Here is a 57,260-nt window from a genome sequence, read left to right as displayed (position 1 = left end):
ATGACCTCGTTCGGCATCGGCAGCCCGACTGCGATCAAGGAGAAAAAAGAGAACTTCAAGAATGAGCCGGTCGGAACGGGCCCGTTCGTCTTCAAGGAGTGGAAGCATAACGATTCCATTACCCTCGACAAGAACCCGAACTACTGGAAGGAAGGACTTCCGAAGCTGAACAAGGTCATTGTCCGTTCCATCCCGGATAACTCCGCACGCTTCACTGCGCTGCAGAACGGCGAAATCGACCTGATGGAGGACCTGAGCCCGGATGATCTGTCCACGCTCGAGAGCAACACGGATTTGCAGAAGATCGAGCGTCCGCCGTTTAACGTGGCTTACCTCGGCTTCAACTTCAAGAAGAAGCCTTTCGACAACGTTAAAGTCAGACAGGCGCTGAATTACGCCGTCAACAAGCAGGGGATCATCGACGCGTTCTTCGCGGGCCAGGCCCAGCCGGCCGTCAACCCGATGCCGCCTTCGCTGTGGGGCTATAACGATCAGGTCAAGGATTATGAGTACAATCTGGACAAGGCGAAGCAGCTGCTGGCCGAAGCCGGCTATCCGAACGGACTTCCGGACACGGTAACCCTGTACGCGATGCCGGTATCCCGCCCTTATATGCCTGACGGCAAGAAGGTGGCCGAAGCAATCCAGGCCGATTGGGAGAAGATCGGCGTGAAGACCGTCATCGAATCCCCGGAATGGGCGACCTACCTGGACGACACGAAGGCCGGCGAGAAGGATGACATTTATATGCTCGGCTGGACGGGTGACAACGGCGACCCCGACAATTTCATTTACACACTGCTTGACAAGGACACCATTCCAGGCAACAACCGGGACTTCTACGTGAACGAAGATCTGCACAAGATTCTCGTTGAAGCGCAGAAGGAGACCGACCAGAACAAACGCGCCGATCTGTACAAGCAGGCTCAGGTCATCATCAAGGAAGACGCCCCATGGATTCCGCTCGTGCATACGACTCCGCTGCTTGCGGCGAAGGCTAATCTGAAGGGCTTCGTTCCGGGACCGACCGGTACAGAATATTACAGCGACGTTTACTTCGAATAGCTGCATAGCACTAACGCCTTGCCGCCGCGCTGTTCGCGGCGGTAAGCCTGTGTAAGGAAGGTGATTTGTCCTTGAATTCCTACTTATTTAAACGGATCATGGTGCTGATTCCCGTGCTGATCGGGATGACAATCATCGTATTCTCGATCATCCATGCAATCCCGGGCGATCCGGCGGAGACGATTCTGGGGCAGAAGGCGACGGAGCAGTCCAAGCAGGCGCTCCGGGAGCAGCTCGGTCTCGATAAGCCCTGGATCACCCAATACGTCGATTATATGGGCGATCTGCTGAAGGGCGACCTGGGCACCTCCATTCGTACCAAGACTCCGATCGCCAAAGAAATTATGCCCTACCTGGCCGCTACGCTTGAGCTGACGGTGTCCGCCATGTTATTCGCCACAATCGTAGGGGTGAATGCCGGCATACTGAGTGCATGGAAGCAGAACTCATGGTTTGACTATGCTGCGATGATTATTGCGCTGATCGGCGTGTCCATGCCGATATTCTGGCTGGGGCTCATGGAGCAGCTGGTGTTCGCGCTGAAGCTGCACTGGCTGCCCTCCATCGGCCGGATGAACCAGCGTGATCCGGTTGAGAGCATAACGAATCTGTACGTTATCGACAGCATTTTGGCGGGACGCTGGGATCAGCTGTGGACCGTAATCAAGCATCTCATCCTTCCGGGCATCGCGCTTGGCACGATTCCGATGGCGATTATCGCCCGGATGACGCGCTCCAGCATGCTGGAGGTCATGAATTCCGACTATATCCGTACAGCCAGAGCCAAGGGGATGTCGCAGTTTCTTGTCGTCTACAAGCATGCGCTCAAGAATGCGCTGATTCCCGTACTGACCGTCATCGGACTGCAGACGGGGGCGCTGCTCGGCGGGGCTGTGCTGACCGAGACGATCTTCGCCTGGCCGGGAGTGGGCCGGTATATATTTGAAGCGATCAGCTCGCGTGATTACCCGGTTATCCAATCCGGCATCCTGATCATCGCATTCATCTTCGTCATCATTAACCTGCTTGTGGATCTGCTGTATGCCGCCATCGATCCGCGCATTCAATATAAGTAAGGAGGAATCCTTTTGTCACAGGTATCATTCAACCTGAATCCGGAAGCGGCTCCCGCTGAAAAGGCCTCCGGTCCCTGGCGCGACGCATGGAAGGCATTCCGCAGGAACAAGACGGCGATGCTGGGGCTCGGCATCATCCTGTTCTTCATTGTTATTGCGCTGTTGGCGCCGCTGATCGCGCCTTACGATTATAAGGAACAAGTGCTGATGGACCGTCTGAAGGCGCCATCCGCAGGCCACTGGTTCGGCACGGATGATCTCGGACGGGATATGTTCACCCGGATTATTTACGGCGCCCGCATTTCTCTCTGGGTAGGCTTCTTCTCGGTAATCGGCTCCATTATTATCGGTACGATTCTGGGTGTGCTGGCCGGCTACTACGGCAAATGGATCGATATGCTGATCTCCCGCCTGTTCGACATTTTGCTGGCGTTCCCGAGCATTCTGCTGGCTATCGCCATTGTTGCGATACTCGGACCGTCGCTGCAGAATGCTCTCTACGCCATCGCTATCGTCAATGTGCCGACTTATGGACGGCTCGTCCGCGCGAAGGTGCTCAGCTTGAAATCGGAGGAGTATATTACCGCAGCCCGGGCGATCGGGATGAAGAATACCCGGATTTTGTTGACCCATATTCTGCCGAACAGTCTGACGCCGATTATCGTGCAGGGCACGCTCGGCATCGCCACCGCGATCATCGAGGCGGCAGCGCTTGGTTTTCTCGGACTCGGCGCGCAGCCTCCGGAGCCGGAATGGGGCAAGATGCTGTCTGATTCCCGGCAATTCATTCAGAAGGCCCCTTGGACAGTGGTATTCCCTGGCCTGTCCATCATGCTGACTGTGCTCGGCTTCAACCTGATGGGAGACGGTCTGCGGGATGTGCTTGATCCGCGGATGAAGAACTGATAGACACCGCTTGCAGGCCAAAGGCCCGGCTTCCTTTCACAGGGAGCCGGGCCTTTGACTGGACATATTTATTGCGGGATTGGCCTATGTTTCCAGCGTTCTACTACCGTGCAACGGCTTCGGTCAGTTTCGTTATTGATCTTATGGCTTGAACATGCTGGCCCTCATGGTACAAGTTGAGCGTTAGATATTCGCGGACTGTTGTTAATGCTAAGGAGTGTATGGTCAGCGGGTTCTTGACCACTTCGTCCAACCGTCCAGAGAGTCTGTCTCTGATCCGGTCAGGCTGCTCCTTTAATCGCTGGCGAAGCTCGGTTAACGCGGGCATGGATGGCTTCTGACCCGTGGGACGGGTCCCGACTCCGAATAATTCCCGGTATCCGTCCGGAATCTGCAGTGGCTCCCCGGAATAGTGGAAAGCAAATTGTTCCTGAACCAAATAAATATGCCCCAGATTCCACCGAATATTATTATGGAACCTCTCCGGTATGACATCCGCTTGGCTTTCGGTAATATCCTGAGTGATATGCAGTGTTGCCTGACGAATAAAACTCAGTTGGTCAAAAAGATAATCTTTCATCATGCTCCTCCTTTGTATGATTCTCTGAATATTTTTCACCAATCTCATATTATCTGAGCTTTATTGAAAATACTGGTACATTTGTTATGGTTTCGTTGAGTTAAGCGGCCCGGTTGCTCTCCTGTCCGGAGGATTGGCTCCCGCCAATCGCGAGGATAACAATCATCCCGATGATGAAAGCTGCGCCGAGCCACTGAAAGGCTCCGAAAGGCGTCTTCAGCCAGAAGACGGTAGTCACAACAGCGGACAAAGGCTCGAGACAGCCCAGGAGACTGGTCTCTTTCGGAGACAGCGAGTTCAGACTCTCGATGTAGAACCAGAAGGCGATCATCGTCCCGAAGAGGATGATAAAGCTTAAGATCAGCCACGATTCCTTCGGCATGTGAAGCAGGTTCATTTTCCAGGGAGGATGAAACGGGGTTAAGGCGAGTCCGCCGATCAGCATGGCCCAGCCCACCACGACCAGAGAATCGTAGCGCTCCAGCAGCGTGACGGCATACAGGGTGTAGAAAGCCACCGCCATGCCGGACAGGACGCCCCATATAACCGCAGACGATGAGACGGCAAGCCCGGAGAGGGAGCCGCCAGTCAGAAGCAGAAAGGTTCCTCCCAGGGCCAGCAGCACGGTCAGCAGGTCCCGGCCGGTTAGCCGCGCTAGCCTTCTCACCAAGGCATATACGATGATCATGACGGGGGCCAAATACTGCAGCAGCGTCGCGACGGCGGCATTGCCGTGTCGAATCGACGCCATATAAGTGTATTGAACGCCGAGCATGCCGATGAGACCGAATACGATCAGACGCAGAGCGCTTCCGCCGTCCCGCCAAATCTCCAGGATTTGCCGGCGGCGCGGGCGCAGCGACTGGATAGCCAGAAGCAGAAGCCCCGCAACCAGCAGACGGACCTCCACAAGACCGTTCACATCGATGGTCCCCAGCGTGAACAGTTTATTGGCGGCTGTACCGGATACCCCCCAGCAGATGGCGCCTGCCGAGACGAACAGCAGTCCTTTTCGCGAATGTTCCTTCAATTTCTTCACCTCGAAAATATCGTAATACTGATATAATAGATGCAGTTATTAGCTGATAATACGCAAATTGAATTAAATAATATCGGAATATTGAGGTGGGAGGCATGCAGATCAAACAGTTCGGAATCGGGGAGGATCTTCGGGAGCTGACCGAGCATCACACGTCCTTGCTCCCGATGGCCTGCTATCAGACGGAGATCCGGAGTCATGTTCAGGGATATGTGCCGCTTCACTGGCATGAGGAAGTTCAATTTGTGCTTGTCATGAAAGGAGAGGCCGTCTTTCAGATTAATGAGCATTCGGCAGCCGTCACCGAAGGGGAAGCGCTGTTTATCAACAGCGGGAGCCTGCATAAGGCGGAGGATCAGAAGGATTCCGGCTGTGTCTACATTTGTCTGGACGCATCCCCGCGTTATCTGGTGCCTCAGGAGCTATATGGCAGCTGCGTGCTGCCTTTTATCACGGCTACCAACCTGACTTATTATCGCATTGTCGGCCGCGAGGCCTGGGAGACTGCGATCCGGGAAGCTATCATGGACATTCACCGGCTGATCTCGCGGAAGCCGTCGTTCTACGAGCTGCAGGCCTCCTGTCGATTGACGGAGATATGGCGAAATCTGATCATGAACGGTCTGGAGCCGGAATACGATCAGGCGGAGCAGCAGAAGAACGATCGGATGAAGGAAATGCTGGACTGGATTCATGTCCACTATGCGGATAAGGTGACGTTGGAAGCAATCGCGGCAGCGGGCGCCCTCAGCCGGTCCGAGTGCTGCCGGTATTTCAAGCGGATGCTAAAGACGACCCCGATGAACTATGTGACGGATTACCGGCTGCAAAAAAGCAAGCTGCTGCTGCTGCAGAGTGATTTGAGTGTGACGGAAGTGGCCTATCTGAACGGATTCAGCAGCACGAGCTATTTTATTGAACGGTTTCGCCAATCGGTAAAGGCGACGCCGCTCGCCTACCGTAAGCGGGCGAAGGCGGAGTGAGAATACGAACGAAGAATACGAACCAAGAACACGAACCATGGGAACACGAACAGCTTGCCGGGGAAGAGGCGCTCGAATTCTTGTTGTAGAATGATCCCTGCTCCCTTAAAGTAGAACATAATGCAGCCGTTTCCAAAGGGACGCTTTCGTCGGAGACGGCTGTCCATGTGCAAAGGAGAACATACGCATGAAGGGGAAATTGCTGATCATTGAGGATGATCCCGAAATCGGCAGCATGGTCTCGGACTATATGGCCAAGGAGGGCTACCATTCCCGGATCGTTGATGACGGGAACAAAGCGCTGGCGCAGTTTCAGTCGGATACCTATGATCTTGTGCTGCTCGATCTGATGCTGCCCGGAAGAAACGGATTGGATATTCTGCAGCAGATCCGGTCGGTCAGCCGGGTCCCCATTCTGATTGTATCGGCCAAGGACAATGAAGTGGAGAAGGCGCTGGGCCTGCGTTTCGGGGCGGATGACTATATCGCCAAGCCGTTCTCGCTCCTCGAGCTGTCCGCGCGGATTGAAGCCTCCATCCGCAGAGCGACGCAGTATTCCGTGCCGGAGGCTGCGGTCGATGCGGCGCCGGAGCTGCTGACCGCAGGGGAGCTTACCGTGGACCCGGACAGCTTCATGGTGCGGAAGCGGGGCGAGGAGATCAAGCTGACAGCGAAGGAGTTTCAAATTCTGAAGCTTCTGGTGCAGCATCCTACCCGGGTCTATACCAAAGCGATGCTCTACCAGTTGGTATGGAATGATGAATATTACGGGGACGAGAATTTGATCAACGTACATATGCGGCGACTGAGAGAGAAAATCGAGGACGATCCCTCGAGCCCCCGCTATGTGGTGACGCTCTGGGGGATCGGTTACCGATTGGGGGAAGTGTAATGGCCGGTTTATGGTGGCTGTGGCTGCTTGCCGCGGCGGCGCTTCTGCTCCTGTGGGTCCGGGAGAGCCTGAGCGGCCGCAGAACCCGGAAGGAGCTTGCCTACATTAACAGCAAGCTGAAGACATGGACCGATCCCGGTCAGCCGCTGGGACAAGAGCGGCTGCTGACGGTCACGGCTGACCCGGAGCTGCGCGAGCTGCTCCGGTCGGTCAATGCCTTGATAGACCGCGCCAAACGGTCGGCGGCGGACTATGCCGGAACGGAGCAGGCGATGCGGAGGATGCTCTCCAATGTGTCCCATGATCTGAAGACGCCGCTTACCGTCATCATGGGCTATGCGGAGGTCCTGGACCGCAGCCCGGAGCTGTCACAGGAAGAGCGGCAAAGAATGCTGGGGCAGGTCTACCGGAAGACCCTTGAGGTGCATGAACGGATTAACGCCTTCTTCGATTTATCGAGGCTGGAAGCCGATGATTATGACCTGCCCCTAAGCAGGGTCGATGCCTGCGAGGTATGCCGCCGCCAAATATTGGCGTATTTCGATCTTCTCAACGAGCAGGGGGCCCGGGTCGAAATCAACCTGCCTGAAGAACCGGCGTGGATGTACGCCAATGAAGAGGCTTTGTCGAGAATCCTCGACAATCTGCTCTCTAACGCAGTGCGTTACGGCTTGGACGGGGGCTATCTGGGTTTGTCTCTGATCCGTGATGACAGCCGCATTACAATCGAGGTTGCAGACCGGGGGAGAGGAATCGCCCATGCTGATCAAGCTCTGGTATTTGAACGGATGTATACCGTGGACGATTCCCGCAGCCGCAGCATACAGGGAAGCGGCCTGGGACTCGCCATTGCCAAGAGGCTGACGGAACGGCTTGGCGGCAGCATCTCCGTGGAGAGCGAGCCTGGCAGATATACGTGCTTCAGGCTTCAATTCCCCTCATCTCCGGCAAAGTGAACAGCGGAAAGGAACGAAGAAGAAGTTAATGCGCGAATTAAGAAATAAGTAAGATTTGCGACAGAGAAACGAAAGAGTTCCTTTATAAGATGAGAACAGGTTCAAATCAAGCGGGGAGTGAAAGCCAATGGCGAACGTCATCCGGACACATATGCTGTGCAAAAGCTTCGGCACGTCGGATGTGATAACGAGCGTGAATATGAATGTGAAGAGCGGCGAAATCTACGGATTTCTCGGACCCAACGGAGCGGGCAAGTCAACATTGATGAAAATGCTGCTCGGTCTGGTCAGACCGACTGGCGGCGACATTGAGCTGTTCGGACAGCCTGTGCTGGCCGGTTCGACCGAGTATTTGAAGCGGATCGGCCACCTGATCGAGACGCCCGTGTTCTATGAGAAGCTGACCGCCGAAGAGAATCTCGGGCTTCACTGCGAGTATATGGGATATTACAACAAGCAGGCGGTCTCTGAAGCGCTGTCGATGGTCAGGCTGGTCGGGGTGGAGAATAAACCGGTGAAGCAGTTCTCCCTCGGGATGAAGCAGCGGCTGGGGATTGCAAGAGCCATTTCGACGAGACCCGAGCTGCTCATTCTGGACGAGCCGATCAACGGCCTGGACCCGGAAGGAATTCAGCTCATGCGGGGACTGTTTCGCAGGCTGCGCGACGAATGGGGCATGACGATTCTGATTTCGAGCCATCTGCTGTCCGAAATCGAGCAGGTGGCCGATACCGTCGGCGTTCTGGACCAGGGGCGGCTGCTTCGGGAAGTGTCGCTGGACAGCGTGAGGGCTTCGACAACGGAGTTCGTGGAGATCGTTACCGCAAATGTCACCCGGGCCGCATTCGTACTCGTCGACAATCTCGGGATCAGCAGCTTTAAGCTGCTTGGCGACCGGACGCTGCGCGTCTATGACAACTCGGTTTCCCAGGAGGCGTTATCCAAAGAACTCGTGCTGAACGATGTCCCGATCGAATCGATCAATCGCCGGCATCATACGCTGGAGGAATATTTCTTCGATATGATCAAAGGAGGCGGAGAGCATGCTGCATCTCATCGGACTGGAGTTTAAAAAAGGACGCGCCGCCGGCTACACCTGGGGCTCGCTGATCGCTTGGGCGGCTATTATCGGCATGATATCGATTATTTATTTTGTAGATGGCAACAATCTGGCGGACCCGGCGTTCACGGATCAGGCCGAAATGCTGCAGGTGATTGAGATCATGATTCGGGGCACCTTCATTATTTATGCCTCTGCGCTTCTATCGAAGCTGATTATCAGCGAATATAAGGACAAGACGATGGCCCTGCTGTTCACATACCCGATTAGCCGCAAGAAGCTGATTTTTGCCAAGCTGATCATCGTGTTTCTCTGGTGCTTCCTGAATATCGTGATCGCCAATCTGCTGATCGATGCGCTGTTCCTCGCCATTGATTCCTATACGGGCTATTTGCCGGACCGTCTCACCCGCCATGACCTCTTCCTTCATGAAGGCAATGTGCTGATGCAGGCGCTCGGCGCCGCAGGCATGAGCCTGCTCCCGCTTGTTATCGGGCTGCGCCGCAAATCGGTGGCTGCTACGGTTGCATCCTCGATCTTCATCGTCATGATCGTCTGCTCCAACAATATGGGCTTCACACTCAGTTCCATCATCGCAATCCCCCTGTCCCTGGCCGGGCTGGGCATCCTGATTACGTATCTTAGCTTCCGGAATGTGGATCAGACAGATGTCGGATAGACTTTGCAGCAGCCCGATCAGATTAGCTATTAAGAAAAAGAGCAGAGCAGCGGTTCTCCCGTTAATGGAGGATTGCTACTCTGCTCTTTTGGTCGTCTGCGGCTCGCCTGCTCTTGGTTGATGGAGCCGCTCCAAACTGACAGCAATCTCCCATAGGACTCAATATTGCAGATAATCTGACACGAATTATTCAAATATAACTTAAAGATATGAAACATAACAAAAAATATGGTCGATTATTGAAAAGTATGTTAGAATGTCTCCTAAATCATATCAATACATATACTAAAGGAGTGGGAGTATGTTAAGAAAGCTGGCAATAACGGTAATGGCGGCGGCACTCTTGGTGGCAGCGCCTCTTGCAGGAAGCGGAAAGGTAGAAGCTGCAGGCAAGACACAGCTGCTTGTATCAGCGGCTGCAAGCTTGCAGGACAGCCTGGACAAGATCGAGGTTGCCTATGAGAAGCTGCATCCTGATGTTGATCTCGTGTTTAACTATGCCGCATCGGGCACGCTGCAGAAGCAGATCGAGCAAGGTGCACCGGCCGACATCTTCTTCTCTGCGGGAGACAAGCAGATGACCGCGCTTGTGGACGCAGGTTTGATCGGGACCCATCAAGAGCTGCTGAAGAATCAGCTGGTCGTTGTGGTGCCCGCCAATTCGAAGGCAAAGCTTACAACCATCTCGCAATTGACTGGCGCTTCCTATAAAAAGATCGCGATTGGCCAGCCGGAATCCGTTCCTGCCGGACAATACGCTCAGCAAGCTCTGACTTACCGCAATATTTGGGACACGCTCCAGAGCAAGCTTGTGTTTGGTAAAGACGTGCGCGCAGTTCTCTCCTATGTGGAAACGGGCAATGTGGATGCCGGCTTTGTCTACAAGACCGATGCGCTGACTACCAGCAAGGTGAAGATCGCTCTTACCGTCGGCTCCCAGGCTCACAAGGCCATCAACTACCCGCTCGGCATCGTCAAGGATACGGAGCACAGCGCCGAGGCTACTGCGTTCTACAACTATCTCAAGACCAGCGCCGCAACCAGCGTCTTCAAATCATACGGATTCTCTCTCTACTAAAATAAACACAGAACAGCGGGTTGATTGTGCATGAACATCAATTGGACAGACTTTATGGCGCCTGTGTGGCTGTCGATAAAAATCGCGGTAATTACAAGCCTGGTCGTGTTCCTTCTGGCCGCAGCGGCGGCGAAGGCGATGGCGAACCGGAAGTTTCCGGGCCACAGCCTGATCGAGACGGTTCTGCTGCTGCCGCTCGTTCTTCCGCCTACTGTAGTCGGCTTCGTGCTTCTGGTTATTCTGGGAAGAAGAAGCTGGATCGGACAGTGGTATGAGAATCTGACCGGGGGGACGATTCTCTTTACCTGGGGGTCGGCCGTCATTGCCGCTGTCGTCGTTGCCTTTCCGCTCGTCTATCGGACGCTGAAGGCCGGCTTCGAGGGGGTTGACCGGGATTTGGAGGACGCAGCTCGCGCCCAGGGAGCGAATGAGTTTCAGGTGCTTCGCTACGTAACCTTTCCGTTAGCACTTCGTACGCTGGCTGCGGGCTATGTGCTCGGATTCGCACGGGGCCTTGGAGAGTTCGGCGCAACCATTATGGTTGCGGGGAACATTCCGAACCGGACGCAGACGATTCCAACGGCCATTTATGTGGCTGTGGACGGCGGAGACATGACGCTGGCCTGGGCTTGGGTCATATCCATTATCGCAATATCGGCGGTTATGCTCATGTTCGTCAATCGGTATTCCTAAATTCATCTCGCTAACAAATAGCCCTCCCGAATCCGTGATTTCTGCGGATTTGGGAGGGCTAAGTTGTGAGAAGCCTTAGGTTTCATAGATGATGGTGCCGGTTTCGGTCAAGTCGTAGCCGTATAGAGAACCGAGCTCGTCATGCAGCGCTTTGGAACGGCAGATTTCCAGCAAGGCGGAGATCCACTCCTGATTCTCGGGCCGCTTCAGCATGACAAGATCATACTTTTCATGAATCAAAGGTATGAAATCGACACCGTCGACCATGCGCGCCGACTTCTCATTGCCGATGCCGACGTCTGCCTCGCCTCGGGCGACCTTGCCGGCAACCGTTAGATGGCTGATTTCCTCATTCGCATATCCCTCGATCCGGGACGCCTTGATTCCGTTCAGCCGGAGCTGTTCGTCCAGAAGCACACGGGCACCCGAGCCGCGTTCCCGATTGACCAGTCTCAGATCCGGTTGATCAAGATCCTTCCAGGATGACAGTCTCTTGGGGTTGCCCCTTCTGACATAAAGACCGGCTTCGCGTCCAAGCAGGCGAACGACCATGTAGCTGGAGCCGACGAGCAGCTTGCGGATATACGGAATATTATATTCGCCCGTGTCTCCGTCCAGCAGATGGGTACTGACGATATCCGATTCGCCGCGGTACATGGAGATCAGGCTGTCCAGACTGCCGGCATAGGAACGCAGGGGGCGGAGGGATGACGAATGCTTCTCCAGATGCTGGGCAAGGATGTCCAGGCTGATATCCTGCCCTGTAATGACGATATCCCGAGCTGTAGACCGTAAAGGAGCCGGAGCAGGGACTGGCGTGTAGGCCGGAACGAGGGTCGGCGGAGTATAAGCCTGCCGTCCGCTGTTCTCTCTGGACTGCTGCTTGTACAATTCAATATCCGATGAGTCTACGCGCATTTGCTTGCCGACCCGATAGGAAGAGAGCTCCCCTTTTTTAATCAGGTCATAGACCTTTAATTTCGATATTTTAAGAAGTTGGGCAACTTCTTCCGTTGTATAAGATGTATTATCGGACATTTCCATGAAGCCTCCTAGATCGTCGGCTGATTTCTCAGCCGCCCGCACTTGATCATTAGTAACAGACTACCTTATTTTGTGCCGGGAAGCAATTCAGGATCGTCGGATGAATCGAGGAAAGGAAGGCGAATTTGAACCGGCTGGGTCCTCGGGTCTATTGGTAATCGTATAAAAAAAGAACCGGACGCGGTTGAACCAAACACCGCATGTCCGGATCTTCTTTGCAATTTCTTGAAATGCGCTGCCGGTGATCAGGCCATCAGCAGTACGGAAGAGGCTTTGAACAGAGCGGTAACCTTGGAGCCTTCCTTGATTTCGAGTTCTTCAAGAGCATCCAGAGAAATAATGGAGGTGATGGTCTGTCCGCCGGCATCGATGACAACCTCTGCATTGATCGGACCCGCCTTAACAAGGGTCACTGTGCCCTCCAACTGATTTCTTGCGCTGAGCTTCATAGAAAACTCTCCTTTCCATGGTAGGGTGAGGAATCATCTATATGTGTGGATCATGATGTTTCAGGATATAAAATATACTCAATTTTACTATAATAGATTTGGAGGTACAAGGGAAATTAAGGGATAGAGCAGGGAACGGCAGGCTGAAATCTCTTTTGGCGAGCAGGTTCATTATCCCGGCCGATTCATATATAATGAAGTACTAAATAGCAAGAATGAGGGATGACAAGAGAAAGGGTGGGAGGATATGAACCTCATCGATCTAAGAGAACACCGACAATATCCGGAAATTACCCGCCAGGAAACGTCGCGTGCCGCATATGAACGGGATTACTCCCGTCTGATTCATTCGCCGACCTTCCGCAGGCTGCAAGGGAAGTCACAAGTGTTCGGCGCGGGAACCGGAGACTATTACCGGACACGGCTGACCCATTCGCTGGAAGTGGCGCAGATCGCCCGGGAGGCGGCCAGGAGTCTGCTGCGCTCCTATCCTGAGGTGGGGATGGAGAGAGCGGACAACCCGGGGCTTGTCCTTGATCCGGAGGTGGTCGAATGCGCGGCGATCGCCCATGACTTCGGCCATCCTCCTTTTGGACATAAAGGGGAAGAGGTGCTCGATGGAATTCTTGACAGCCTGATTGAAGAGAAGACCTCCGAGAGAGCCCGGGTTACGGGGGCCGACCCCGCCCGCAAACTGGAAATCTACAATGAAATGCGCGGCAAATACGAGCATTTTGAAGGCAACGCCCATAACTTCCGGCTCATTATGTTCCTGGAGAAACGGGAGAATATCGACGGCCTGAATCTGTCGGACGCTGTTCTGCTAGGTATCAATAAGTATCCGTTCCCCGGTACGGTGCTCAAGAAGGGCATGTATCAGCATGAATGGGATTACATCTCCCACATCCGCTCAGAGTGGCGTATCCCTCCAGGCAAAAAAACGCTCGAAGCCCAGCTGATGGACCTGTGCGATGACATCGCATACTCCGCGCATGATTTGGAGGACGGCATCAAGGCCGGGAAGATCGAGGTGCATGAATTTTTTATGCATGACCCTTATATTCTGCGGCTTATCGTCGAGAAGATCATGACGCTGGAGGATTTCTTCTGGGATGGCTGGGATGAGGCGGCCATTCGTCCGAAGGTGGAGGATGTGCTGAATTCGTTCCTGAGCATCTGGAAGGAGAAGATGCCGACCTGTGAGAATGACTACTCCCGGACGCGCCGCGAGGTCAAAGCGTATTGGGTAAGCACCTTTGTCGGCAGCCTGGGCGTCATCCCGGACGGAGACTGGAAGAAGGTTACCTTTGTCAAGGAAGGCAGGGAAGACGAGGACCTGCTCCGGACAGTCAGCGTGCTGAAGAGCTTCGCCTGGGTGACGATGATCCGCGATCTTCGCGTCCAGCGCCTACAGAAGCGCAGCGAGTGGATTGTCCGCAAGCTGTGGGGAGCCTTTCTGGACCCGGAAACGTCCAAAGCGATTATCCCGACCGACTGGCTGCAGCGGTTCGAGAAGGACCAGCGGAAGGCGCAGCCGATCTGGACCTGGGAGCATATGGTCATCGACTATATTGCCGGGATGACGGATGCTTTTGCCGAGAAAATCTATAATGAACTCTTTGGTCTCAAGGTCGGTTCGATTTATGACCTGGATTGAAGAACGGTTCGAAATATAAATCTTCATTTTTGGGCTTTTCCTGCCGTTATAGGTAGGGAGAGCTACTTTTTTGCGTTTTTTCATGAAAATGATGGTTAAATTTCAGAAATTTCCAAAATGGGGGCAGCATTTATGCAAAAGAGCTTCAAAAGGCTTCGTCTTCGGAAGTTGAACCTACTGGGCAAGCTGCGAGTCAAAATGGCCATCTGTTTCGCGGGGATTGGCCTGTTCGTGCTGTTAACGGGGGTGATTTCCCTCTATCAGATGAACGGCATGCAGAAGAACACGGAGGACATCACCCGGATGACATTGCCCGCGCTCGAACAACTTTACGATATGAGCTTTTACACCGAGCATATTATGTCGGTCAGTCTTCAGCATTTTCAGAATGAAGATCAATCCGCCAAGCAGCAGCTATCGGAGGAGCGCGACAGTTATATCCGCAAGTTCGCCCAGGCCCGTGCAGGCTATGAGAAGGGCGTCAGCGGGCCGGAGCTTGATCATCTTAAGGCTCTGTCCAGCCAGTGGGATGAATTTATGCGGATTAATGATCAGGCGCTGAAGCTGAGTACGCAGCAGGACGAGGAGCTGGCTCAGGAGGTATCCGCCAAAGGGATAACGGCCTTTAACGCCATGCAGAAGACGCTGGATGAGCTGGTTCAGCAGAAGAAAGCGGAAGCGGTCATGAAAGAGGGATTATCCGGTGACATCTTTAGCAGCGCCCGAAGCGTCGTCATGGTATCGGTCGTGATCGTCTTGCTGCTAACATTGCTAATGAATATCCTCGTCCACCGGGCGATTACCTCTCCGATTGGCCGGGTGACCGGCCGGCTGAAGCGGATCGCCGAAGGCGAGCTGAAAGAGGAGCCGCTGAAGGTCCGAAGCCGGGATGAGATCGGTGTGCTGGCTGACACGGTTAGCGGCATGAATGCGGCGCTGCTGGATATAGTAACCCGGATTCGCAGCGTATCCGGAACTATTGGCGAGCAGAGCGTTCAGCTGGGCGTCTCCACACTGGAAGCCCGGGAGGGCGGCAGGCAAATTGCTGCGACGATGGAGGAGCTGGCGGACGCCACCGGCGGGCAGGCAGATGCGGCGTCCGACGCCGCGAGCGCTGTGGACAGTCTCAACGCTTTGATTGAAGAGGCGGCCGCCAAGGGCGAGCAACTGGCCGAAGTTTCGCGCCAGGTTATGGCGAAGGGGGATACGGGCAGCGAACGGATGGCGCGTTCCGTCACTCAGATGAGCGAGCTGGCCGAAGCGGTGTCGGAATCAATGAAGATGGTGGAGTCGCTGATCGGGCGGAATGAGGGGATTTACGCCTTGGTAGGATCGATCTCCAGCATATCGGAGCAGACGCATCTTCTGGCCATTAATGCGGCCATCGAAGCGGCGAGGGCGGGAGAGCATGGAAGAGGCTTTGCGGTTGTGGCCGATGAAGTCCGCCGGCTGTCGGAACAGGTGCAGCATATTGTGGGCGAAATTACGGCGATTACACAGGCTATACATACCGATTCGATTTCAGTGGCAGACAGTCTGCGTCAAGGCGTGGAACAGACGGCAGAAGGCAGACGCCGGATCGACAAGACGCGGGAGGCGCTGACCGATATGACATCATCCGTCGGCGTTATGGCCGAGACGATCGCTTCCGTCTCCGAAGAACTTCAGATGATGCGGAAGACCAGTGACGACATGCGCCGGTTTAGTCTGCGGACAGCTGAGCTGTCCCAACAGTCGGCCGCCGCGGTGGAGGAAACCTCGGCTTCAGCCGCCGAGCAGGTTCACACGAACGGCGAGGTGGCCGTAGGGATCGAACGTCTGAAGACTCTGTCGGACGAGCTGGAGCAGTCGGTGTCCCGCTTTCAAGTATAGGATCGGGTATAATGGGAGGAAGCGGCATCGACTGCTTCCTTTTATTCTTTCATTATATATGCTTGCAGAGGCGGGATTACCCGATGGACGATAAACCGGCAGCTTATCTCTATATGTACCGGAGTCATGAGAGCGAAAGCGAGTTATGCGAGTTGGAAATGAATGTACTGCTTCAGGGCGAGAGGCTTGGAACTGGGCTCGTTATTACCCCGGAGAAGATCGACCCCGGCCGCAGCCCCTTTCTGACCGGAAGGATTGATGTCCTGGTGGTATCGGATTCACTGGACGACATTGCCGAATATGCCGCAGGGATACCTTTTGCGGAAGGAGAGACATTCAAGGTGTTCTGCCCCCGTGAAGTGGAGGGCACTTACGACGAACACCGCAGGCTTGAGCGGATTGTGGGCGCGCGGATGACGGGACGAGCCGATATGAAGAACCCCGGCCGGATATACGGAATCGCCATTCATGAAGGAAGATTATGGTTCGGATCGTATACGGAGAGTGACCGCGGCTGGCAGGCACGTAAAAATAAGCCGCATAATTACTCGACCGGCCTTGGGGTGGCGCTTGCGAGATCGGCGGTCAACATTGCGGCTCCAAGACCGCTGGGGATTAAAGTTCTCGACCCCTGCTGCGGCATGGGAAGCGTGCTGATCGAAGGATTGTCCATGGGTATCGACATGGCTGGCTGTGATCTGAATCCTCTTGCCATCCGGGGGGCCAAGGGGAATCTCCGCCATTTCGGCTATAGTGAGGAAATTGTGAAGCTCGGAGATATGCGGGAACTGGACGGCTTCTATGACGCGGCTGTGCTGGATATGCCGTATAATCTGTGCTCCGTCCTGCCCAAGGAGGATACGGCTGAAATGCTGGCCGCCCTGCGCAGACTAACCGCCCGTGCGGTCATCATCTCCACGGAGTCGCTGGAGGAGGAGATCGCACGGGCGGGATTTGCGGTTATAGGCGGCTGCATCGTGTCCAAGGGAAGCTTCCGGCGCTCCCTGTGGCTGTGTACCTAGTATTGCCGGGCATAATTGACCAAGTTTCTCGAAGGGCGGCCGGAGGATAAATAGGATTTCATGTTCTCGGCAAAAATAGCGACAACCCGGTCGGCGTAGTGGTCGGTGGCACCGGCGACATGAGGCGATATGACGACTTGCTCCATTCCCCACAGGGGATGATCGATTGGCAGCGGCTCAGTCTCGAATACGTCAAGACCGGCTCCGCGCAGCTTGCCTTCGTTCAGGGCTTGGATCAGAGCTTCCGTATCGGTGGTTCCGCCGCGCCCGATATTGATATAGCAGGAGTCCTCTTTAAAGGAAGAAAAAACGGAGGCGCCAAACAGATGATGGGTGTCGTCGGTCAGCGGCAGCGTATTGATCACATAATCCCCGGCGCTCACGGCTTCCTTGAGCCTTGCGGATTCGAACATCTCGTCAAAGCCGGGCAGCGGTTCTCCGCTGGTGCGAACGCCGACAGTCCGCATGTCGAACGCCTTGGCGATGCGGGCGGTTTCGCTTCCGATTTCGCCTGTGCCGACGATGACGGCCGTCCTGCCCGTCAGCTCGGTCGATTCCATGCCGTCCCTGCTTACCCATAACCGGTGTTCCTGGTTGCGGATTGCCTTGTGGAAATTTCGCGCAAAGATGAGAATGAACCCGAAGATTACCTGCGCGATGGGCTTGGAATGAACGCCGCTGGCGTTCGTCAGACAGATGTTCCGTTCCGCTAGCGCCTGAAGCGGCATCGTGTCCACCCCGGCCGACCAGGTCTGAACCCAGCGCAGCGGCCCTCCCTCACGGAGGAGCGTGTCCGAGATGCCGTTCGCCCAGCCGATGACGATCTCCGCCTCGGCAAGGGCGGCTATATCGGGGTTCTTCGCCTCGCTCTGGATGAACGTGTAGCCCGGCGAAGCCTGAATGACCGCCTCTCTCTGTTCAGCAGTCAACGCTTGAAGACATACGATCGATTTTGTCATTATGGTTCCCTCCTGTTACATCGTATTCTACAAGGATAACAAATCGGTAGAGAAAGGTGAAATGACGAATGATGAATGATAATCAGCGGGCCGGACAACCTCCGTCCTCAGAGAGACTGTTCACGGCGGTCAGACTGTCTCCGGATATCCGGAGCAGAGCCGGGGAGCTGTGCAGAGCCATGTCAGCCGAGCTGCCTTTCGCCAAATGGACGCATGCGGAGGATTATCATATTACGCTCCAATTTCTGGGCGATACGCCCATCCTCGATATACCGGCGCTTACCGCCTCCCTGAGACAAGCTTCTGAGAGGATCGAGCCGTTCACCTTGACACTTCGGGAGCCTGGCATCTTTGGCCCGCCGGAGGCGCCGCGGGTGCTGTGGGCAGGCGTCGGGGGAGACAAGATCGCCCTGCGGGAGCTGTATGCGCGGATTACCGGAAAGACGGCGCCGCTGGGTTTCCGTGCGGAGAACCGCCCGTATTCGCCCCATGTTACACTGGCCCGCCGTTACCGGGGGACGGAGCCCTTTCATTCGGGCAAGCTGGGAGTGTGGTCAGATCATGAATTGTTCCGCATGTCCTGGAAGGTGGAGGAGTGGGTGCTGTTTGCGACCCGGATGCACAATCAGCCGATGTACGAAGTGGTGGAAACCTTCCGATTTTAGGTCGGATTAGGGCGGTTTTTGGTGTTTTTTTAAAAAAAAGGGGTAGAAAAGTGTTCAAACCTCCCATTTTCGGTTACATTAAGTAGGAATGTGCCGCATATTTAGGAGGACTGACATGCCTGTATTTTTTAGACAAAACCGCTGGATGATGCCGCTTTTCGGCGTTATTTTGGCGTGCTGCTCTGCAATTATATTGATGATGCCCATGCTGGGCCAGGATAGGGAGAGAGATAAAGCGCCGCTGGGAGAATTGAGACGGACACTCACGTTGACTTCCGCAGCGTCTCTGGGCGAAGCTAACGCCGGTTCCCGGGAAAATGTCTCCCGCATAGCTGTATCAGGGACCGCGTCTGCCAATACACCAAATCTTGCCAGCCGTCTGTATAAGTCCCTGCCCGCCGGATTTCCCGTGTCGCCCGCTGCCTGGAAGGCCGCTCCGGTTCTGCATATGCTGGACCCCGGACGCATGATCCGGATATCCGCCAGCGAACCGGCCCCCAAGATAGCTGTTGTACATGTCAAGGTGACCGGGAGCGCTCAGACGGTGAAGCAGGGGACAGCGCCAATCAAGGTGCAGGGCGTTCAACCCAAGGTGAAGAAAGCCGTACTACCGAAATCTCCCCCCATAATCCTATACTTCTCGCGGACCAAGCTGTTAAACCGGGATGAGCGCTCCCAAGCGACCCGGAGCTATACGGTATCCAAAGAAGAGGTGCTTCTGCTGCAGAAAATTGTCATGGCAGAGGCGGAAGGCGAACCGTACGAGGGCAAGGTGGCAGTCGCCAACGTTGTTCTGAACCGGCTGCGGTCAGCCAATTTCCCCAAATCGATCCGAGATGTGGTATACCAGAAACATCAATTCAGTCCGGTCGCTAACGGCAGGCTGAAACGGGTGCGTCCGAATGCCGACACCGTCAAGGCGGTTTCTGCCGCGCTGTCCGGAACGAAGGCCGTAAGCGACGACACCTATTATTTCCTGTCGCTTAAGCTGGCGCAGGATTTGACGGTACATCATTCGCAGACATTCACCAAAAAAATCGGCAATCACAGCTTTTACCGCTAACCGTTAATTTCTCTTCGTATTCTTCTTCGGTCAAAGGAGGGGATAAGTGGACCTATTCTGGCGAGCCCGCAGGCAATTTGCTGACTCTTGGAGAAAGACGCTGCACTATGCGGGAGACACGGCTCTCTTCAGTAACATGAGCTTATCGGAGAACGCCATGCCATCGATGCAGCGGCGCTGCCGATCGGGGACATGCTGACAGCTTGGTAGAGCCCATAATCCCGTCTTGGGCAAAAAAAGGACGAGCCGTCTGATAACGGTTCGTCCTTTCACTTGTTTATGCGATGCAAGCAGCATCATGTCTTCGCTCAGGGCGTCACACACACGGCATCGTCAGGAATAGTCTGAGCCCGCGCTCCCCGAAGGCCGGCGAGGCCGTCGGCCTTGCCCAGCATTTCCAGCACGGCGGCCGCACAGCCGCGGGGCTGGTAACGGTCTGGAGACAGCCGGTGTCGCCGCTGCTCCTCAAGCTCCGCGTATTCCCGGTTCAGACGCTGGAACCAGCTATCGATGACAGCCTCGGAGTCCAGCACCTCGGCCAGTCCCAGTTCCACGAAGTACTGGCAATTCTTCTCTTCCTGGCCGGGGATCGCTTGATAGAAGAGCATCGGAATGCCCTTGGCCAGCGCCTCCGTGCAGGTCATTCCGCCGGGCTTCGTAATGAGCAGATCGGCGGCGTCCATCAGCTTGTCGACATCATTCGTGAAGCCCAGAATCTTCACGTTCGGATGATGCAGCCGGGGATCATGGCGCAGCTTCTCCGCCAGCTTCTCATTGCTGCCCATGCAGAAGATCAACTGGATCTTGTCGATCTTGGCGGTCAGGGCGTCGATGATTTCCTCACTGAACATAAGACCCCAGCCGCCTCCCATAACCAGTACGGCAGGGAGGCTCTTGAGCCCCAGCTCCTGGCGCAGCGTCTCCCGGCTCGACCGTTCCCAAAATTTCGGATGGACGGGTATGCCTGTCACGGTGATTTTGCTATCCGGGATGTCGCGTCCCGTCAGGATCGCTTTGACTCTTGAGGTGGAGACGAGGTAACGGTTCACCTCATCGTTGACCCAACTGCCGTGCGCGTCGTAATCCGTAATGAGGGTATACAGCGGCACTTCCAGCCCCTGGGCTTTCAGCCGGGCGACAACGGCGGCCGGAAGGGGATGCGTGCATATAATAAGATCGGGCTTCAGCTGCTCGATAACCTGCCGTGCATGATTATAAAAGACCCGGTGCAGCGCAAGTCTGGTGAACCGGTTGAGAGATCTGTCATACTGCGTCTTGTACAGCATGCCAACCAGTTTCGGCTGACTGCTGACGGTCTTGCGGTAGGCGGAAAGAATCCAGGGAGCCACCGTCGGGTTCAGGAATTTGCCCAACTCGATGACCCGGCACTGGACCTCCGGATTAAGGCGCTTGATTCCTTCGGCCAGAGCGTAGGCTGCTCCTGTATGACCGGTGCCGAAGCCTTCCGAGAACAGCAGTACTCTTTTCTTTCGCATAATTTCACCCGCTACTTTCCGTATCAATAGAAGTGCAAATTCTGTTACATCCACTATACGCCAATTTTGTCCAAAGATTCTGTGCTCTTTTCACATTATACAAATAAGACGTAAATAGAAAGTTAAAACACTGCAAAAACTAAAAAATAAAAACATTTCAGGGAGTATTGCAAATGTGTGGGCAAAGTGATACATTAGTAATTGACCGAATGACCGGAAATGAAATTTAGTCAATCAGTCAATTCTAGTCCATAGTTGTTGAATAATGAAGAAAGGAAGTGCGAATGATGGCAGTGGTGGATCGAAGGCAGCAGGTGCTTCAGGCAGCGGCGAAATCCTTCTCATTCTTTGGATACAAAGCGACCACGATGGACCAGGTAGCCAAAATCGCCAATGTCGGCAAAGGCACGATCTACACGTTCTTCACCAACAAGGATGAATTGTTCGATGAAACAGTGCGGAACGTGACGACGGAATTCAAACGGATCGCAGCCGGCGCGATTGAGCGGGGCAAGCCGTTCTTCGAGAATCTGCTGCGGGTGCTGGACGTGCTGGATGGGTTCCGGAAGGAACAGGAGCTCTACATCAAGCTCTCCCAGGAGCAGCGGGAATTCGGAACGCCTCAGGCGCAGGAAGGGCTCGACCGGTTCGAGAATGTCATTCTGGATTTCATCGAGAAGGAAGTGAGCGAGGCGATGGAGCGCGGGGAAATCAAACGCTGTGACGCCAAAGTCGTGTCTCATGTACTCTTCAGATTGTACTTCACGCTGGTCTCCGATTTGAACAAAGTCCGCGAGCCTCTGAGCAAGGAAGAGATCAAATCGTATTTCAGGCTTTTTCTGGCGGAAGGAATCGAAATTGTCCCCACACAGGGCGATTGATTAACCCGAGCCCGTGAAGCAGCAAGTGCCGAGAGGCGCTTTTTTCACCCCTCGATTGACCAAACGGGGAAAACAGTCAGTTGTTATTGCAGCAAAAGTATGAAAGAAGAAAGAAATTACAAAAGGAGAGAACCGGAGTGAATTCATTATTTGTGTTTTTTAGGGATGTGGGTGCGGCTCTCAAAAAGCCGAAGGTTTTTATTCCTATTCTGGTCGTTCTGTTCATTCCGGTACTGTACAGCGGATTATTCCTGAAGGCATTTTGGGACCCCTACGGTAAAATGAATGAACTGCCCGTTGCAGTCGTCAACGAAGACAAGGGTGCGGAGTATGAGGGAAGCAAGCTCACCGCTGGCGCCGATCTTGTTGAGGAGCTAAAGAAGACCGACGGTTTTCAATGGAACTTTGTAAGCCGCGAAGCAGCGGAAGCGGGACTTAAGGACAATACTTATTATATGGCTGTCCTTGTTCCGGGGGACTTCTCCGAGAAGGCGACGACCCTGCTTGAGGATAATCCGACACCGGCTCAGATCATTTATGAGCCCAACGAAGGTTACAACTTCCTCGCCGGACAAATCGGCAACACGGCTGTGAAGGATATCCGAACCAAAATTTCCGCCAAGGTTACAGAGGCGTATACCGAATCGGTATTCGACAAACTGACCGATATTTCCAGCGGAATGGGAGAAGCAAGTGATGGCGCAACGAAGCTGGCCGACGGCGCAACGAAGCTGAATGACGGCGCGGCCAAGCTGAAGGATAATCTGCTCGTGCTCACCGAGGGAGCAGGCAAGCTTCAAGCAGGCGTAGAGCCGCTGAGCAAAGGCGTATCCGACCTGAACAGCGGCGCAGCTCAATTGAAGAGTGGAAGCAGCACTCTGGCTTCCGGGCTTCAGCAGCTGTCCGACGCGCATAAGCAGCTTCAGAACGGCGTAGCGCAAGCAGCCGATGGCGGCAAGAAACTGAATGCCGGACTTCAGCAGACGCTGACCGGATCTCAGAAGCTGCAAGCCGGAACGGAGTCTGCCGTTCAAGGCAGCGCACAGCTGCAGAGCGGAGCGCAATCCGTTGTCAAAGGCAGTGAACAGCTTGAATCGGGGCTCAAAGCCTCCAGTGCAGGCAGTGTAAAAGTATCCGAAGGCGCGAAGAGCGTGGCGCAGGGGCTTCAGGCGCTCGCGCAATCCAATGAGCAGCTTGCGGCAAATCCGGCCGTGAAGCAGCTGATCGCAGCCAGTGCGGCGGTAGCGGAGGGCAGCGAGCAGCTGTCGCAAAGCCAACAGCAGCTGGCGCAAGGCGCGACGGCGCTGCACACCGGTTCTCAGCAGCTGGCAGCCGGAGTGGACCAGCTTCATAGCGGGGCTCAGCAGCTGAACACCGGCGCAGAGCAGCTCGTTCAAGGCCAGAAGCAACTGGCTACGGGCGCATCTTCTCTTGTAGCCGGAGGCAGCAAGCTGACTGCGGGCATGAATCAATTTGGCACGAAGCTTGGTGAAGCGGCTGCCGGCGGCAGCAAGCTGGCCCAAGGCGGAGCGGCACTTGAAGCCGGAACTTCGAAGCTGCTGAACGGAGTTTCTCAGCTGAACAGCGGAATCGGGTCTGTAGCTGACGGATCGAAGAAGCTGGCTGACGGCGCAGGACAACTGCAGGACGGAACCAAAGACCTTCAATCCGGTTCATCTGAACTGGCAAGCAAGCTTGGAGATGCAGCCGAACAGACGAGCAGCGTGAAGAAGACCGACTCCATGGTCAGCATGTTCGCAGAGCCGGTTCAAATGGAGACGAAAGTATTGAATGAGGTTCCGAATTACGGAACAGGCTTCTCTCCTTATTTCATGTCTCTCGGTCTGTTCGTGGGCGCGCTGATCTGTACCCTCGTTATCTCGCTGCGTGACTCCTCTGTTGAAGGAGCTTCGTGGTTCAACCGTTTCATCAGCCGGTCTCTGGCGTTCTCGGGCATGAGCCTGGTGCAATCTCTGCTGGCAAGTCTTCTGCTGCTCTATGGCCTCGACTTGAAAGTGCAGAGCGTACCGCTGTTCTTCCTGTTTACCTTTATAACCGGTTTGGGATTCATGTGGATTATTCAGGCGATTGTAACCTGGCTTGATCAGCCTGGACGCTTCGTAGTCATTGTCCTTCTGATCTTCCAGCTGACGACCAGTGCAGGAACGTTCCCGCTGGAGCTGATTCCTAGCTGGATGAAGCCGATCAATCCGCTGCTTCCAATGACTTACAGCGTGCAAGGCTTCAAAGCGGTTATCTCGACCGGTGATTTCAGCAAAATGTGGAGCGACGCCATTACGCTCATTTCGTTCGGCGTAGTATTCCTGTTCCTCACATTCCTGTACTTCATGAGCCGTGGACGGGCCGCACAAACCGAAGCTAATCGTGAACAAGTTTTGTCTGTATAATAGCGAATGCGGGAAATACCGCACAGCCTGGAGAAGCGCCCCGAAAGGGGTGCTTTTTGGTTATTGAAGGAAAAGTAAAACGCTTTCTGAAGAGATACTGGTAAATGTAACATGGGTAAAACGTTTTCATTGCATAAGTACTTATTCATTAATGTTGTATAAATATACACGCTTTAGTTTATTTAGGCTTTTATTCGTTAAAGCTGTGTCGCAAAAGGCAATGTTAATCGGCGTAATAAAAAAGTTTAAATTGCGCTCATGTAAGGTCGATGATAAAATAATATAACCAATCTGCCTTGAATAATTATTAATAATGCCCCACTTTATTATAGAAAGGTTGCGTAAGATGAGACACACAGAACTGCCCCCAAAACAGGGCCTTTACGATCCCCAGTTCGAGAAAGACGCCTGCGGTATGGGCTTTGTCGCCCATATCAAGGGAAAGCCCTCTCATGAGATTGTCAGCAACGCCTTAACGATGCTTATTAACATGGAGCACCGCGGAGGCCAGGGAAGCGAGCCGAATTCCGGCGACGGAGCGGGAATCATGCTGCAGATTCCGCACCGTTTCTTCTCCGAAGAAGCGAAAGCGCTCGGCTTTGAACTGCCGGAAGCGGGCCGTTACGGCGTCGGCATGCTCTTTTTGTCTCACAATGAAGATATCCGCACCAAACATGAAACCATCCTTAGCGCAATTGTTGCTGAAGAAGGACAGCGTCTGCTGGGCTTCCGCGACGTGCCGACCTACGACGACATGCTGGGCAAGACGGCGAAGGCCGCCAAGCCGTATGTGCGCCAGGTATTTATCGGCCGCTCCGAGGACATTCAGGATGATCTGGCCTTTGAACGCAAGCTGTACATCATCCGCAAGCGCGCGGAACTCGCGATCCGCTACGGCGGAGAGGAAGAAGGAGAATCCTTCTATCTGCCAAGCTTGTCCTGTCGCAAAATCGTCTACAAAGGCATGCTGACGACCGTGCAGGTGGGTCAGTTCTACCTAGATCTGCAGAATGAGAAGCTGGAATCCGCGATCGCGCTGGTTCACTCCCGCTTCAGTACGAACACCTTCCCGAGCTGGGAGCGCGCGCATCCGTACCGCTTCATGATCCACAACGGCGAAATCAACACGCTTCGCGGTAATGTGAACTGGATGCATGCCCGCCAGTCGCTGTTCAAGAGCGACGTGTTCGGCAGCGATCTGGAGAAGATCAAGCCGATCATCAACCCGGACGGTTCCGATACCGGGATGTTCGACAATACGTTCGAGTTTCTGTATTTAAGCGGACGCTCCCTGCCGCATGTCGCCATGATGATGGTGCCGGAGCCTTGGAGCAACCACGACAGCATGGACGACACCAAGAAAGCCTTCTATGAATATCACAGCACCTTGATGGAGCCGTGGGACGGGCCCGCCGCCATGGGCTTCACCGACGGCGTGCAGATCGGCGCCATTCTGGACCGCAACGGTCTGCGTCCATCGCGATATTATGTAACCAAAGACGATTTGATCATCCTGTCTTCCGAAGCGGGCGTGCTCGACATCGCTCCGGAGAACGTTCTGTATAAAGACCGCCTGAGACCGGGCCGCATGCTGCTGGTCGACACGAAAGAAGGCCGCATTATCTCCGACGAGGAGGTCAAGGCCGCGATCGCATCGGAGCGTCCGTACCGCCAGTGGCTTGACGAGCATCTGATCAGCCTGGAAGAGCTGCCGGAAGCGCCTGAGCTGCCGAATCCGAAGCATGACAACGTTCAGCAGCTGCAGCAGGCATTTGGCTACACGTTCGAAGACCTGCGCAAGGTGCTGGAGCCTATGGCTTCCAGCGGCGCCGAGGCGATCGGCTCCATGGGCTATGACGCTCCGCTCGCGGTGCTGTCCGACCGGCCGCAGCGGCTGTATAACTATTTCAAGCAAATGTTCGCCCAGGTAACCAATCCGCCGATCGACGCCATCCGCGAGGAGCTTATCACCTCGACGATGACAACCATCGGACCGGAACGGAACCTCCTGAAGCCGGAACCGGAGAGCTGTAGACAGATCGCGCTGCATACTCCGATTCTGTCGAACGAGGAATTTGCGAAGATCCGCCATGTGCGCCGTGCAGGCTTCAAGGCGATGACTATTCCGATTCTGTTCCCGGCCGATCTGGGAGCCGAAGGTCTCGGCAAGGCGCTGGATAACCTCAGCGAGGCCGCCGACCGGGTTATCGACAAGGGCCATAATATTCTGATTCTGTCCGACCGCGGTGTAGACCGCGAGAATGCGGCTATTCCGGCACTGCTGGCCGTTTCGAGCCTGCATCATCATCTGATCCGCCAGGGAACACGGACCAAGGTTACGATTCTGCTCGAATCCGGCGAGCCGCGCGAGGTCCATCATTACGCGCTGCTGCTCGGCTACGGCGTGAGCGCAGTCAATCCTTACCTGGCTTTCGAGAGCCTGGACGATATGATTACACAGGGATTGCTGAGAGGCGTCTCGCATGAGAAAGCCGTCAAGAACTACATCAAGGCTGCCACGAAGAGCGTGGTGAAGATTCTGTCCAAGATGGGTATTTCCACGATCCAGTCGTACCGGGGCGCGCAGATCTTTGAAGCGGTCGGCCTGAAGAGCGAATTCGTGGACCGTTACTTCACCTGGACGCCGTCGCGGATCGGCGGCATCGGTCTGGAGGAAGTGGCTGCCGAGGCGCTGGCTCATCATTTCCGGGCCTTCTCCGATAAGGACGGCGCGGACAAAGTGCTCGATTCCGGCGGTGAATACCAATGGCGCAGCGACGGGGAGGACCATTTGTTCAACCCGCAGACGATTCACCTGCTGCAGCAATCGGTTCGCAGCGGCGATTATGAAATGTACAAGAAATACTCGGCGCTTGTTCAGGGCGAGAGCAAGAAGCATCAGACGCTGCGCTCCCTGCTTGAGCTGAAGCCGATCGGAGAAGCGATTCCGCTGGAAGAGGTCGAGCCGGCCAGCTCGATCATGAGACGCTTCAAGACAGGCGCCATGTCCTTCGGCTCCATCAGTAAGGAAGCGCATGAGACACTGGCAATCGCCATGAACCGCATCGGCGGCAAGAGCAACACCGGCGAGGGCGGCGAAGATCCGGCGCGCTTCATTCCGGACGCCAATGGCGATTCCCGCCGCAGCTCGATCAAGCAGGTTGCATCCGGCCGGTTCGGCGTAACGTCGAACTATCTGGTGAATGCGGACGAAATCCAGATCAAGATGGCGCAGGGCGCCAAGCCAGGCGAAGGCGGGCAGCTACCGGGACGCAAGGTTTACCCTTGGGTTGCCGAGGTTCGCGGTTCGACACCTGGCGTAGGCTTGATCTCGCCGCCTCCTCACCATGACATTTACTCGATCGAGGATTTGGCGGAGCTGATCTATGATCTGAAGAACGCCAACCCGCGCGCGAATATCAATGTGAAGCTGGTATCGGAGGTTGGCGTTGGCACCATCGCCGCAGGTGTGGCCAAAGGCCGTGCCGACGTAATCCTCGTCAGCGGTTATGACGGCGGAACGGGCGCATCGCCGATGAACTCCATCCGTCATGCCGGTCTCCCGTGGGAGCTGGGTCTGGCCGAAACGCATCAGACGCTGATGCTGAACAACCTGCGCGACCGCGTCATTCTGGAGTCGGACGGCAAGATGCTCAGCGGCCGCGACCTCGCCGTCGCCGCGCTGCTCGGAGCAGAAGAGTACGGCTTCGCCACCGCTCCGCTGGTGGCTGTAGGCTGCATCATGATGCGTGTCTGCCAGATGGATACTTGTCCGGTCGGCGTTGCCACGCAAAATCCGGAGCTTCGCAAGAACTTCGCCGGCGACCCGCAGCATGTCGTGAACTTCATGACCTTCGTTGCGGAAGATCTGCGCGAGATTATGGCTTCTCTGGGCTTCCGTACGATCCAGGAAATGGTAGGACGCACGGATTGTCTCGACGCTGTTCAGGCAGCGTATCACTGGAAGAAGAAGGGCGTCGATCTCAGCAGCCTGCTGCACACGCCGGAGCTTCCGGAAGGCAGCACCCGGTACAACAGCAAGCATCAGAACCATGGTCTGGAAGAGACCATCGACGTTTCGAAGCTGCTGTCCCTCGCGGCTCCGGCGCTTGAGAACGGAACACCTGTAACGGCGTCCCTGCCGATCACGAACGTCAACCGTGCGGTTGGCACGATTCTCGGCAGCGAGCTGACCCGCAAATATGGCGCGGCAGGTCTGCCGGACGACACGATCTCCCTGACCTTCACCGGCTCTGCCGGCCAGAGCTTGGGCGCGTTCGTGCCGAAGGGCATTACGATCAAGGTCGAAGGCGACTCCAACGACTATGTCGGCAAGGGATTGTCGGGCGGCAAGCTGATCGTCAAGCCGTCTCCGAAGGCGACCTTCGCAGCCGAAGACAACATTATTATCGGCAACACGGCGTTCTACGGCGCGACAAGCGGCGAAGCCTACATTAACGGCATCGCAGGCGAGCGCTTCGCGGTCCGCAACTCCGGCGTCAATGTCGTCGTGGAGGGCGTGGGCGACCACGGCTGCGAATACATGACGGGCGGACGTGTCGTGGTTCTGGGCGAAACGGGACGCAACTTTGCCGCAGGGATGTCGGGCGGTATCGCATATGTCTATGATCCGGACAATACGTTTGTCGGCCGCTGCAACCTGGAAATGGTGCTGCTGGAGCGTGTCGAAGATCAGAGCGAAGCTGAAGAGCTGCGCGGCATGATCGCTCGTCATACGGAATTGACCGGCAGTACGGTCGGTCAACGCGTTCTGGACGGCTGGCAGCAGAATCTGGCGAAGTTCGTCCGCGTCATTCCTAAGGACTACAAGCGGATGCTGGAGCAGATCCGCAAAGCGGAAGACACCGGTCTTCGCGGAGAAGCAGCTCTGCTGGCCGCATTCGAAGCGAATATGCGTGAGCTGGCCCGCGTAGGCGGCTGATCCTGCAATACAGCGATGAACTATAGGTTGGTTTAACACAAAGGCGGCGGCCCGGAGCTCTAACAGCTAAGGGTCACCGCCTTTTTTTGAAGCTCTTGAGCGGATAGAGTATGAGAATAACGTCTATCTTTTCCCGGGAGTGGAAAAATAATAAAAAATTGCAGGGTTTGGAAGATGGGCTCCGTCTAACTACATAGGGCCTTATTTCAAAAAAATGGATTACTGAAAGGAAGGGCGATCATGACATTATCTACCCCGGCTGCCGAGCCGGTAGCCCGTCTGCTGAGCGTATCCAAATCGATCGGCAGCAAGAAGCTGGTCAGCGATCTGACGCTGGATATCCCGGCGGGGCAGGTCTTCGGATTTCTCGGCCCCAACGGCGCGGGCAAGACGACGACCATCCGTATGATGGTTGGACTGATCTCCATCAGCAAAGGAGATATTCTGATCGGCGGGAAGAGCATCCGCCATGATTTCGAGGAAGCGGTGGCCCAGGTCGGCGCCATTGTGGAGAACCCCGAGATGTACAAGTTTCTGACAGGCTATCAGAACTTGAAGCAATATGCACGGATGGTTCCCGGTGTGACGAAGCAGCGGATCGACGAGGTGGTGACGCTTGTCGGACTGAATCAACGCATTCACGACCGGGTGAAGCGATATTCTCTGGGCATGCGCCAGCGTCTTGGCGTCGCTCAGGCTCTGCTGCATCGGCCCAAGCTCCTGATTCTGGACGAGCCGACCAACGGTCTTGATCCGCAGGGCATCCGGGAGCTGCGCGATTATTTGCGGCGGCTGTGTCAGGAGGAGGGGACGAGCGTATTCGTCTCCAGCCATCTGCTGTCCGAGATGGAGCTGATGTGCGACACCGTAGCGGTCATTCAGAACGGCCGGCTGATTGATGTGCGGGTACTCAGAGGGGCGGACGTAGACGCTGGTGAGGCGCGGAAGATGGAGATTCTGTTCGAAGTGAACGAACCGGCGGCCGCACAGGTGCTGATCGGAGGCAACATCCGGAAAGAGGGACTCGTTGTAACGGCGACCCACGACGAGATCCCGGCACTGAATCAAAAGCTTGTGGGTGAAGGTCTTCTGGTCTTCGGAATCCGGGAAGTCACGGTCTCGCTGGAAGATCAGTTCCTTCAGATGACAGGGGGTGAAGGCATTGGGTAATTGGCTGTCGCTCGTACATAACGAAAATATCAAGATTTACAGCCGGGTCCGCACCTGGATCATGCTGGTTCTGCTTGTCCTGCTTGCCGTGCTGATGCCGGTGCTGGTCTACACGACAACCGACGCCGTTTCCCGGCCGGACCGCTGGAATGTATTCCAGATTACCATCAGCGTCCTGTTCTACCTGAACACGATTTTCAGCGTTATTATCGCTTCGGATGCGGTCGCGGGCGAATTCACCTGGGGAACGATCAAGCTGCTGCTGATCCGTCCGTGGAGCCGTTCCAAGATTCTGCTCTCCAAGTACACATCGCTCATACTCTTCAGTCTGCTGTCCACCGTGCTTCTGGTGGTCTGCGGATTCGCAGCCAGCTTTGTTCTCTTTAAGGCAGGCGGGGACGTCAATCCTCCGGTGCAGGGATGGAGCATGGAGCAATATATGCTGGTGGACATCGCCTGCCGGTATATCGAGCTGTTCCTGACTATTGCGCTCGCCTTTATGGTATCCAGCGTGTTCCGGGCCAGCGGGCTGGCGATCGGATTGTCGCTGTTTATCATTTTCGCCAAAGATATCTTCAATACGCTGTTTAATCCCGAGACATACGCCTGGGCGAAATATTTGCTGTTTCCGCATATGAATTTGAGCGGCTATATGTTCTCGAATACGGGGCCGGGCGGCGTATCCTTTGGCTTCTCCATCGCAGTGCTCGCCGTATACTACGTTGTCTTTCTGGCGCTGTCCTGGCTGGTGTTCAGCCGGAGAGACGTTGCGGGGTGACTTGAAGTCGTACGCGGCTTGAGGAAAATGCAATACAGCTAGTTACAGCACAAACAGAGCGCTGCAGCAGACGGCTGCGGCGCTCTGAGCATGCGGACGGACCCTGCCTGTAACGGTCAGCATCCTAGATAGCGGCCTTGTTTGGCCCGAAGCTGTCATGATCAGCAGATTCCGTCTCCTGTTGAATATCTTTGCGTTCCCATGTGCCGCCGGCTCCAGCAGGAGACGGCGGCGTTTCCATGTCTACCAGTCCGCTGAGTACGCCGCCCTCCATAATGGAGAGCCGGCTGGCCGCAGCCGTCCCGTTCAAGCAGCCGGTCGAGGTGAGGATCAGCCGCCGCTTGGCCCGGACGTCGCCGAAGACATGCCCGGCAATAATGATTTCTTCTGCGGTAATATCCGCATGAACCCTGCCTGTCTCGCCGACCGTTACCGTACCGCCGCTGCAGATTTCACCGGTGAACTCGCCGTCGATTCGCAGATTGGTTTCGCACTGCATTTTGCCTTCAAGCGTTTGACCTGCACCCAGCAGCGAGTCGGATGCGGCAGGCCCCCGGCCCTTCTCCGTTTTATTCCACATGAGAATCCCTCCTAATAATCGAAAGTGAACATCGAATCAACCACTGGCTTCAAGCAAAAGTCATATTAATCCGGCTGCACATAAGATAGAGGATCAACCAATTTGTCCTGCTTCTCCACCTGGAAATGCAGATGGGGCCCCGTGCTTCGTCCGGTGCTGCCGACTTCGCCAATCCGCTGCCCCTTGGCGACCTTGTCGCCGGGAGAGACATTTTCGGCGCTGAGATGCATGTACCAGGTCTGGATGCCGCCCCCGTGATCAATGACAATGTAATTGCCCCGCGCGGCGGTCCGGTCGACGGTAATGACGGTTCCCGCCTGGGCGGCAAATACGAAGTCGCCCGTCTGAGCTGCAATGTCGATTCCGCCGTGGTAGGCCGCTGTTCCTTTGAACGGATCGGTGCGGTAGCCGAAGCTGGAGGAAATCGTCCGGGAGGAGGTCGGCCAGAGGAAAGCCTTCGCCTGTTCGCTAAGCGCCTGCTCCAGCCGGGCGGCGTTGGCTTCCTGAGCCTCCTGCAGGGTCTGGTTAAGGCTCGTGATCATCTCTTCCAGCTGAGAGCCGAGCTCGGCCAGCTCGTCCCGGGTCCCGCTGACAGCCAGAGCCTCGGGCGCTTGGTGAACGGCGACATATTCTCCGCCTACCCGAAGCAGCGGGGTATGCTCGATAGCGGTCTCCAGCAGGCCGATCCGGATCGTGATGGCACTGGGGGAGGCGGGACGGGAGGACTGAACGAATAAGGAGTCCCGGGCGGTGTCTGCCGTCTGCAGAGCATTGGCGGTTACGGACGGCTTGGGAACGTGCTTGAGGCCGGCAGAGGCTGCATCTTCTGTAACGGTGCCGGAAGCTTGAACCGTGGAAGAAACGTCCGAAGCTTCCAAGGAATCATTCCGGGCCGGAGAGTTCGAAGCGCCTGAAGTTTTGTTGAGCGCTACTAACGGTGCGATATAAGCGGAAGCCTTAGTGGACTCCGTGCTCTTTCTGGAGACTGTCTCATTCTTCGAGGCCGCCGCAAGGGTCCCGGAGCTCTTCACGGCCGCAGACGCCGAGCTTTTGGAATTCTTCGCATCGGATGGCGCTTTGCCCGTACCTGCCCCCTGCTTCTTGATCATATCCTGAAGCCTCTGCTCCAGCGCGTCGACGCTTTTCAGACGTTCCCTGACCGTATTCGCTTCCTGTGACATCTTCGCGGCTTCGGTCTGAACCTGCCGCAGGATGCTTTCCCTGTCGGCAGCCTGGGCTTCAAGGCGAATATTTCGTGCGGACAAAGCAGCGGCTTCCGCTTCCAGCTCCTGCATGGAGCGGGAGGAATGGACATACATAGAGGTGACCAGACTCGAGACGGACAGCATAGCCGCAGCCGGAAGAGCGAGGGCCATGGGCTTGGAGAGCTGGAGCTGTTTGACCGGACGCTCCGCATCCCTGACGACCAACAGGGTAATCTTGTCCGAGTGACTTTTCATAGTGACTCCTTCCCGCGTCCGTACCGCCGCTCCGGCAGAGGAACGCTGCTTGATGGCACGTTCTATTATTCTATGTATTCGCCCGTAAGCAGGATCATGACAAGCTTTGCCTTGAATAAATGTGGACGGTTTCGGCAAATCCTGTATTTATCCGGCTTTGCGGCCTGCAGCGGCCGAAGCGGAGGAAGGAGAGCGCAGACATGGTCATACTGGCCGTTCTATTAGCCGTCTTTATTATACAGGGGATGGTCGTCCTGCTTCTGGAGTATCGTCGTCCCCAGAGAGCGGTCGCCTGGCTGTGTATGCTCTTTTTCTGTCCGCCTCTTGTTCTGCTTATCTACTATGCGCTGGGAAGAGATTATGCGAGCCGTCGCCGCCTCCGGGATGCTGCTCCCGCCAACTCAGGGGTTCGCTTGGGCTGCCTCGCTACAGAGAAATGCCGTCCGATCACCGATCCGGAGGAGACCGCCAATCCGGAGCTGTACGAGCGGAGCGATCTGCTGCATCTGCTGAGGGAATTATCGGGCTGTTCCGCCACGGCGCGCAATCATACTGAAGTATTGATCGATGGACAAGAAACCTATGATTCCATGCTGAAAGCGATGGAATCGGCGGCTGAGCATATTCATCTGGAGGTCTACATATTACGGGACGACGAGATTGGCAGAGCATTTCGCGATTGTCTGTGCCGGAAGGCCAGACAGGGGGTTAAGGTCCGCCTGCTCATCGACGGGTTGGGCAGCCACGCGCTGGATCGCCGTTTTATAGTCTCGCTGCGCAGCTGCGGGGTGGAAACGCATGTCTTTTTGCGTCCGCTTCCGGCGCTGCGGTCCGGCAGATTCAACTATCGCAATCACCGTAAAATCCTCGTCGTCGATGGAAAGGTCGGCTTCACAGGCGGCATCAATATCGGCGATGAGTATCTGGGCAAAGACCCGAAATTGGGATATTGGCGGGATACGCAGCTCCGGGTGGAGGGCGATGCGGTCTTTTTGCTGCAACGTATTTTTCTGAGGGACTGGCAGCTTGCTTCAGGCGAGCGATTGAACCATCCGCGCCACTTCCCCGCACACTGCTGCATTGGAGAAGAAGGGGTGCAGATCATCGCCAGCGGACCGGACGGCGACCGCGATTCTCTGCATACGATGCTGTTCGCAGCCCTGAACGCCGCGCAGCGGCGGTTCTGGCTCGAAACGCCGTATTTTATCCCGGACCCGGCCATTCGTGTTGCCTTGAAGAACGCCGTTCTGCGCGGTGTCGATGTGCGGATCATCATTCCGGCCACACATGACCGCGAACTCGTCTACAGCGCTTCTCTCTCTTATATGGGAGATTTGCTGGAGGACGGAGTCCGTTTCTACCGATACCGCAAAGGGTTTCTCCATGCCAAAATGTGGATTGCAGACAGCATGCTATCTTCGATCGGCACCGGCAATCTTGATCTGCGAAGCTTCTATGCCAATTTCGAGGTATCCGCTGTGCTGATGCATCCGACCCGGATCGAGGAGCTGGCGGAAATTTTCCGGCGTGATCTGGAGAACAGCGACCCGGTCGATACGGAATGGTACTATTCCAAAGGAAAAATGGAACACTTGAGGGAGGAAATTTGCCGTGTATTCTCGCCATTGCTGTAGGAGGGAGAGGCTTCGGGGAACCATTTGGAAGGTAATTTTACATAACGGGGTCATCAAAGAATATGACAATGTGATATACTATTAGAAATAAGGATAAAATTTTGATTATGGCAGGGGGAGTTTTATGGGTACGAGTTCACATGTACTAGTCCAGGAAGGACCCAACAAGCCCCGTAAATCGGGGACAGTCAAGATGGCAAAGCTGGCTCAGCGAACGATCATGATGATCATTGGGGCCGGCATGATGGCCGTAGCGCTTGAGATTTTTCTAGTTCCTAACCAGATGGTCGACGGCGGCATTACGGGCATTTCCATTATGCTGTCGCATATCTTTCATATTCCCCTCGGTATTTTGCTGACCCTTCTCAATCTTCCTTTTCTGATTATCGGCTACAAGCAGATCGGTAAGACCTTTGCGTTGTCCACGCTGTTCGCGGTCGTCATCATGTCGATCGGCACCCAATTGCTGCATCCGGTCCAGCCGATTACGGTCGAGCCGCTGCTGGCCGCCGTGTTCGGGGGCGTTATTCTCGGCGTTGGCGTGGGACTGGTCGTCCGGTACGGCGGTTCTCTCGACGGCACGGAGATTGTCGCGATTCTGGCCTCCAAGAGAATGCCATTCTCGGTCGGCGAGGTGGTCATGTTCTTCAATCTGTTTATCCTGTCCAGCGCAGGCTTTGTGTTCGGCTGGAATAACGCCATGTTCTCGCTGATCGCGTACTATATCGCCTTTAAAGTGATCGACGTGACGCTCGAAGGTCTGGACCAATCGAAATCGGTCTGGATTATCAGCGAGAAATACCGCGATATCGGCGAAGCGCTGACGGAGCGTCTGGGCCGCGGCGTGACATATCTGGAAGGAGAGGGCGGCTTCTCTGGCGAGAACAAGAAAGTTATCTTCGTGGTCATCACCCGTCTGGAGGAAGCCAAGATGAAGGCGATTGTCGAGGACTGGGATACGGACGCCTTTATCGCTGTCGGCAACATTCACGATGTGAAGGGTGGACGGTTCAAGAAGAAAGCCATCCACTAATGTCATTCAAAATGAGCGGGAGCAATTATTCTTCGTGTTCATCACAGGTAAATGCTTCTTCAGAAAAAAAAGATTCACAAGACAAAACCTCCGGGTCGCGCCTTTCGCGGCAGACGGAGGTTTTTGTTAGGTTGGCGGCGGGCCAGGGAGCAAGATGTCTCGGGAACGAAATACGCCGGACTCAAGGCAGCGCCCCGATTACCCGCTCCACCGGCTGGGGAGGCAGGAGGGCGATGAGATCGCCGGTATGGCGAAGCCGCTCCACGATGTTGAGCAGATGGAACTGCTCCGGCGAAACCCCGCTGCGCACTTCCTCCCAGGTCAGCGGCGTCGATACGGTTGCCAGCGGACGCGCACGGGGCGTGTAAGGGGCGGCAAGCGTTTTGCCTCCATAATGCTGAAGATAGTCGAAGTAGATTTTATCTCCGCGGTGCTTCTTCAGCCGCTCCAGTGTGAACAGAGAGGGATGCCGCTCCGTCACATACTGTCCGACGAATAGCCCCAGCTTCCGCAGCTCGTCGAACGTGACACCGGTCTTGATGGGAACGATGATCTGCACACCCGTGGCGCCTGAGGTCTTCGGGACCGAATCGATGCCAAGCGATTTAAGGACGTCGCCGACAAGAGCGGCCGCTTCCATGATCCGGGGTTCTTCCTCAAGCGAAGGATCGAGATCGATCATCCATTCACAGGGCAAAGTGCTTCCTACTGCATGCAGCGAAGGATGAAATTCGAGAGCAGCGGAATTACCGAGCCACAGCAGTCCGGGGAGTCCGTCAAGCGTGATGTAGTTGATTCCCTCGTGCTCGGCGGTGCGAATGTAGGGAGGCAGAGGCTCCGGCGCATTTTTCTGGTAAAAAGACATGCCCTCAACCCCATGCGGGTACCGGATGACGGTCAACAGCCGACCTTTCAGATAGTGCAGCAGAAAAGGGGCCAGAGCCGCCAGCTTCTCCAAATAAATCTTTTTGGTGATTCCCTGCTTCGGCCACAGCGGCTTGTCGGGATTCGTAATGGGGACGATTTGCCCCTCGATTGTGATGGAGCCCTTCACCGTTGGCATCGACGATTCCTCCAACCCTTAATTATTCGCAAAAGCTTCCGGCAGCACGCACTCGGCAGGAAGGATGTCGACTCTGGCCTGAATGCTTGGCTGCCGCAGCGTTCCGGAGGCGTTCCATTCGAGAAAGTGAATCTTGAACACCAGCTCCGGTCTGATCCAGAACGCTCCCTTGGCCCGCTGGGGGAGAGCGGCGAAGGGCATGGAGGACGATGCGAGATTCGGAGCCATTTCCGTCAGCTCCCGCCAATCCTTGACGGTCAATCTGCCTGTTCCGGCATGACCGATATAGTGGAGTCTGCCGCCGCTGTCGTATAGCCCCAGCAGAATGGCATTGACCGTTCCATCGCGGAAGGTGAAGCCGCCGGCGACGGCGTTCACATCCAGGATGATTTTACGCTTGATCCAGCGCCGGTCTTTGCCGCCGGGGAAATAGGTTCCGTTCACATCCTTGCAGACGATACCCTCCAGTTCATTGGCCTGCGCGGAGCGAAAGAGCTGGGAAGCGTCCCGGTAGCTGGGCACGATCTGCACATTCGGATGAGGAAGCACTATGTCCTGCAGAAGCCGCTGGCGTTCATGGAGCGGCTTGTCCATAATCCACTCTCCGTTGCAGTACAGCAGATCGAACACCATATAGAGCACCGGCAGAGAGAGAACCATCTGCCGGATGGCCGCTTCGCTCCGCAGGCTGTCACGCCGCATCACCTCATGAAAGGACGGCTTGCCCTCTTTGAGCGCAATCACCTCGCCGTCCAGAATGCAGGATTTCGCCCGGCAGTAGGCGGCCGCATCGGCAAGCTCGGGATATTGGCGGGTACGGTTGTTGCCTTTGCGGTTAACCAGCTCGGTGGTGCTTCCGTCGAAATAGGACAGCATCCGCACGCCGTCCCATTTGATCTGGGCAATCCATTGCCCGCCCTCCGGAAGCTGATCGGAGAGCACGGGCTCGAACGGTACAATCGGCTGAAATTTCATCCGCAACGTACCGTCTTACGAGATCGTCATCTTCGACTTGGATGAGCGCCGCTTCGGTTTCGGAGCAATTACCGGGGCAGGGCCCTCGCTGGAGGCCGCCGCAGCTCCCGCACCCGCAGCCGGGCCTTCGCCAGCCGCCGCAGCTCCCGCACCCGCAGCCAGGCCTCCGCCGGCCGCGGCAGTCCCCGCACCCGCAGCCAGGCCTCTGCCAGCCCCGGCAGTCCCCGCCGCTGCTATTCCGGCGCCGACCGCCGCCGGGCCTGCGCCGGCAGACGCCCCAACCTTGCTAGCAGGCTTGGCGGCTTTTTTGCGACCCGATCCTGTTCTGCGCGGCTTGGCCTCCACCCCAGCCGGAGTCCCGGGATCGGAAGGAATATGCTGAACGGCCTCGATGCTCGCCTGCAGCGCCGCCATAAGATCGATGACATTCGCCTCGGCCCGGGCCGGTGCCACGCGGATTTCCTCGCCGGCCACCTTGCCCGCGATCAGGTCCAGCATGCGCTGGCGGTAATCATCCGTGTATTTGCCGGGTTCAAACGGCGTGGACAGCTGGGAAATGAGCAGCTTCGCCATATCCAGCTCCTTGTCGCTGACCGCCGCCGCTTCCGGCAGGCCGGGAACCTGAGTTACCGGACGAATTTCGTCCGGGTAGAACATCGTCTCGATGGAGAGGCAGTTGTCCAGCACCCGGATCGCTGCGAGGCTGCTCTTGGAACGGATCGAAATTTTGGCGACCCCGATCTTGCCCGTCTGGCGCATCGCCTCCATCAGCAAGCCGTAAGCTCCCGCGCCGGCCTGATCGGGCGAGAGATAGTACGTTTTTTGAAAATAAATCGGGTCGATCTCCTTCAGGTCCACGAAATCGAGAATTGCGATCGTTTTGGTGCTTTCTTCCGTCAGGGCATCCAGCTCGTCTTTGTCGAAGATGACGAACTTTCCCTTCTCATATTCATAGCCCTTGCCGATTTCCTCCCAGGCCACCTCCCTGTCGCAGACCGGGCATTTCCGCACATAGGACAGGGGGCTGCCGCACTCTTTGTGAATGTAGCGGAGCGACACATCCTTGTCCTCCGTTGCCGAGAACATTTTGACCGGAACATGCACGAGTCCGAAGCTGATTGCGCCTTTCCAGACAGTATGCATGGAATCACCACCTCTGTTATGTCAGTTTGGCTTAGTATGGGCGGACCAGAGCTTTTTACACCTTGAAGAATTTATGAGATGACGCTTGCCGGCATAGAAACGGGGGATTCTGGACAAGCTAATGCCGCATCGCCCGTCACCTTCGAAATATGGGCAGGAACAACGGAGGGAAGAATCTCATGGAATCGTATGATATCAAGCGGGATGAATGGGGATTTCCGGGCATACCGGGAGAGGTTGTTCAGTGGGAGGAGCTGATGGCGGCAGAGCGTGATGACGATGTGCTGCCAGGCACGGATATGCTGGACCCGGACCGTACGCTTGGAGCGCCGCCGGATGACTATGAAGCCGATACGGAGTAAAAAAGCGGTCCGGATGTTCAACCAAAATGAGGAGGAATCGCAATGGATGTTCAGCGCGCGCAGGATATTTATGCATCCAAGGATATGATCGCCGTCCAGCTGGACGGCCAGCCCGTGTGGATCGAGCATGTGGATGCCGCAAACGGCATGGCGACGGTTCAGATCGGCTCGCGGCCGACGAATGTGCAGACGGTTGGAGTTGACAGGCTGGTGGAGGAGAAACAGTAGAAATTCGCTTATCTTTTTTGGCAAAGGATACGGATATGACCTTAAGACCTCTTGATGGCGGCAAGCGCCGGAAGAGGTTTTTTTGCGCGGAATGAACGGCCTATAATTTCCCTTTACTGATAAACTATTGAAAACCTCTCATGTCTAGCCGATAACTAACTTAAGAAATATATAAAGAACCTTCGAAAGGACACGAAATGAATAAACATTCAAGAATGAGTGTACTGGCAATTGCCTCCATTGTGACTGTGTTTTTGCTGACCGGCTTTAGCTTCCCCTTATCCTTGCCTGACTTAACCCCTGAATTGAAGATTCGGCTAAAGCCTGTTACATACATGAGACCTGCCGAGCCGTTGACGATTTACTGGGCGAAGCCGAACGAAGGATTATACAAAACGGTAGCGGGCCCTGATACAACCAAGTCCTATCCAGTTATGAAAGGGAGCTATGAGAATGTGCTGTATGAGAACTATGAAAGCATTTATGCCTTAAAGCTGCCCGACAAGCAATCGGGATACCCGTCGGGAGATATCTATCGGTTAAATATGCCTGTCAAAACATGGACCCGACTGACCTATACCGGGAATATTGACTACTTCTATTTTAGTAATAACAGCATTTATTATGTTACCAGCAGTCTGACAATAGAGCCTGGAGTGTACCGGATGTCGATGGAAGGCAACAACGCTGTGAGGGTAAATGCTTCCGGCATGGAAGCGCGGGATCAGCACTATCAGTACTATTTCGGATTTAATTACTACACCCAAGACTTTGCACTTAGGCGCAAACCGCTGTCTGATGTAACTAACGATGAGACGTATATAAGATCAGATGAAGACACCTATTATGAAGAGGAGCAGGATGATAAGTCCGAGAAGCTTTCAACATATGAGGTATACATGAACGGGTATATATGGGATGTGGAGTCCGATCAATTTGTATTTTCAGAAAGAGACAGCGATAACCGGACCTCCTACCTCCATCTTTTCAAAAATGGCAAGGAGACTGTCCGCAAATTAAAAGGATGGCAGTCTGAACCTTTGGATATTATTGACGGGTGGGTTTATTTCACAGTCGCTTCCGAAGATACAGATGCGGGCGCTCTGTTTGCCATACGTCCGGACGGATCGGGTTTCCGGCAGGTTGGAAATAAGGACCTGTACAGCGGGAACTATCTCGGAACAATCAAGTCCTATCTGGTCTTTCAGCATTTGAACCAACAAGGAATTCCCGATGGGGGCTTCACTTTTATTAAGAAGCAGTAACGATTAACCCGGAAATCCGGCAGCAGGGTCGAATCATTCAGTGTAAAAAATAAACCAGCCCCGGGATCATTCCCAGTGGGCTATTTGCTGTGCATGATAATCTCACGTCTTCACCGGAAATGCTGGTATAATCGGTATAATCGTGAACAACCCGTTATAGAGAAAAAGACATGAAATGAGTGATAGGTGTGAAGCCGATACTGCTTGGCGTCTGCTCGGCGCTGTTCTTTGCCGTAACGTTTGTACTCAACCGCCGGATGGAGCTATCCGGAGGAAGCTGGGCATGGAGCTCGTCTCTCCGCTACATTTTTACGCTGCCCTTTCTGCTGGCGCTGGTGGCTGGACGTGGAAGGCTGAGGCCGCTGCTCCGGGAGATGGCGGACCGGCCGCTCGCCTGGCTGCTGTGGGGGACGGTCGGCTTCGGCTTGTTCTACGCCCCGATTACATTCGCGGCCGCTTACGCACCCGGCTGGCTGACCGCCGGAACCTGGCAGATTACGATCATCTCCGGCTCTCTGCTCGCCCCGCTGTTCATTACCAGTGTCCAGGGCGCGAATGGACCGGAGCATATCCGGGGACGAATCCCGGTGCGCGGACTTCTGCTGTCCCTGATCATTCTCGCCGGAGTCGCGCTGCTGCAGCTGGAGCATGCGCAGAAGCTGCCTGAGTCCCAGGTGCTGCTTGGCATCGTGCCTGTGCTGATCGCATCGTTCGCGTATCCGCTCGGCAACCGGAAGACGATGGAGCTCTGCGGCGGCCGGCTCGACGTCTTCCAGCGAATACTCGGCATGACGCTGGCCAGCATGCCCTTCTGGCTGCTCGTCGCCCTCTTTGGATGGCGCGACTCCGGCCTGCCATCAGGCAGCCAGATGTTTCAATCCCTCCTCGTTGCGCTCTCCTCGGGTATTGTCGCAACGGTGCTGTTCTTCCGGGCAACGGATCTGGTGCGGCACAGCATGACCGGTCTTGCCGCTGTTGAGGCAACGCAGTCCCTGGAGGTGCTGTTCGCTCTGCTAGGGGAAATGCTGATTCTGTCCTCTCCGGCGCCGAGTCTCATATCCTGGGCGGGAATCGCCGTCATCATAGGAGGCATGGTGCTTCACAGCCTGTTCGCCCACAAAGAGCCGTCCGGAGCACAGGCTGCGCCGCGCGGAGAGCGGGAGGAACTGCCTTCCGTCCAGTGACGGGCCGGAGTCTGCCGCGCTGCTCCTTTGTTGCGGGAAAGTGACCGGACCGATATAATAAAAAGTATTCAAAATTTTGGGCGCTGTCTGTGGACTTGGCGTCTACCCTTTATAAAAGGAAGGTTGTTGCGGGTGGAGAATAATCCGGAAGCGGTGTTCACTTACCATTCCCGCGGCCTCCGGGATACGGAGGCTTTGGCGGAATCGCTGGCGAATGCCGCCGGGGAGGGCTGGGTGATCGGCCTGGACGGCGATCTGGGCGCGGGCAAGACCGCGTTCTCGCAGAGCTTCGCCCGTCATTTGGGCGTAACGGGCATTGTGAGCAGCCCGACATTTACGATCATCAAAGAATATGCGGGACGTCTTCCGCTATACCATATGGATGTCTACCGTCTGTCTCTTCCGGAGGCGGACGAGCTGGGACTGGATGAATATTTCTACGGACAGGGCGTCTGCCTTGTCGAGTGGAGCAGCTTGATCGCGGAGCTGATGCCGGAGCGGCATCTGCATATCTTTCTGGAGACGGCCGGACCGGAAGAACGCGTAATTACAGTGGCCGGAACCGGAGAGCCTTATGCGGACATCTGCCGGGGTCTGATACAGAAGTGGGGTTAATCAGCATGGACAATGATAATAAAGGGCCGCGCAAGCGGCTTTTGGCGTTGGATACAGCGACGGCGACGCTGGGAGTGGCCGTAACAGAAGGCGGCGGTGTGGTGCATGAAATCAACGCGTCGGGCGAGCGCAACCATTCGGTGCATCTGCTCCCTATTATAGGCCGGGCGCTTGAGGACTCGGGAGGCGCGGGCGCCTTGGACGGCATCGCCGTCGGTCTTGGTCCGGGTTCCTACACGGGAACCCGGATTGCCGTGACGGCCGCCAAGTCGCTGGCCTGGGCCTGGAAGCTTCCCGCCGTGGGCATATCCACCCTCCAGTCGCTGGCCTGGGGCGGGTGGAGCGCCGCCAAGCGGGAAGAAGCCGGCAGCAGCGTGGCGGCCGGCACGGACGGGGCCCCCGCCGGGGGGCCCGACTGGATCGTGCCGCTGCTGGATGCGCGGCGCGGGCAGGTGTACACGGCCCTGTTCGAGGCCGTGCCCGGAGCCGCTCCGCGACGGCTTGAGGAAGACCGCATCCGCCTGATGGCGGATTTCACGGTCTTCCTGGCCGAGGCCGCGGAGAAGGCGGCGGCCCGGGGGGAGAAGCCGGGCCGGGTGTTCTTCGTCGGCGAGACGGCAGTTCACGCCCGCGCCGAGACGCTCGCGCCGCTTGAAGGGCGCGCAGAATGGACGGCGATGCCGTATGAGCTGGAGGGCCGATGGATCGGCTTCCTGGGCGAAGAGCGGATCGCCAGGGGAGAGCAGGATGACATCCACGGGCTCATCCCGAATTATACGCAGCTGGCGGAAGCGGAAGCCAACCTGCTCCGAAACGGCAAAGGAGGCGTGAAACCGGTATGACGGAAGCGGAAGCGGCGAAAGAGCGGGAAGACGGACTCGAATTCCGTCTGATGAAGCTGGACGATATCCCGTCGATTCTGGTGATCGAACGGGAAGCCTTTACGATGCCCTGGACGGAGGAAGCGTTCCGGAACGAGCTCACGCACAATCATTTTGCCAAATATATGGTTATGGAATATGAGGGAGCCATCATCGGATACGCGGGCATGTGGGCGATCGTGGATGAGGCGCATGTTACCAATATCGCGCTTCTGGCCGCTTATCGTGGACGGAAATGGGGTGATCGCCTGCTGGACGAGCTGATGAAGACCGCTTCCTATCTCGGCATGAAGTCAATCACGCTGGAGGTCCGGGTAACGAACGAGGTCGCCCAGAATCTGTATCGCAAAAAAGGCTTCAGTCCCGCAGGCGTGCGCAAGGGCTATTATTCCGACAACCGGGAGGATGCGCTCATTATGTGGGCGGAGCTTCCGTCCTACCAGGGTTATGGAATAGAGGAAGGAAGAGTGGAACTGGAATGAGCAATCAAGCGGGCGGAGACAAGCCTGTCTATATATTGGCTATCGAGACGAGCTGCGACGAGACGTCGGCGGCAGTCGTCAGGAACGGCAGCGAGGTGCTGTCGAATATCATCTCAAGCCAGATCGAGACCCACCGCGCTTTCGGCGGAGTTGTGCCGGAGGTTGCGTCGCGCAAGCATGTGGAGGTTATTACCCTCATTGTGGAGGAGGCGCTGACGAAGGCGGGAATTACGCCGGAGGAACTGGACGCCGTTGCCGTTACACAGGGGCCGGGTCTTGTCGGCGCGCTGCTGGTCGGCGTTGTGGCGGCGAAAAGCCTGGCGCTTGCCTGGAACAAGCCTCTGATCGGAACTCATCATATTGCGGGGCATATTTACGCCGGCCGTCTGGTGGGCGAATTGAAATATCCGTGCATGGCGCTGGTCGCCTCCGGTGGTCATACGGAGCTGGTCAGTCTGGAATCGGAAGGGCGCTTCCGCATTATCGGACGCACGCGGGACGACGCCGTTGGGGAAGCCTATGACAAGGTGGCCCGGGCGCTCGGCTTTCCCTATCCGGGAGGACCGCATGTGGACAAGCTGGCTCACGAGGCGGAGAAGGCGGAGGCGCTGCCGCGCGTATGGCTGGAGCCGGATTCCTTCGACTTCAGCCTGAGCGGTCTGAAATCGGCGGTGCTGAATCTGGTGAATCAGAGCCGGATGAAGGGGCAGGAGCCTGATGTGGGGGCAATAGCCCGTGGCTTTCAGGAGTCGGTTGTTGAAGTCCTCGTGGAAAAAGCGGTCCGCGCCGTCTCCGTAACAAAGGCCCGGCAGCTGCTGCTCTGCGGCGGAGTCGCCGCCAATCGCGGCCTGCGGGAAGCTCTGGCGGAACGCTGCCGCAAGGAAGGGATCGAGCTGATCATTCCGCCTTCCGTCTACTGCACCGACAATGCCGCCATGATCGGGGCGGCAGCCTACCCGAAATGGGTGCATGACGGCGGTACGCCGCTTGATCTGGTAGCCGACCCCGGCTTGTCGCTGGAGGAGTGGTCTGTCGGTTCTGGCAAACCTCAGGAACAGAAGCCTCAGGGAACTATTGACAGCCGCGAGGATCAGCGCGTATAATCATGAGCAACCATATGGATAAACGCGATGAACGGAAGCAGTAGGGATATTTCCGGGATCAAGAGAGCTGCGGGTTGGTGCGACGCAGCCGAAGGAAACCTGAACTCGTCCGGGAGCGGAGCGGCGGAAGACAGAAGATCAGCCTTGTACGCATGGAACATGCGCAAGGGATGACTTCACCCGGCAGTGCACAGCCGGAGGAGAATACGCCGCTACGAGTCGTCCCCGTGAACGGACGGCCGCATGAGAAGCATCTGCATTGGCAGCTTCGATTCATGCGGTGGCAAAGTTGGATCTGCCCTCCCGGGCCGCCTGACCGGCGACCGGAAGACGTATGATCAACAAGAGTGGTACCGCGAAGGCACAGCCTGTCGTCTCTTGATGAGACGGCGGGCTTTTTTTGTTGGAGTCGTGACAACTGATATTGAACATAACGAACAAACGCGATGAACGGGAGCAGTAGAGGGAAGAAGGTCTGTCAGAGAGCCGCGGAAATGGTGCAACGCGGCGGCCATCCCCCTTGAATCTCGCCCGGAAGCGTGTCGGAGGAACCCGCGCAGCCCAAAGGCCATACAGGCTTGAAGGCCGCCCCGCGTCTCCCCGGTCCCGGCAGGTGCGGCCGCATCAGGGACTGAGGAAGGCGAGCCGGATGCGCGCAGCAGTACGCCGACCTACGGCCCGTCCCCGTTACCGGACCTTTCCCGTCAGGGTTCAGCCGCGTATCGGCGGATGGACTATAGCGGGAAAGATGAGCTGGCCGCCCGGCTTCCGCAGAACCGCGGAGCAGGCGTCAAGAAGAGTGGTACCGCGGAGGGGAAACCCGCCGTCTCTTTAACCGAAGAGACGGCGGGTTTTTTGTATTCGGCGGAAGTCCTGATGTACAACTATAGTTCAAAAAAATTGGAGGAATGAATCATGAGAAGCCCAATTGAAGCGCAGCGCAGAACGATCCAAATTTTCGATACGACGCTCAGAGACGGTGAGCAGGCACCGGGAGCGAGTCTGACACCGGAGCAAAAAATCGTCCTCGCCGGCAAGCTGGCGGATCTCGGCGTGGATGTGCTGGAGCCGGGATTTCCGGTATCGAGCCCCGGCGATTTCGCCGCGGTGCAGGCGATCTCCCGCCAAATCCGGAACGCCGAAATCTGCGGCTTCGCGAGGGCGGTCAGAGGCGATATTGATGCCGCTGTGAAGGCGACAATGGATGCGGAGAGACGGCGCATTCACCTGTTCATCTCCTCCTCGGATATCCATCTGCGTCACCAGCTGCGCAAGAGCCGCGCCGAGGTTGTCGCGACGGCAAGGGAAATGACGGCTTACGCCCGAAAGTTCTGCGACACTGTGGAATTCACCGCCATGGATGCGGCCCGTACCGGTATCGACGACCTGATCGAAATGATCGAGGCGGTTATTGAGGAGGGCGCGACGATCATCAATCTGCCCGACACGGTCGGTTACGCGCTGCCGAATGAATATGGCGAGATGTTCCGCCGGGTCCGTCAAGGCGCAAGAGGCGGCGACAAGGTTCTCTACAGCGCCCACTGTCACAACGATCTGGGGCTGGCTGCTGCGAACAGCCTGGCCGCGATCGAGGGGGGAGCCTCGCAGATTGAGGTGACCGTCAACGGCGTCGGGGAGCGGACAGGGAACTGTGCGATAGAAGAGCTCGCCATGGCGCTGGAGACCCGGGGCGAAGCGATGGGCGCGAAGACGAATCTTGTCCTCGGCAAGCTGTACGAGACCTCGCGTCTGGTAAGCGAGATGATGCATTTTCCGATCCCCTATAACAAACCGGTTGTCGGACGGAATGCATTCCAGCACGAATCCGGCATTCACCAGGATGGCCTGCTGAAGGACCGGAGCACCTATGAAATTATGGACCCCGAGAAGCTCGGCATTCCGCGCAGCATGATCATTCTCGGCAAGCATTCCGGACGGCATGCGCTGAAGGACCGGACCGCGAAGTACGGCATTTCGCTTGATCCCGGCGAGCTGGAGTCGCTGTACGAGGTGTTCAAGGAGACGGCCGACCGTCAGAAGACCGTAAGCGACGAGCAGCTGCTGCAGATGATCAGCCAGTCGACGGGACGGGTTACCGGCAGATATGAGCTCGGGGATGTGCAGGTGCTGGCCGGAAGCGCACCTCGCCGGGTGGCGGCGGTGACCGTCCGCAATGTAGTGACAGGTGCCGAGAGCAGCCACACGAGCATCGGAGAGGGACCGCTCGAAGCGGTTATTGCGGCCATTTCTCAGGCAATTGACGAGCAGGTCACTTTCGCGGGGCTGGAGCTGCATTCGCTCGGCAAGGGGGAAGATGCCTATGGCGAAGCGGCCGTCGATGTGGAGTGGAACGGGGCTCGTCACAGAGGAACTGCCATTCATCAGGATATCGTCATGGCGGCGGGGCTGGCCTACATTGCCGCCTGCAATGCCGCGCTGCTGACGCCGGTTCAATAAAAGATATATATAGGCGCGATTTGTCAACCTGTGGACAAGGTTATCCACATATTCCGGCAGTTTTGTGTAAAAAACGTGTAAAACCAGAATTTACGCACCTTTTTTTGAACACTGGTTAAGGGTACAAGTAATCAACAGCCAGACTGAAGAAAATGTGGATAATGTGGATAAAGCGGTGGATAAAAAGTACTTGACACCTGTGAACTGCGATTTTAAGCCTAAAAAAGGACCCGAGGGTCCTTTTTTTAGTACCAGTTATGCACGAAATCTGGGGACAATCTTGTGGATAAAGAATATGCGGAGTGTAAAAATTATTCTTCGGCAAGATTTTCCCATTCGCTGAAATAATCGGCAAGTGTCTGCTTTTTGCTGTTAAGCTCCGTCTCATGGCCTTGAAGCGCCATATAATCCTGATATACCTCAGGCTTCGTCATTTCATGCTCGATTTCAGAGATTTCCGTCTCGAGCTGCGAGATTGCATTCTCCAGCTCGGATATGCGCCGCTGGCGGCTGCGCTCTTCGCGTTTGGCCTGTTTGTCAGCCTCATATGAAGAGGCGCCTTTGTCGGCCGGCTGGATATCCTTGGCCGCTCCGGCGGGCGAAGGAGAAGACATGCTGCTCTCCGCCTCGCTGGCAAGATCCTCCAGCTCGCTTTTCTTGGCGATATAGTCGTCGTAGTTCCCGAGATACTGGTCGATTCCCTCCGGATGAAGCTCCAGCACGCGCTCCGCCATTTTATTGAGGAAATAGCGGTCATGGGAAATGAACAGCAGCGTACCCTCGAAATCGATCAGCGCCGATTCCAGCACCTCGCGGCTGACCAGATCAAGATGGTTGGTCGGTTCATCGAGAATCAGCATATTCGCTCCGCGCAGCATGAGCTTGGAGAGCGCGACCCGCGCCTTCTCGCCGCCGCTGAGCGCGGAGACCTTCTTCTGCACATCCTCGCCGCTGAACAGGAAATTTCCGAGTATGGTCCGGATTCGCGCCTCTTCGAGCATCGGATATTCGCTCCACAGCTCCTCCAGCACCGTGTTATGCGGATTCAGGCGGGTCTGCTCCTGGTCGTAATAGCCCAGCTTGACCTTCGCGCCCCAGTTCACGGTTCCGGCGGACGGTTCCCGGCTGCCGATGAGACACTGCAGGAGCGTCGACTTCCCGATTCCGTTCGGACCGATCAGTGCGGCTGTCTCACCCCGCCGGAGCTCGAAGGAAGCGTTCCTGAACAGCGGCGAGCTGTCGCCGAAGCGCACGGCTACATCCCGGACCTGGAGCACCTCCCGGCCGGAATGGAAGCTGGGCTCGAAGGAGAAGCTGGCCTTCTTCAGCTCGCCGAGCGGCCGGTCGATCCGCTCCATCTTATCCAGCATTTTGCGGCGGCTCTGCGCCCGCTTGGTGGTAGAGGCCCGTACGATATTTCGCTGCACGAACTCTTCCAGACGGGCGATTTCGTCCTGCTGCTTCTCGTACTGCTTCAGCTTGCTCTCGTATTCGGCTTCCTTCAAATCCACATAGCGGCTGTAATTGCCTGTATAGCGGTGCGATTGATGACGCTCGATTTCAACGATGGTCGTAACCAGCCGGTCCAGGAAATACCGGTCATGGGAGACGACCAGGATGCCGCCGGCGTATCCCCGGAGGTAATCCTCCAGCCAGGTCAGCGTCTCGATGTCGAGATGGTTGGTCGGCTCGTCCAGCATCAGCAGATCGGGAGCCTGCAGGAGAATGCGGGCCAGCGCCAGCCGGGTCTTCTGTCCGCCGCTGAGCGTATTGATCGGGGTATCCGGCGGGAACTCACCGAAGCCCATTCCGTGCAGCACGCTGCGAATCCGCGTGTTCATCTCATAGCCGCCGTGATCCTTGAACCAGTCCGAGCGCAGGGCGTAGCGCTCCAGCAGCTCGGCGTAGCCTTTCTCATCTGCGGCTGCCTCCGGATCGGCGATCCGATTCTCCAGTTCCCGAAGCTCGGCCTCCGCCTGGAGCAGCGGCTCGAAGACGGCCAGCATCTCCGCCTGGATCGTCCGGTCCGACTGGAGGCCGCTGTTCTGGGCCAGATAGCCGACGGTCGTTTCTTTCGATTTATAGATTTGGCCGCCGTCATAAGACAGCTCTCCGGCCAGAATCTTCAGCAGGGTCGATTTACCCGCGCCGTTGACGCCGACAAGTCCGACCCGTTCTTTTTCATTCACCTGGAGATTGATGCCCTCCAGTACGGGCTGAATGCCGTATAGCTTGGTAATTCCTGTCGCTTGAAGAAGCATAGTTAACGCAAACCTCCACCCTCTGGGACTCACAGGGAAGTTATTCCCACCTATATGAATGCACCATTATTCCTACTCTAGTGTACATGAAAAGACTTTTTTGCGCGAGGTCAAAGGGTTCCCGGCGTCCCTTGGCGAATGTTGAACAAGAGTGGTACACTAGAAGATAATCTAGAGCATTACTGCCCATGACAACAATTGCTTAGGGAGGCGGAAGAGTGACGGACTGTAATCTGCGGCTCGCCGCTTCAAAGCGTGAGCTGCGCGCCGCCGCGGGTGCCGCAAGGGGAACCCTGAGCGTCTTGGACAGACAGGAACGCTCCGCCCTTGCATGCCGCCATGCCTGGAACTTCGTGGAGACGGCCGGGGCGGAGTCGGTGATGGCTTACGCGCCTATTCGCTCGGAGCTGGATGTGCGCCCTCTGATCGAGAGCTGCTGGCAGACTGGCCGGAATGTCATTCTGCCAAGGGTCCATTCGGATACCGGCACGCTGTCGCTGCATCCGACAGGCTCCTGGCATGAGCTGGTCCAAGGGACTTACGGTATTTTCGAACCGGCGGCGGATTCGCCTGAACTGGATGAAGACGTCAGACCGGCCGTCATTTTTGTGCCAGGACTGGCCTTCGATTTACGGGGCGGCCGGCTGGGCTACGGCCGTGGATACTACGATCGGCTCCTTGCGCGCCTTAAGGCAGGGGACAACGGCGGAACCGGCGAAGCAAGCACGGTCTGGATCGGACTGGCTTACGCTGCGCAGCTAATTCCCGAGGTGCCTATGGATGCTCATGATGCGTTCATGGATTTTCTGATCACCGAGGACGGAATTGTGGACTGCCGAAGGAAGGAAAGGGACGGCGGCTAATGGAAATGACTCATTTTAACGAGCAGGGACGAGCCCGGATGGTCGATGTCAGCGGCAAGGAAATGACAAGCCGCATCGCAGCCGCCCGAAGCCAGGTGAAGATGGCGCCGGATACGCTGGCCGCGATCAAAGAGGGCACTATCGGCAAAGGCGATGTGCTTGCGGTCGCCCAGGTGGCCGGCATCATGGCCGCGAAGAAGACCTCCGACTGGATTCCGATGTGCCACCCGCTGCCTCTGACAGGCATCGATATTGTTTTTACAGACAACAACAAAGATGAACTATATATAGAAGCCACAGTCAAGACCACAGGCCGGACAGGAGTGGAGATGGAGGCGCTGACCGCCGTGTCCGCTGCGGCTCTGACGGTCTACGATATGTGCAAGGCTCTGCAGAAGGACATGGTTATTGGGCCGACGCTGCTTGTCTCGAAGAGCGGCGGCAAGAACGGTGACTACCGGCTTGGAGAAGATTGACGGCCATGCCCGTTCCCGTTAGGTACATATGAATCGTAGAGAGGAAGGAGAACCAGCCTATGGCGTGGAAGACGGCAATCCTGACGGCCAGCGACAAAGGGGCCAGAGGCGAACGGGAGGATACGAGCGCCCAGGTCATCCGCGAACTGGTGGAGGAGGAGCTTGGAGGAGAAATCATCGAGTACCGCATCGTTCCGGATGAAGAAGATGAAATCATTGCGGCGCTCATTGAGCTGACCGATTATTTTCAGGCGGATCTTGTGCTGACGACCGGCGGCACCGAGCTGGCGATCCGGGATGTAACGCCCGAGGCGACGCGGCGGGTGATCGAGCGGGAGGTGCCGGGATTGCCCGAAGCGATGCGGAGCGCGGTCATCCACAAGAACCGGGGAGCGATGCTGTTTCGCGGCATATCCGGCATCCGTGGCCGTACGCTGATCGTCAACCTGCCGGGAACGCCGAAGGGCGTGCATGAGCATCTTGCCGCCGTTATGGACCAGCTGCCGGAGGCGCTGCTGATGGTGACCGGACAGTTCAAACAGTAAAAGGCGATTTCCTGGTCCAATGTTCAGCTTTCCGTCATCCCTATTCAATGGATATGTGATTTAGGTTATGGTATGATGAAGTTGCATATGGTTGAACGGAAGAATGGACAAGGAGGAATCGACATGTTAAACGGTATTGGTGCGCCAGGCATTATTTTGCTCGTGATCGTGGCACTGCTGCTCTTTGGGCCGAACAAGCTGCCTGAGCTCGGACGGGCTGTAGGCAGAACCTTCCGGGAGTTCAAGGAAGGAACCCGCGATATAATTGCTGATTCCGAACCGGCCAAGAGCGAGCCTGCCGCTTCCGCGGTGCCGCAGAATGCGCCTGTCTCCCTGGAGAAGCGTCAGCCGGAATAAATGCTCCGTACACCGCTGAATTCAAGCTTGCCCTGGCTGTACGAACCATGCATCACGAATGAGAAGGCGCCCATATAAGTCTAAGGACTTGGTAAGGGCGCTTTTTTTGACAGTATATTTGTAGAGATTGTGCAGGGAGGGTTTGGTCTTGGAACCTGTGGAAATGACGATTGTCGAGCATCTGACCGAGCTTCGCCGCCGAATCATCTACGTGCTGATCGTATTTGCCGCCGCTCTGGTTCTCGGCCTGTTCTGCGCGAAGCCTGTCTATGAATACCTGGTCCATGCCGAGACGGCGCAGGGTTTTGTGCTGCATGCTTTTGCCTTCTGGGACGGAATCGGCATGTATATGAAGATCGCCGTAGCCGTTGCGCTGACGGTCTCGATCCCGTTTATCGCCTATCAAATATGGGCGTTCGTGAGCCCAGGTCTTCGTCCGGCGGAGCGAAGCGCTGCTCTGCGTTATGTGCCGTACGCGCTGCTTCTGTTCATAGCGGGTTTGCTCTTCGGCTACTACATCGTGTTCCCGATGGCGCTGAACTTCACGGTGGCCGTAACCCGCGATCTGGGACTTGAAGAAACCTACGGGATTGCGCAGTATTTCAGCTTCATGTTCAATCTGGTGCTGCCGCTGGCGCTGCTGTTCGAGCTGCCGTTGATCGTCATGTTCCTGACGAAGCTGCGTATTCTGAACCCGCTGCGGCTGCGGAAGGCGCGGCGTTATGCCTATTTCGCGCTGGTCTTTATCGCGGTGGTAATCACCCCGCCCGATTTCATCTCGGACTTTCTTGTGACTGTGCCGCTGCTGGTGCTGTACGAGTTCAGCGTGTTTCTGTCGTCCGTTGTGTACCGGAAGCAGCTTGCTGCCGATGCGGCGATTGAAGCCAGGTACACTGCGGAGGGGCGCGCCTGACAGGAGCGCCGGGGATACACAGGCATATTTTGCCTGGCAGTGGATAGAATGAAAGAGAGTGCGGCCGGGACAACCCCCGCCTGGTCGTTTTTTTCCAAATTCGTCTAGAAAAAAGAGCAAAAGGACTTGAAATCCGCAGGCAAGTTCAGTAATATAAAAATTGTTGTTAGCACTATAAGGTATCGAGTGCTAACAGGACGGGAATATGCCGAAGCCGCTTAAGGCCGGCATCCTCAACGAACCGGAATGCACCGCAGGATGGGCAGCATTCCTCGACCTCTGTGTTCAAGCCAAACCACATAATTTAAAAGGAGGCTATTTTTCATGATCAAACCTTTAGGTGAACGCGTACTGGTGGAGCCGATCGAGCAGGAGGAGACCACTTCTTTCGGTATCGTGCTTCCGGACTCTGCCAAGGAGAAGCCGCAGGAAGGCAAAGTAGTTGCTGTAGGCAGCGGAGCTCTGAAAGACGGCGTTCGCGTTCCGCTCGAAGTGAAGGAAGGCGACCGCGTGATCTTCTCGAAGTATGCGGGAACTGAAATCAAGTATGAAGGCAAGGAATATTTGATTATGAAAGAAAGCGATATTCACGCGATTCTGGGCTAATCCGGATAGACGTTCATAAGCATTTCGTACCGATACTTATAATTCACAGGGAGGTTTTTTGATAATGGCAAAAGATATCAAGTTCAGTGAAGACGCCCGCCGTGCGATGCTCCGCGGTGTAGATGCTCTGGCTAATGCGGTTAAAGTAACTCTTGGACCGAAAGGCCGCAACGTGGTGCTGGAGAAGAAATTCGGCAGCCCGCTCATCACGAACGACGGTGTAACGATCGCCAAGGAAATCGAACTGGAAGATGCGTTTGAGAACATGGGCGCCCAGCTCGTTAAAGAAGTTGCGACCAAGACGAACGACGTTGCCGGCGACGGTACGACTACCGCAACCGTGCTTGCGCAAGCTCTGATCCGCGAAGGTCTGAAGAACGTAACGGCAGGCGCCAGCCCAATCGGACTGCGCAAAGGTATCGACAAAGCCGTTAAAGCGGCTGTTGCCGAGCTTCAGAACATCGCCAAGCCGGTTGAAGATTCCCAAGCCATCGCACAGGTTGCCGCTATCTCCGCAGCTGATGAAGAAGTGGGCAAACTGATCGCTGAAGCTATGGAAAAAGTGGGCAAAGACGGCGTTATCACCGTTGAAGAATCCCGCGGCTTCCTGACGGAGCTTGAAGTGGTTGAAGGCATGCAGTTCGACCGCGGTTACATTTCCCCGTACATGATTACCGACACGGACAAGATGGAAGCCGTTCTGGATAATCCGTACATCCTGATCACCGACAAGAAGATCAGCAGCACACAGGAAATCCTGCCGCTGCTTGAGAAGATCGTACAGCAGGCTCGTCCGCTGCTGATCATCGCCGAAGACATCGAAGGCGAAGCTCAAGCTATGCTGATCGTGAACAAGCTGCGCGGAACGTTCAATGCCGTTGCCGTTAAGGCTCCTGGCTTTGGCGACCGCCGTGAAGCAATGCTGCAGGATATCGCAGCTCTGACAGGCGGCCAGGTGATCACCGAGAAGCTGGGTCTGGACTTGAAGAGCACGACGGTTGACCAGCTCGGCAACGCCCGTCAAGTGCGCGTAACGAAAGAGAACACGACAATCGTGGACGGAAGCGGCGCGAAGGAAGACATCCAGGCACGCGTCAGCCAAATCCGCGCTCAACTGGAAGAAACCACTTCCGAGTTCGACAAAGAGAAGCTGCAAGAGCGTCTGGCCAAGCTGGCCGGCGGCGTAGCCGTTGTGAAAGTCGGCGCCGCTACCGAAACCGAGCTGAAAGAGCGCAAGCTGCGCATCGAAGACGCCCTGAACGCAACCCGCGCTGCGGTTGAAGAAGGCATCGTATCCGGCGGCGGTACCGCGCTGGTTAACGTATACAGCGCTGTAGCAGCTGTTGAAGCTGTAGGCGACGAGAAGACTGGCGTGAACATCGTGCTCCGCTCCCTGGAAGAGCCGATCCGCACGATCGCTGCGAACGCCGGCCAGGAAGGCTCCGTTATCGTGGAGCGCCTGAAGAAGGAAGCCATCGGCGTCGGCTACAACGCTGCTACCGATGAGTGGGTGAACATGATCGAAGCCGGTATCGTTGACCCTGCGAAGGTAACGCGCTCCGCGCTGCAGCATGCTGCATCCGTAGCCGGTCTGTTCCTGACCACGGAAGCCGTAATCGCCGACAAGCCTGAGCCTGAAAAAGGCGGCGCACCTGACATGGGCGGCATGGGCGGAATGGGCGGCATGATGTAATGTAAGGTATAAACCCTTATATATCAATGGATGAATAGCTCATCATCGTCTTTAGGTAACATTTGAGTAACAATTTGCTCATTTTCCGGAGGTTTTCTCATCAGTTCGCTGAACTTTTGAGCAGCCTCCTTTTTTCTTGTCTTCGTAATGTGAAGGTAAATTGATTTTGTTACCTTATCATCAGCGTGACCTAACCGCTCCATAATTTGTTCTAAACTTACTCCAGCTTCAGCAAGCAGTGATGTATGCGTGTGTCTCAATGAGTGTGGAGTTAGATCAGTTGGAAGGCCAGCTATGGCTAGTAACCGCGTCATTCGTATCTCGACATTTTTTATGACTCTTGGATAACCGGCATAGCGTCCTCTTCGGCAAAATACGANCCTATTCATCGTAATAACATTCTGAATCAATTTGGTAATCTCGTGATCGATATCAATATCACGAATAGACGATTTTGTCTTTGGAGTATGAATCTTAAATTTCTTGTAGTTATTATGTGGATTGTATAGTGTCTTGGTTATTTTAATTTGATCTTCCTCTATGTTGATATTCGTTTCATTCAGTGCGCACAGTTCGCCTACACGCATGCCTGTATACGCAATAGTCATGAAAATCTCGTAGTCAGATTCTAGTCCAAATGTTCGTGCTGTTTCTAGGAACAACTCCAGATCATCTCTCTCCAGGTATTTTGGGATTTCACTGTTATTCTCTATATCCTCAACCGTTCGTACATCGTCCGGAACATAAGCGCCTACTGTGGGGTCAACGGTAATCGCATTGTACTTAAGTCCGTATTCAAAGATCATTCCAGCTGTCGTATGAATTCCTTTCAATGTATTATGAGACAGTGACTTTTCAATATCTTCTATATCTTTTCCTTCCTTTAGGTTGATTAGAGCCTGTTGATAATCTTCATCCGTAATATCACGTGCCACTTTATCTTTGAGCACAAGTATGAGGTTTGACATCTCATTTTTTCTAATCCGGATCGTTCCGTCTTTTTTTGTTTTTCCATGTGTCTGATACTTTTCCATCCAGCGATTTGCAAGTTCTTCGAAAGTCCAGTTTATTTTCTGTTCCTTCTTCTTCTTACCGGGTAGAACTTCTCCACGTTTATGCTGATCCATGATGATGGCTGCTGCCGCTTCTGCATCTGCCTTAGTTTCAAAGCCTCCTTTTTTCTTCTGATTCCTAGATCCATCCGGTTTCTTTCCCAAATCGACTATGTACGTCCACTTGGCGCCGCACTTGCATTTCTTCTTATTCAGTCCCGGGCATTTGCAATAAGGCTTATAATAGTGACCTTTCATCCTTGTTGTGCCTCCTTATCTGTCTATGCCTGTATTGTAGTGGAGGTAACAGAAAAAGACCATACACCGAAGTGCATGGCCCTGATATAATGTTGGTTGTACAACGGCATAAGGGCGGTCGGCTAATCTCCCGGAAGGGAGGTGATGCCATGGAGGTTAAAGACACGCTGATGTTGATGATTCAATTCTCAACACTGGTGATACTGATTCTTTCCTTCAATAAACGTAAATAGACCGCCCTCAGGTCAAGGATGACGGTCTATTTATGTGGATCTCACTTTGCACGCCGACCGCTCTTATAGCGGGTTGTAAAGGAGTCGTGTTCCAGCACGGATCCTTATTTATTTTATCTTAGCAT

At 55.6% G+C, this 57,260-nt stretch carries 53 protein-coding genes (1 of these 53 running past the window's edge); 40 read left to right on the top strand and 13 right to left on the bottom strand.

The features are described 5' to 3' along the window. From KIH86_RS25755 to nikC, 3 genes are all read left to right on the top strand, one after another. Nucleotides 1-1,065 carry the 3' portion of an ABC transporter substrate-binding protein gene (locus KIH86_RS25755; RefSeq protein ID WP_223086011.1) on the top strand. 603 nt of this gene lie to the left of the window's left edge, so the window shows 1,065 of its 1,668 coding nt (coding positions 604-1,668); its start codon lies beyond the left edge, outside the window; it ends in the stop codon at nucleotides 1,063-1,065. 71 nt (nucleotides 1,066-1,136) lie between these two features. Then, nucleotides 1,137-2,141 carry an ABC transporter permease gene (locus KIH86_RS25750; RefSeq protein WP_223086010.1) on the top strand — a complete coding sequence of 335 codons (1,005 nt, stop codon included), beginning with the start codon at nucleotides 1,137-1,139 and terminating at the stop codon, nucleotides 2,139-2,141. Between the two features lie 12 nt (nucleotides 2,142-2,153). After that, nucleotides 2,154-3,047, top strand: a complete 894-nt coding sequence (nikC, locus tag KIH86_RS25745; RefSeq protein ID WP_223086009.1) for a nickel transporter permease — start codon at nucleotides 2,154-2,156, stop codon at nucleotides 3,045-3,047. A gap of 103 nt (nucleotides 3,048-3,150) precedes the next feature. On the opposite strand, the gene KIH86_RS25740 is transcribed toward nikC, so the two are convergent. Both KIH86_RS25740 and KIH86_RS25735 read right to left on the bottom strand, forming a co-directional pair. Next, on the bottom strand, nucleotides 3,151-3,627 hold the full coding sequence (locus KIH86_RS25740) for a DinB family protein (protein WP_223086008.1): 477 nt from the start codon (nucleotides 3,625-3,627) through the stop codon (nucleotides 3,151-3,153). 100 nt (nucleotides 3,628-3,727) lie between these two features. After that, entirely contained in the window at nucleotides 3,728-4,657 is a 930-nt protein-coding gene (locus tag KIH86_RS25735) for a DMT family transporter (protein ID WP_223086007.1), read from the bottom strand. Between the two features lie 104 nt (nucleotides 4,658-4,761). Here KIH86_RS25735 and KIH86_RS25730 point away from each other — a divergent pair, with 104 nt between their 5' ends. The 7 genes from KIH86_RS25730 (at nucleotide 4,762) to modB (ending at nucleotide 11,007) form a co-directional block, all read left to right on the top strand. Next, entirely contained in the window at nucleotides 4,762-5,649 is an 888-nt protein-coding gene (locus KIH86_RS25730) for an AraC family transcriptional regulator (RefSeq protein ID WP_223086006.1), read from the top strand. 187 nt (nucleotides 5,650-5,836) lie between these two features. After that, a complete protein-coding gene (locus KIH86_RS25725) occupies nucleotides 5,837-6,541 on the top strand; it encodes a response regulator transcription factor (protein WP_316503300.1) in 705 nt (234 codons plus the stop codon). After that, complete coding sequence (locus tag KIH86_RS25720; RefSeq protein ID WP_223086005.1) at nucleotides 6,541-7,497, top strand: sensor histidine kinase; 957 nt, start codon at nucleotides 6,541-6,543, stop codon at nucleotides 7,495-7,497. The genes KIH86_RS25725 and KIH86_RS25720 overlap by 1 nt, the downstream gene beginning before the upstream one ends. A gap of 127 nt (nucleotides 7,498-7,624) precedes the next feature. Further along, a complete protein-coding gene (locus tag KIH86_RS25715) occupies nucleotides 7,625-8,569 on the top strand; it encodes an ABC transporter ATP-binding protein (RefSeq protein ID WP_223086004.1) in 945 nt (314 codons plus the stop codon). Then, nucleotides 8,541-9,236 carry an ABC transporter permease gene (locus KIH86_RS25710; protein ID WP_223086003.1) on the top strand — a complete coding sequence of 232 codons (696 nt, stop codon included), beginning with the start codon at nucleotides 8,541-8,543 and terminating at the stop codon, nucleotides 9,234-9,236. The genes KIH86_RS25715 and KIH86_RS25710 overlap by 29 nt, the downstream gene beginning before the upstream one ends. 301 nt (nucleotides 9,237-9,537) lie before the next feature. Continuing rightward, the gene (modA, locus tag KIH86_RS25705) at nucleotides 9,538-10,314 is read left to right on the top strand and encodes a molybdate ABC transporter substrate-binding protein (protein ID WP_223086002.1); all 777 of its coding nucleotides are present in this window, start codon (nucleotides 9,538-9,540) and stop codon (nucleotides 10,312-10,314) included. 30 nt (nucleotides 10,315-10,344) lie between these two features. Further along, nucleotides 10,345-11,007, top strand: coding sequence for a molybdate ABC transporter permease subunit (gene modB, locus KIH86_RS25700; protein WP_223086001.1), 663 nt, complete (start codon nucleotides 10,345-10,347; stop codon nucleotides 11,005-11,007). A 75-nt stretch (nucleotides 11,008-11,082) separates the two neighbouring features. Here modB and KIH86_RS25695 read toward each other — a convergent pair whose 3' ends face one another. After that, nucleotides 11,083-12,045, bottom strand: coding sequence for a helix-turn-helix transcriptional regulator (locus KIH86_RS25695; RefSeq protein WP_223086000.1), 963 nt, complete (start codon nucleotides 12,043-12,045; stop codon nucleotides 11,083-11,085). Nucleotides 12,046-12,296: 251 nt separating this feature from the next. Then, the gene (locus KIH86_RS25690; RefSeq protein WP_223085999.1) at nucleotides 12,297-12,500 is read right to left on the bottom strand and encodes a TOBE domain-containing protein; all 204 of its coding nucleotides are present in this window, start codon (nucleotides 12,498-12,500) and stop codon (nucleotides 12,297-12,299) included. Nucleotides 12,501-12,747: 247 nt separating this feature from the next. On the opposite strand from KIH86_RS25690, the gene KIH86_RS25685 reads away from it, so the two are divergent. The 3 genes from KIH86_RS25685 to KIH86_RS25675 all read left to right on the top strand — a co-directional run bounded on the left by KIH86_RS25685 (nucleotide 12,748) and on the right by KIH86_RS25675 (nucleotide 17,051). Further along, entirely contained in the window at nucleotides 12,748-14,157 is a 1,410-nt protein-coding gene (locus KIH86_RS25685) for a deoxyguanosinetriphosphate triphosphohydrolase family protein (protein ID WP_223085998.1), read from the top strand. Nucleotides 14,158-14,274: 117 nt separating this feature from the next. Further along, a complete protein-coding gene (locus tag KIH86_RS25680) occupies nucleotides 14,275-16,029 on the top strand; it encodes a methyl-accepting chemotaxis protein (protein WP_322098671.1) in 1,755 nt (584 codons plus the stop codon). Between the two features lie 83 nt (nucleotides 16,030-16,112). Beyond that, on the top strand, nucleotides 16,113-17,051 hold the full coding sequence (locus KIH86_RS25675; RefSeq protein WP_223085996.1) for an RNA methyltransferase: 939 nt from the start codon (nucleotides 16,113-16,115) through the stop codon (nucleotides 17,049-17,051). Here the strand turns inward: KIH86_RS25675 and KIH86_RS25670 are convergent. Further along, nucleotides 17,048-18,010 carry a D-2-hydroxyacid dehydrogenase gene (locus tag KIH86_RS25670; RefSeq protein WP_223085995.1) on the bottom strand — a complete coding sequence of 321 codons (963 nt, stop codon included), beginning with the start codon at nucleotides 18,008-18,010 and terminating at the stop codon, nucleotides 17,048-17,050. The two genes, KIH86_RS25675 and KIH86_RS25670, sit on opposite strands and share 4 nt — an antisense overlap. A gap of 68 nt (nucleotides 18,011-18,078) precedes the next feature. Here KIH86_RS25670 and thpR point away from each other — a divergent pair, with 68 nt between their 5' ends. After that, nucleotides 18,079-18,675, top strand: coding sequence for an RNA 2',3'-cyclic phosphodiesterase (gene thpR / locus KIH86_RS25665; protein ID WP_223085994.1), 597 nt, complete (start codon nucleotides 18,079-18,081; stop codon nucleotides 18,673-18,675). Nucleotides 18,676-18,790: 115 nt separating this feature from the next. Beyond that, the gene (locus KIH86_RS29680) at nucleotides 18,791-19,738 is read left to right on the top strand and encodes a cell wall hydrolase (RefSeq protein WP_235775604.1); all 948 of its coding nucleotides are present in this window, start codon (nucleotides 18,791-18,793) and stop codon (nucleotides 19,736-19,738) included. 308 nt (nucleotides 19,739-20,046) lie between these two features. On the opposite strand, the gene KIH86_RS25655 is transcribed toward KIH86_RS29680, so the two are convergent. Further along, nucleotides 20,047-21,234, bottom strand: coding sequence for an MGDG synthase family glycosyltransferase (locus tag KIH86_RS25655; protein ID WP_223085993.1), 1,188 nt, complete (start codon nucleotides 21,232-21,234; stop codon nucleotides 20,047-20,049). Between the two features lie 287 nt (nucleotides 21,235-21,521). Here KIH86_RS25655 and KIH86_RS25650 point away from each other — a divergent pair, with 287 nt between their 5' ends. From KIH86_RS25650 to KIH86_RS25630, 5 genes are all read left to right on the top strand, one after another. Then, nucleotides 21,522-22,115, top strand: a complete 594-nt coding sequence (locus tag KIH86_RS25650; protein WP_223085992.1) for a TetR/AcrR family transcriptional regulator — start codon at nucleotides 21,522-21,524, stop codon at nucleotides 22,113-22,115. 137 nt (nucleotides 22,116-22,252) lie between these two features. Beyond that, nucleotides 22,253-24,523: a YhgE/Pip domain-containing protein gene (locus tag KIH86_RS25645; protein ID WP_223085991.1), complete on the top strand. Its 2,271-nt coding sequence runs from the start codon at nucleotides 22,253-22,255 to the stop codon at nucleotides 24,521-24,523. Between the two features lie 346 nt (nucleotides 24,524-24,869). Further along, nucleotides 24,870-29,465 carry a glutamate synthase large subunit gene (gltB, locus tag KIH86_RS25640; RefSeq protein ID WP_223085990.1) on the top strand — a complete coding sequence of 1,532 codons (4,596 nt, stop codon included), beginning with the start codon at nucleotides 24,870-24,872 and terminating at the stop codon, nucleotides 29,463-29,465. Between the two features lie 240 nt (nucleotides 29,466-29,705). After that, nucleotides 29,706-30,635, top strand: coding sequence for an ABC transporter ATP-binding protein (locus KIH86_RS25635; protein ID WP_223085989.1), 930 nt, complete (start codon nucleotides 29,706-29,708; stop codon nucleotides 30,633-30,635). Beyond that, nucleotides 30,628-31,413, top strand: a complete 786-nt coding sequence (locus KIH86_RS25630; RefSeq protein ID WP_223085988.1) for an ABC transporter permease — start codon at nucleotides 30,628-30,630, stop codon at nucleotides 31,411-31,413. Before KIH86_RS25635 ends, KIH86_RS25630 begins: the two co-directional genes overlap by 8 nt. A gap of 124 nt (nucleotides 31,414-31,537) precedes the next feature. Here KIH86_RS25630 and KIH86_RS25625 read toward each other — a convergent pair whose 3' ends face one another. Both KIH86_RS25625 and KIH86_RS29675 read right to left on the bottom strand, forming a co-directional pair. After that, nucleotides 31,538-31,993, bottom strand: coding sequence for a bactofilin family protein (locus KIH86_RS25625; RefSeq protein ID WP_223085987.1), 456 nt, complete (start codon nucleotides 31,991-31,993; stop codon nucleotides 31,538-31,540). A gap of 65 nt (nucleotides 31,994-32,058) precedes the next feature. Further along, nucleotides 32,059-33,453 carry a M23 family metallopeptidase gene (locus KIH86_RS29675; RefSeq protein ID WP_235775603.1) on the bottom strand — a complete coding sequence of 465 codons (1,395 nt, stop codon included), beginning with the start codon at nucleotides 33,451-33,453 and terminating at the stop codon, nucleotides 32,059-32,061. A gap of 200 nt (nucleotides 33,454-33,653) precedes the next feature. On the opposite strand from KIH86_RS29675, the gene cls reads away from it, so the two are divergent. Then, nucleotides 33,654-35,087, top strand: a complete 1,434-nt coding sequence (cls, locus tag KIH86_RS25615; protein ID WP_223085986.1) for a cardiolipin synthase — start codon at nucleotides 33,654-33,656, stop codon at nucleotides 35,085-35,087. A gap of 193 nt (nucleotides 35,088-35,280) precedes the next feature. Beyond that, on the top strand, nucleotides 35,281-36,120 hold the full coding sequence (locus KIH86_RS25610) for a YitT family protein (protein ID WP_235775607.1): 840 nt from the start codon (nucleotides 35,281-35,283) through the stop codon (nucleotides 36,118-36,120). A gap of 181 nt (nucleotides 36,121-36,301) precedes the next feature. Here the strand turns inward: KIH86_RS25610 and ligD are convergent, their stop codons facing one another. From ligD to ku, 3 genes are read right to left on the bottom strand one after another with little or no spacing between them, the layout of a single operon-like run. Further along, nucleotides 36,302-37,183 (bottom strand): non-homologous end-joining DNA ligase, encoded by an 882-nt coding sequence (gene ligD / locus KIH86_RS25605; protein WP_223085984.1) that lies wholly within the window; start codon nucleotides 37,181-37,183, stop codon nucleotides 36,302-36,304. Nucleotides 37,184-37,201: 18 nt separating this feature from the next. After that, entirely contained in the window at nucleotides 37,202-38,158 is a 957-nt protein-coding gene (locus KIH86_RS25600) for an ATP-dependent DNA ligase (RefSeq protein ID WP_223085983.1), read from the bottom strand. Between the two features lie 15 nt (nucleotides 38,159-38,173). Further along, nucleotides 38,174-39,301 carry a non-homologous end joining protein Ku gene (gene ku / locus KIH86_RS25595; RefSeq protein WP_223085982.1) on the bottom strand — a complete coding sequence of 376 codons (1,128 nt, stop codon included), beginning with the start codon at nucleotides 39,299-39,301 and terminating at the stop codon, nucleotides 38,174-38,176. Nucleotides 39,302-39,480: 179 nt separating this feature from the next. On the opposite strand from ku, the gene KIH86_RS25590 reads away from it, so the two are divergent. From KIH86_RS25590 to KIH86_RS25545, 10 genes are all read left to right on the top strand, one after another. Further along, a complete protein-coding gene (locus KIH86_RS25590; RefSeq protein ID WP_223085981.1) occupies nucleotides 39,481-39,663 on the top strand; it encodes a hypothetical protein in 183 nt (60 codons plus the stop codon). 42 nt (nucleotides 39,664-39,705) lie between these two features. Continuing rightward, a complete protein-coding gene (locus KIH86_RS25585; protein ID WP_223085980.1) occupies nucleotides 39,706-39,891 on the top strand; it encodes an H-type small acid-soluble spore protein in 186 nt (61 codons plus the stop codon). Nucleotides 39,892-40,226: 335 nt separating this feature from the next. Then, complete coding sequence (locus KIH86_RS25580; protein WP_223110745.1) at nucleotides 40,227-41,156, top strand: hypothetical protein; 930 nt, start codon at nucleotides 40,227-40,229, stop codon at nucleotides 41,154-41,156. 188 nt (nucleotides 41,157-41,344) lie between these two features. Continuing rightward, nucleotides 41,345-42,340, top strand: coding sequence for a DMT family transporter (locus tag KIH86_RS25575; RefSeq protein WP_223085978.1), 996 nt, complete (start codon nucleotides 41,345-41,347; stop codon nucleotides 42,338-42,340). A gap of 132 nt (nucleotides 42,341-42,472) precedes the next feature. Beyond that, nucleotides 42,473-42,955 carry a tRNA (adenosine(37)-N6)-threonylcarbamoyltransferase complex ATPase subunit type 1 TsaE gene (gene tsaE / locus KIH86_RS25570; RefSeq protein ID WP_223085977.1) on the top strand — a complete coding sequence of 161 codons (483 nt, stop codon included), beginning with the start codon at nucleotides 42,473-42,475 and terminating at the stop codon, nucleotides 42,953-42,955. A 5-nt stretch (nucleotides 42,956-42,960) separates the two neighbouring features. Beyond that, on the top strand, nucleotides 42,961-43,797 hold the full coding sequence (tsaB, locus tag KIH86_RS25565; RefSeq protein WP_223085976.1) for a tRNA (adenosine(37)-N6)-threonylcarbamoyltransferase complex dimerization subunit type 1 TsaB: 837 nt from the start codon (nucleotides 42,961-42,963) through the stop codon (nucleotides 43,795-43,797). Continuing rightward, nucleotides 43,794-44,318 (top strand): ribosomal protein S18-alanine N-acetyltransferase, encoded by a 525-nt coding sequence (rimI, locus tag KIH86_RS25560; protein WP_223085975.1) that lies wholly within the window; start codon nucleotides 43,794-43,796, stop codon nucleotides 44,316-44,318. Before tsaB ends, rimI begins: the two co-directional genes overlap by 4 nt. Then, on the top strand, nucleotides 44,315-45,421 hold the full coding sequence (gene tsaD / locus KIH86_RS25555) for a tRNA (adenosine(37)-N6)-threonylcarbamoyltransferase complex transferase subunit TsaD (RefSeq protein WP_223085974.1): 1,107 nt from the start codon (nucleotides 44,315-44,317) through the stop codon (nucleotides 45,419-45,421). Before rimI ends, tsaD begins: the two co-directional genes overlap by 4 nt. A gap of 729 nt (nucleotides 45,422-46,150) precedes the next feature. Further along, entirely contained in the window at nucleotides 46,151-46,333 is a 183-nt protein-coding gene (locus KIH86_RS25550; protein WP_223110744.1) for a hypothetical protein, read from the top strand. Nucleotides 46,334-46,336: 3 nt separating this feature from the next. Continuing rightward, nucleotides 46,337-47,878: a 2-isopropylmalate synthase gene (locus tag KIH86_RS25545; protein WP_223085973.1), complete on the top strand. Its 1,542-nt coding sequence runs from the start codon at nucleotides 46,337-46,339 to the stop codon at nucleotides 47,876-47,878. Between the two features lie 311 nt (nucleotides 47,879-48,189). On the opposite strand, the gene KIH86_RS25540 is transcribed toward KIH86_RS25545, so the two are convergent. Next, nucleotides 48,190-50,139, bottom strand: a complete 1,950-nt coding sequence (locus tag KIH86_RS25540; protein WP_223085972.1) for an ABC-F family ATP-binding cassette domain-containing protein — start codon at nucleotides 50,137-50,139, stop codon at nucleotides 48,190-48,192. A gap of 218 nt (nucleotides 50,140-50,357) precedes the next feature. On the opposite strand from KIH86_RS25540, the gene KIH86_RS25535 reads away from it, so the two are divergent. The 7 genes from KIH86_RS25535 to groL all read left to right on the top strand — a co-directional run bounded on the left by KIH86_RS25535 (nucleotide 50,358) and on the right by groL (nucleotide 55,592). Then, nucleotides 50,358-51,002, top strand: coding sequence for a 5-formyltetrahydrofolate cyclo-ligase (locus tag KIH86_RS25535; RefSeq protein WP_223085971.1), 645 nt, complete (start codon nucleotides 50,358-50,360; stop codon nucleotides 51,000-51,002). Beyond that, on the top strand, nucleotides 51,002-51,478 hold the full coding sequence (moaC, locus tag KIH86_RS25530) for a cyclic pyranopterin monophosphate synthase MoaC (RefSeq protein WP_223085970.1): 477 nt from the start codon (nucleotides 51,002-51,004) through the stop codon (nucleotides 51,476-51,478). Before KIH86_RS25535 ends, moaC begins: the two co-directional genes overlap by 1 nt. Before the next feature lie 59 nt (nucleotides 51,479-51,537). Continuing rightward, nucleotides 51,538-52,023: a MogA/MoaB family molybdenum cofactor biosynthesis protein gene (locus KIH86_RS25525; RefSeq protein ID WP_223085969.1), complete on the top strand. Its 486-nt coding sequence runs from the start codon at nucleotides 51,538-51,540 to the stop codon at nucleotides 52,021-52,023. A 123-nt stretch (nucleotides 52,024-52,146) separates the two neighbouring features. Then, nucleotides 52,147-52,380 (top strand): twin-arginine translocase TatA/TatE family subunit, encoded by a 234-nt coding sequence (gene tatA, locus KIH86_RS25520; RefSeq protein ID WP_223085968.1) that lies wholly within the window; start codon nucleotides 52,147-52,149, stop codon nucleotides 52,378-52,380. A gap of 163 nt (nucleotides 52,381-52,543) precedes the next feature. Beyond that, on the top strand, nucleotides 52,544-53,293 hold the full coding sequence (gene tatC / locus KIH86_RS25515; RefSeq protein ID WP_223086096.1) for a twin-arginine translocase subunit TatC: 750 nt from the start codon (nucleotides 52,544-52,546) through the stop codon (nucleotides 53,291-53,293). Between the two features lie 324 nt (nucleotides 53,294-53,617). Beyond that, the gene (gene groES, locus KIH86_RS25510; protein WP_223085967.1) at nucleotides 53,618-53,899 is read left to right on the top strand and encodes a co-chaperone GroES; all 282 of its coding nucleotides are present in this window, start codon (nucleotides 53,618-53,620) and stop codon (nucleotides 53,897-53,899) included. 64 nt (nucleotides 53,900-53,963) lie between these two features. Continuing rightward, nucleotides 53,964-55,592 (top strand): chaperonin GroEL, encoded by a 1,629-nt coding sequence (gene groL, locus KIH86_RS25505; protein ID WP_223085966.1) that lies wholly within the window; start codon nucleotides 53,964-53,966, stop codon nucleotides 55,590-55,592. Nucleotides 55,593-55,615: 23 nt separating this feature from the next. Here groL and KIH86_RS25500 read toward each other — a convergent pair whose 3' ends face one another. After that, the gene (locus KIH86_RS25500; RefSeq protein WP_223110743.1) at nucleotides 55,616-56,902 is read right to left on the bottom strand and encodes a site-specific integrase; all 1,287 of its coding nucleotides are present in this window, start codon (nucleotides 56,900-56,902) and stop codon (nucleotides 55,616-55,618) included. Nucleotides 56,903-56,991: 89 nt separating this feature from the next. Here KIH86_RS25500 and KIH86_RS30230 point away from each other — a divergent pair, with 89 nt between their 5' ends. Continuing rightward, on the top strand, nucleotides 56,992-57,135 hold the full coding sequence (locus KIH86_RS30230) for a putative holin-like toxin (protein ID WP_223085964.1): 144 nt from the start codon (nucleotides 56,992-56,994) through the stop codon (nucleotides 57,133-57,135). The last annotated feature ends 125 nt before the right edge of the window (nucleotides 57,136-57,260 follow it).

It is taken from the genome of Paenibacillus sinensis (genome assembly GCF_019904155.1).
GTDB classification, from domain to species: Bacteria; Bacillota; Bacilli; order Paenibacillales; family Paenibacillaceae; genus Paenibacillus_AQ; species Paenibacillus_AQ sinensis.
This window is presented reverse-complemented; position numbering and strand designations above follow the sequence as displayed.

What these genes read in the sequence shown, in the direction of transcription:
- KIH86_RS25675 (WP_223085996.1), top strand. Translation starts at nt 16,113, where the DNA reads ATGGACGATAAACCGGCAGCTTATCTCTATATGTACCGGAGTCATGAG.
- KIH86_RS25690 (WP_223085999.1), bottom strand. Translation starts at nt 12,500, where the DNA reads ATGAAGCTCAGCGCAAGAAATCAGTTGGAGGGCACAGTGACCCTTGTT.
- KIH86_RS25600 (WP_223085983.1), bottom strand. Translation starts at nt 38,158, where the DNA reads ATGAAATTTCAGCCGATTGTACCGTTCGAGCCCGTGCTCTCCGATCAG.
- KIH86_RS25695 (WP_223086000.1), bottom strand. Translation starts at nt 12,045, where the DNA reads ATGTCCGATAATACATCTTATACAACGGAAGAAGTTGCCCAACTTCTT.
- KIH86_RS25650 (WP_223085992.1), top strand. Translation starts at nt 21,522, where the DNA reads ATGGCAGTGGTGGATCGAAGGCAGCAGGTGCTTCAGGCAGCGGCGAAA.
- KIH86_RS30230 (WP_223085964.1), top strand. Translation starts at nt 56,992, where the DNA reads ATGTTGGTTGTACAACGGCATAAGGGCGGTCGGCTAATCTCCCGGAAG.
- KIH86_RS25585 (WP_223085980.1), top strand. Translation starts at nt 39,706, where the DNA reads ATGGATGTTCAGCGCGCGCAGGATATTTATGCATCCAAGGATATGATC.
- KIH86_RS25525 (WP_223085969.1), top strand. Translation starts at nt 51,538, where the DNA reads ATGGCGTGGAAGACGGCAATCCTGACGGCCAGCGACAAAGGGGCCAGA.
- KIH86_RS25710 (WP_223086003.1), top strand. Translation starts at nt 8,541, where the DNA reads ATGCTGCATCTCATCGGACTGGAGTTTAAAAAAGGACGCGCCGCCGGC.
- KIH86_RS25590 (WP_223085981.1), top strand. Translation starts at nt 39,481, where the DNA reads ATGGAATCGTATGATATCAAGCGGGATGAATGGGGATTTCCGGGCATA.
- groL (WP_223085966.1), top strand. Translation starts at nt 53,964, where the DNA reads ATGGCAAAAGATATCAAGTTCAGTGAAGACGCCCGCCGTGCGATGCTC.
- KIH86_RS25545 (WP_223085973.1), top strand. Translation starts at nt 46,337, where the DNA reads ATGAGAAGCCCAATTGAAGCGCAGCGCAGAACGATCCAAATTTTCGAT.
- tatC (WP_223086096.1), top strand. Translation starts at nt 52,544, where the DNA reads ATGACGATTGTCGAGCATCTGACCGAGCTTCGCCGCCGAATCATCTAC.
- ku (WP_223085982.1), bottom strand. Translation starts at nt 39,301, where the DNA reads ATGCATACTGTCTGGAAAGGCGCAATCAGCTTCGGACTCGTGCATGTT.
- tatA (WP_223085968.1), top strand. Translation starts at nt 52,147, where the DNA reads ATGTTAAACGGTATTGGTGCGCCAGGCATTATTTTGCTCGTGATCGTG.
- KIH86_RS25670 (WP_223085995.1), bottom strand. Translation starts at nt 18,010, where the DNA reads ATGACAAAATCGATCGTATGTCTTCAAGCGTTGACTGCTGAACAGAGA.
- KIH86_RS25725 (WP_316503300.1), top strand. Translation starts at nt 5,837, where the DNA reads ATGAAGGGGAAATTGCTGATCATTGAGGATGATCCCGAAATCGGCAGC.
- KIH86_RS25715 (WP_223086004.1), top strand. Translation starts at nt 7,625, where the DNA reads ATGGCGAACGTCATCCGGACACATATGCTGTGCAAAAGCTTCGGCACG.
- KIH86_RS25720 (WP_223086005.1), top strand. Translation starts at nt 6,541, where the DNA reads ATGGCCGGTTTATGGTGGCTGTGGCTGCTTGCCGCGGCGGCGCTTCTG.
- KIH86_RS25680 (WP_322098671.1), top strand. Translation starts at nt 14,275, where the DNA reads ATGGGGGCAGCATTTATGCAAAAGAGCTTCAAAAGGCTTCGTCTTCGG.
- KIH86_RS25580 (WP_223110745.1), top strand. Translation starts at nt 40,227, where the DNA reads ATGAGACCTGCCGAGCCGTTGACGATTTACTGGGCGAAGCCGAACGAA.
- KIH86_RS25730 (WP_223086006.1), top strand. Translation starts at nt 4,762, where the DNA reads ATGCAGATCAAACAGTTCGGAATCGGGGAGGATCTTCGGGAGCTGACC.
- KIH86_RS25655 (WP_223085993.1), bottom strand. Translation starts at nt 21,234, where the DNA reads ATGCGAAAGAAAAGAGTACTGCTGTTCTCGGAAGGCTTCGGCACCGGT.
- KIH86_RS29680 (WP_235775604.1), top strand. Translation starts at nt 18,791, where the DNA reads ATGCCTGTATTTTTTAGACAAAACCGCTGGATGATGCCGCTTTTCGGC.
- KIH86_RS25550 (WP_223110744.1), top strand. Translation starts at nt 46,151, where the DNA reads ATGGACTATAGCGGGAAAGATGAGCTGGCCGCCCGGCTTCCGCAGAAC.
- KIH86_RS25610 (WP_235775607.1), top strand. Translation starts at nt 35,281, where the DNA reads ATGGCAAAGCTGGCTCAGCGAACGATCATGATGATCATTGGGGCCGGC.
- tsaD (WP_223085974.1), top strand. Translation starts at nt 44,315, where the DNA reads ATGAGCAATCAAGCGGGCGGAGACAAGCCTGTCTATATATTGGCTATC.
- gltB (WP_223085990.1), top strand. Translation starts at nt 24,870, where the DNA reads ATGAGACACACAGAACTGCCCCCAAAACAGGGCCTTTACGATCCCCAG.
- modA (WP_223086002.1), top strand. Translation starts at nt 9,538, where the DNA reads ATGTTAAGAAAGCTGGCAATAACGGTAATGGCGGCGGCACTCTTGGTG.
- ligD (WP_223085984.1), bottom strand. Translation starts at nt 37,183, where the DNA reads ATGCCAACGGTGAAGGGCTCCATCACAATCGAGGGGCAAATCGTCCCC.
- KIH86_RS25685 (WP_223085998.1), top strand. Translation starts at nt 12,748, where the DNA reads ATGAACCTCATCGATCTAAGAGAACACCGACAATATCCGGAAATTACC.
- moaC (WP_223085970.1), top strand. Translation starts at nt 51,002, where the DNA reads ATGGAAATGACTCATTTTAACGAGCAGGGACGAGCCCGGATGGTCGAT.
- tsaB (WP_223085976.1), top strand. Translation starts at nt 42,961, where the DNA reads ATGGACAATGATAATAAAGGGCCGCGCAAGCGGCTTTTGGCGTTGGAT.
- KIH86_RS25635 (WP_223085989.1), top strand. Translation starts at nt 29,706, where the DNA reads ATGACATTATCTACCCCGGCTGCCGAGCCGGTAGCCCGTCTGCTGAGC.
- rimI (WP_223085975.1), top strand. Translation starts at nt 43,794, where the DNA reads ATGACGGAAGCGGAAGCGGCGAAAGAGCGGGAAGACGGACTCGAATTC.
- thpR (WP_223085994.1), top strand. Translation starts at nt 18,079, where the DNA reads ATGATGAATGATAATCAGCGGGCCGGACAACCTCCGTCCTCAGAGAGA.
- cls (WP_223085986.1), top strand. Translation starts at nt 33,654, where the DNA reads ATGGTCATACTGGCCGTTCTATTAGCCGTCTTTATTATACAGGGGATG.
- KIH86_RS25625 (WP_223085987.1), bottom strand. Translation starts at nt 31,993, where the DNA reads ATGTGGAATAAAACGGAGAAGGGCCGGGGGCCTGCCGCATCCGACTCG.
- KIH86_RS25540 (WP_223085972.1), bottom strand. Translation starts at nt 50,139, where the DNA reads ATGCTTCTTCAAGCGACAGGAATTACCAAGCTATACGGCATTCAGCCC.
- KIH86_RS29675 (WP_235775603.1), bottom strand. Translation starts at nt 33,453, where the DNA reads ATGAAAAGTCACTCGGACAAGATTACCCTGTTGGTCGTCAGGGATGCG.
- modB (WP_223086001.1), top strand. Translation starts at nt 10,345, where the DNA reads ATGAACATCAATTGGACAGACTTTATGGCGCCTGTGTGGCTGTCGATA.
- KIH86_RS25740 (WP_223086008.1), bottom strand. Translation starts at nt 3,627, where the DNA reads ATGAAAGATTATCTTTTTGACCAACTGAGTTTTATTCGTCAGGCAACA.
- groES (WP_223085967.1), top strand. Translation starts at nt 53,618, where the DNA reads ATGATCAAACCTTTAGGTGAACGCGTACTGGTGGAGCCGATCGAGCAG.